65 protein-coding genes and 1 pseudogene are annotated in these 42313 nt (G+C 43.8%); 50 read left to right on the top strand and 16 right to left on the bottom strand.

The genetic code is table 11. The features are described from left to right. Positions 1-225: 225 nt before the first annotated feature. The 15 genes from B0184_RS09760 to B0184_RS09700 form a co-directional block, all read right to left on the bottom strand. The gene (locus B0184_RS09760; RefSeq protein WP_005708260.1) at positions 226-603 is read right to left on the bottom strand and encodes a Mor transcription activator family protein; all 378 of its coding nucleotides are present in this window, start codon (positions 601-603) and stop codon (positions 226-228) included. Next, entirely contained in the window at positions 603-989 is a 387-nt protein-coding gene (locus tag B0184_RS09755; RefSeq protein ID WP_005708261.1) for a regulatory protein GemA, read from the bottom strand. Before B0184_RS09755 ends, B0184_RS09760 begins: the two co-directional genes overlap by 1 nt. Continuing rightward, positions 986-1360: a hypothetical protein gene (locus B0184_RS09750; protein WP_005708273.1), complete on the bottom strand. Its 375-nt coding sequence runs from the start codon at positions 1358-1360 to the stop codon at positions 986-988. Before B0184_RS09750 ends, B0184_RS09755 begins: the two co-directional genes overlap by 4 nt. Then, the gene (locus B0184_RS09745; protein ID WP_005708245.1) at positions 1336-1815 is read right to left on the bottom strand and encodes a hypothetical protein; all 480 of its coding nucleotides are present in this window, start codon (positions 1813-1815) and stop codon (positions 1336-1338) included. The genes B0184_RS09750 and B0184_RS09745 overlap by 25 nt, the downstream gene beginning before the upstream one ends. A gap of 50 nt (positions 1816-1865) precedes the next feature. Continuing rightward, a complete protein-coding gene (locus tag B0184_RS10610) occupies positions 1866-2024 on the bottom strand; it encodes a hypothetical protein (protein WP_005708214.1) in 159 nt (52 codons plus the stop codon). After that, on the bottom strand, positions 2021-2242 hold the full coding sequence (locus B0184_RS09740; protein ID WP_005708276.1) for an ANR family transcriptional regulator: 222 nt from the start codon (positions 2240-2242) through the stop codon (positions 2021-2023). The genes B0184_RS10610 and B0184_RS09740 overlap by 4 nt, the downstream gene beginning before the upstream one ends. Continuing rightward, on the bottom strand, positions 2239-2763 hold the full coding sequence (locus tag B0184_RS09735) for a host-nuclease inhibitor Gam family protein (protein ID WP_005708207.1): 525 nt from the start codon (positions 2761-2763) through the stop codon (positions 2239-2241). The genes B0184_RS09740 and B0184_RS09735 overlap by 4 nt, the downstream gene beginning before the upstream one ends. After that, positions 2756-2989: a hypothetical protein gene (locus B0184_RS09730; RefSeq protein WP_005708205.1), complete on the bottom strand. Its 234-nt coding sequence runs from the start codon at positions 2987-2989 to the stop codon at positions 2756-2758. The genes B0184_RS09735 and B0184_RS09730 overlap by 8 nt, the downstream gene beginning before the upstream one ends. Then, positions 2967-3167 carry a hypothetical protein gene (locus B0184_RS09725; RefSeq protein ID WP_039851147.1) on the bottom strand — a complete coding sequence of 67 codons (201 nt, stop codon included), beginning with the start codon at positions 3165-3167 and terminating at the stop codon, positions 2967-2969. Before B0184_RS09725 ends, B0184_RS09730 begins: the two co-directional genes overlap by 23 nt. A 9-nt stretch (positions 3168-3176) precedes the next feature. After that, on the bottom strand, positions 3177-4349 hold the full coding sequence (locus B0184_RS09720; RefSeq protein ID WP_005708271.1) for an AAA family ATPase: 1173 nt from the start codon (positions 4347-4349) through the stop codon (positions 3177-3179). A gap of 61 nt (positions 4350-4410) precedes the next feature. Next, entirely contained in the window at positions 4411-6231 is a 1821-nt protein-coding gene (locus B0184_RS09715; protein WP_005708268.1) for a DDE-type integrase/transposase/recombinase, read from the bottom strand. Positions 6232-6241: 10 nt separating this feature from the next. After that, positions 6242-7168, bottom strand: a complete 927-nt coding sequence (locus tag B0184_RS09710; RefSeq protein WP_005708266.1) for a hypothetical protein — start codon at positions 7166-7168, stop codon at positions 6242-6244. Between the two features lie 9 nt (positions 7169-7177). Then, complete coding sequence (locus tag B0184_RS09705; protein WP_005708265.1) at positions 7178-7477, bottom strand: IclR family transcriptional regulator; 300 nt, start codon at positions 7475-7477, stop codon at positions 7178-7180. Beyond that, entirely contained in the window at positions 7474-7626 is a 153-nt protein-coding gene (locus B0184_RS10605; protein ID WP_005708272.1) for a hypothetical protein, read from the bottom strand. The genes B0184_RS09705 and B0184_RS10605 overlap by 4 nt, the downstream gene beginning before the upstream one ends. Before the next feature lie 84 nt (positions 7627-7710). Continuing rightward, positions 7711-7902 carry a DNA-binding protein gene (locus B0184_RS09700; protein ID WP_005708235.1) on the bottom strand — a complete coding sequence of 64 codons (192 nt, stop codon included), beginning with the start codon at positions 7900-7902 and terminating at the stop codon, positions 7711-7713. Positions 7903-7993: 91 nt separating this feature from the next. On the opposite strand from B0184_RS09700, the gene B0184_RS10685 reads away from it, so the two are divergent. The 27 genes from B0184_RS10685 to B0184_RS09565 all read left to right on the top strand — a co-directional run bounded on the left by B0184_RS10685 (position 7994) and on the right by B0184_RS09565 (position 24671). Then, on the top strand, positions 7994-8440 hold the full coding sequence (locus tag B0184_RS10685; protein ID WP_005708218.1) for a helix-turn-helix domain-containing protein: 447 nt from the start codon (positions 7994-7996) through the stop codon (positions 8438-8440). Next, positions 8440-8949, top strand: a complete 510-nt coding sequence (locus B0184_RS09690) for a hypothetical protein (RefSeq protein WP_005708238.1) — start codon at positions 8440-8442, stop codon at positions 8947-8949. Before B0184_RS10685 ends, B0184_RS09690 begins: the two co-directional genes overlap by 1 nt. Positions 8950-8952: 3 nt before the next feature. Then, the gene (locus tag B0184_RS09685) at positions 8953-9318 is read left to right on the top strand and encodes a hypothetical protein (protein ID WP_005708244.1); all 366 of its coding nucleotides are present in this window, start codon (positions 8953-8955) and stop codon (positions 9316-9318) included. Positions 9319-9327: 9 nt separating this feature from the next. Next, entirely contained in the window at positions 9328-9549 is a 222-nt protein-coding gene (locus tag B0184_RS09680) for an excalibur calcium-binding domain-containing protein (RefSeq protein WP_005708257.1), read from the top strand. A gap of 21 nt (positions 9550-9570) precedes the next feature. Continuing rightward, the gene (locus B0184_RS09675) at positions 9571-10458 is read left to right on the top strand and encodes an LAPAL motif-containing putative phage structural protein (protein ID WP_005708212.1); all 888 of its coding nucleotides are present in this window, start codon (positions 9571-9573) and stop codon (positions 10456-10458) included. Positions 10459-10494: 36 nt separating this feature from the next. Continuing rightward, positions 10495-10737 (top strand): hypothetical protein, encoded by a 243-nt coding sequence (locus tag B0184_RS09670; RefSeq protein WP_005708213.1) that lies wholly within the window; start codon positions 10495-10497, stop codon positions 10735-10737. A gap of 25 nt (positions 10738-10762) precedes the next feature. Continuing rightward, entirely contained in the window at positions 10763-11089 is a 327-nt protein-coding gene (locus B0184_RS09665; protein ID WP_005708277.1) for a hypothetical protein, read from the top strand. Between the two features lie 71 nt (positions 11090-11160). Further along, the gene (locus B0184_RS09660; RefSeq protein ID WP_005708232.1) at positions 11161-11703 is read left to right on the top strand and encodes an N-acetylmuramoyl-L-alanine amidase; all 543 of its coding nucleotides are present in this window, start codon (positions 11161-11163) and stop codon (positions 11701-11703) included. A gap of 202 nt (positions 11704-11905) precedes the next feature. Then, the gene (locus B0184_RS09655) at positions 11906-12130 is read left to right on the top strand and encodes a DUF2644 domain-containing protein (RefSeq protein WP_005708259.1); all 225 of its coding nucleotides are present in this window, start codon (positions 11906-11908) and stop codon (positions 12128-12130) included. Next, the gene (locus B0184_RS09650; RefSeq protein WP_005708258.1) at positions 12127-12384 is read left to right on the top strand and encodes a DUF2681 domain-containing protein; all 258 of its coding nucleotides are present in this window, start codon (positions 12127-12129) and stop codon (positions 12382-12384) included. The genes B0184_RS09655 and B0184_RS09650 overlap by 4 nt, the downstream gene beginning before the upstream one ends. 116 nt (positions 12385-12500) lie before the next feature. Then, the gene (locus tag B0184_RS09645) at positions 12501-12809 is read left to right on the top strand and encodes a hypothetical protein (protein ID WP_005708247.1); all 309 of its coding nucleotides are present in this window, start codon (positions 12501-12503) and stop codon (positions 12807-12809) included. After that, on the top strand, positions 12806-13108 hold the full coding sequence (locus B0184_RS09640) for a hypothetical protein (RefSeq protein ID WP_005708263.1): 303 nt from the start codon (positions 12806-12808) through the stop codon (positions 13106-13108). Before B0184_RS09645 ends, B0184_RS09640 begins: the two co-directional genes overlap by 4 nt. A gap of 9 nt (positions 13109-13117) precedes the next feature. Then, positions 13118-13660: a DUF3486 family protein gene (locus tag B0184_RS09635; RefSeq protein ID WP_005708262.1), complete on the top strand. Its 543-nt coding sequence runs from the start codon at positions 13118-13120 to the stop codon at positions 13658-13660. Beyond that, positions 13660-15156, top strand: a complete 1497-nt coding sequence (locus tag B0184_RS09630) for a terminase large subunit domain-containing protein (RefSeq protein WP_005708234.1) — start codon at positions 13660-13662, stop codon at positions 15154-15156. The genes B0184_RS09635 and B0184_RS09630 overlap by 1 nt, the downstream gene beginning before the upstream one ends. A 122-nt stretch (positions 15157-15278) precedes the next feature. Then, positions 15279-16748 carry a DUF935 domain-containing protein gene (locus B0184_RS09625; protein WP_005708251.1) on the top strand — a complete coding sequence of 490 codons (1470 nt, stop codon included), beginning with the start codon at positions 15279-15281 and terminating at the stop codon, positions 16746-16748. Between the two features lie 13 nt (positions 16749-16761). After that, entirely contained in the window at positions 16762-18030 is a 1269-nt protein-coding gene (locus B0184_RS09620) for a phage head morphogenesis protein (protein WP_005708242.1), read from the top strand. A 128-nt stretch (positions 18031-18158) separates the two neighbouring features. After that, positions 18159-18410 carry a Gp49 family protein gene (locus tag B0184_RS09615; RefSeq protein WP_005708220.1) on the top strand — a complete coding sequence of 84 codons (252 nt, stop codon included), beginning with the start codon at positions 18159-18161 and terminating at the stop codon, positions 18408-18410. 2 nt (positions 18411-18412) lie between these two features. Further along, the gene (locus tag B0184_RS09610; RefSeq protein ID WP_005708250.1) at positions 18413-18871 is read left to right on the top strand and encodes a phage virion morphogenesis protein; all 459 of its coding nucleotides are present in this window, start codon (positions 18413-18415) and stop codon (positions 18869-18871) included. Between the two features lie 237 nt (positions 18872-19108). Then, on the top strand, positions 19109-20068 hold the full coding sequence (locus tag B0184_RS09605) for a hypothetical protein (RefSeq protein ID WP_005708216.1): 960 nt from the start codon (positions 19109-19111) through the stop codon (positions 20066-20068). A gap of 11 nt (positions 20069-20079) precedes the next feature. Further along, positions 20080-21006, top strand: a complete 927-nt coding sequence (locus B0184_RS09600; RefSeq protein WP_005708225.1) for a major capsid protein — start codon at positions 20080-20082, stop codon at positions 21004-21006. 73 nt (positions 21007-21079) lie between these two features. Beyond that, on the top strand, positions 21080-21340 hold the full coding sequence (locus B0184_RS09595; protein ID WP_005708269.1) for a DUF7210 family protein: 261 nt from the start codon (positions 21080-21082) through the stop codon (positions 21338-21340). Further along, complete coding sequence (locus B0184_RS09590; protein ID WP_005708236.1) at positions 21340-21774, top strand: gp436 family protein; 435 nt, start codon at positions 21340-21342, stop codon at positions 21772-21774. Before B0184_RS09595 ends, B0184_RS09590 begins: the two co-directional genes overlap by 1 nt. 10 nt (positions 21775-21784) lie before the next feature. Further along, positions 21785-22252 (top strand): Gp37 family protein, encoded by a 468-nt coding sequence (locus tag B0184_RS09585; RefSeq protein ID WP_005708211.1) that lies wholly within the window; start codon positions 21785-21787, stop codon positions 22250-22252. 10 nt (positions 22253-22262) lie between these two features. Beyond that, a complete protein-coding gene (locus tag B0184_RS09580; RefSeq protein WP_005708226.1) occupies positions 22263-23648 on the top strand; it encodes a phage tail sheath family protein in 1386 nt (461 codons plus the stop codon). A 12-nt stretch (positions 23649-23660) separates the two neighbouring features. Next, positions 23661-24179, top strand: coding sequence for a phage major tail tube protein (locus B0184_RS09575; protein ID WP_005708206.1), 519 nt, complete (start codon positions 23661-23663; stop codon positions 24177-24179). Positions 24180-24267: 88 nt separating this feature from the next. Beyond that, a complete protein-coding gene (locus B0184_RS09570; protein ID WP_005708278.1) occupies positions 24268-24522 on the top strand; it encodes a phage tail assembly protein in 255 nt (84 codons plus the stop codon). 26 nt (positions 24523-24548) lie between these two features. Beyond that, a complete protein-coding gene (locus tag B0184_RS09565; protein ID WP_005708252.1) occupies positions 24549-24671 on the top strand; it encodes a GpE family phage tail protein in 123 nt (40 codons plus the stop codon). A gap of 9 nt (positions 24672-24680) precedes the next feature. Here the strand turns inward: B0184_RS09565 and B0184_RS09560 are convergent, their stop codons facing one another. Further along, on the bottom strand, positions 24681-24950 hold the full coding sequence (locus B0184_RS09560; RefSeq protein WP_005708243.1) for a hypothetical protein: 270 nt from the start codon (positions 24948-24950) through the stop codon (positions 24681-24683). A 37-nt stretch (positions 24951-24987) separates the two neighbouring features. Between B0184_RS09560 and B0184_RS09555 the strand changes: the two genes are divergently transcribed. The 23 genes and pseudogenes from B0184_RS09555 (at position 24988) to pth (ending at position 42265) form a co-directional block, all read left to right on the top strand. Then, complete coding sequence (locus B0184_RS09555) at positions 24988-27567, top strand: phage tail tape measure protein (protein WP_005708219.1); 2580 nt, start codon at positions 24988-24990, stop codon at positions 27565-27567. A gap of 12 nt (positions 27568-27579) precedes the next feature. Beyond that, positions 27580-28515 (top strand): phage tail protein, encoded by a 936-nt coding sequence (locus B0184_RS09550; protein WP_005708254.1) that lies wholly within the window; start codon positions 27580-27582, stop codon positions 28513-28515. Beyond that, positions 28496-28729, top strand: coding sequence for a tail protein X (locus tag B0184_RS09545; protein WP_005708209.1), 234 nt, complete (start codon positions 28496-28498; stop codon positions 28727-28729). Before B0184_RS09550 ends, B0184_RS09545 begins: the two co-directional genes overlap by 20 nt. Next, a complete protein-coding gene (locus B0184_RS09540) occupies positions 28722-29786 on the top strand; it encodes a phage late control D family protein (protein ID WP_005708217.1) in 1065 nt (354 codons plus the stop codon). Before B0184_RS09545 ends, B0184_RS09540 begins: the two co-directional genes overlap by 8 nt. Further along, a complete protein-coding gene (locus B0184_RS09535; protein WP_005708228.1) occupies positions 29773-30279 on the top strand; it encodes a phage baseplate assembly protein V in 507 nt (168 codons plus the stop codon). The genes B0184_RS09540 and B0184_RS09535 overlap by 14 nt, the downstream gene beginning before the upstream one ends. A gap of 54 nt (positions 30280-30333) precedes the next feature. Further along, positions 30334-30693, top strand: coding sequence for a GPW/gp25 family protein (locus B0184_RS09530; RefSeq protein WP_005708249.1), 360 nt, complete (start codon positions 30334-30336; stop codon positions 30691-30693). Further along, positions 30690-31790 (top strand): baseplate assembly protein, encoded by a 1101-nt coding sequence (locus B0184_RS09525; protein ID WP_005708224.1) that lies wholly within the window; start codon positions 30690-30692, stop codon positions 31788-31790. The genes B0184_RS09530 and B0184_RS09525 overlap by 4 nt, the downstream gene beginning before the upstream one ends. Beyond that, positions 31783-32361: a phage tail protein gene (locus B0184_RS09520; RefSeq protein ID WP_005708222.1), complete on the top strand. Its 579-nt coding sequence runs from the start codon at positions 31783-31785 to the stop codon at positions 32359-32361. Before B0184_RS09525 ends, B0184_RS09520 begins: the two co-directional genes overlap by 8 nt. A 17-nt stretch (positions 32362-32378) precedes the next feature. Then, entirely contained in the window at positions 32379-33254 is an 876-nt protein-coding gene (locus tag B0184_RS09515; protein WP_005708270.1) for a phage tail protein, read from the top strand. A 10-nt stretch (positions 33255-33264) separates the two neighbouring features. Continuing rightward, positions 33265-34020, top strand: coding sequence for a hypothetical protein (locus B0184_RS09510; RefSeq protein WP_005708274.1), 756 nt, complete (start codon positions 33265-33267; stop codon positions 34018-34020). After that, positions 34013-34498, top strand: a complete 486-nt coding sequence (locus B0184_RS09505) for a hypothetical protein (RefSeq protein ID WP_005708210.1) — start codon at positions 34013-34015, stop codon at positions 34496-34498. Before B0184_RS09510 ends, B0184_RS09505 begins: the two co-directional genes overlap by 8 nt. After that, the gene (locus tag B0184_RS09500; protein ID WP_005708202.1) at positions 34488-34847 is read left to right on the top strand and encodes a hypothetical protein; all 360 of its coding nucleotides are present in this window, start codon (positions 34488-34490) and stop codon (positions 34845-34847) included. The genes B0184_RS09505 and B0184_RS09500 overlap by 11 nt, the downstream gene beginning before the upstream one ends. A 4-nt stretch (positions 34848-34851) precedes the next feature. Beyond that, the gene (locus tag B0184_RS09495) at positions 34852-35034 is read left to right on the top strand and encodes a hypothetical protein (protein ID WP_005708237.1); all 183 of its coding nucleotides are present in this window, start codon (positions 34852-34854) and stop codon (positions 35032-35034) included. Beyond that, positions 35031-35357: a hypothetical protein gene (locus B0184_RS09490; RefSeq protein ID WP_005708240.1), complete on the top strand. Its 327-nt coding sequence runs from the start codon at positions 35031-35033 to the stop codon at positions 35355-35357. The genes B0184_RS09495 and B0184_RS09490 overlap by 4 nt, the downstream gene beginning before the upstream one ends. Further along, positions 35357-36037, top strand: coding sequence for a hypothetical protein (locus B0184_RS09485; protein ID WP_005708256.1), 681 nt, complete (start codon positions 35357-35359; stop codon positions 36035-36037). Before B0184_RS09490 ends, B0184_RS09485 begins: the two co-directional genes overlap by 1 nt. Before the next feature lie 92 nt (positions 36038-36129). Next, on the top strand, positions 36130-36963 hold the full coding sequence (locus B0184_RS09480; protein ID WP_005708241.1) for a DNA adenine methylase: 834 nt from the start codon (positions 36130-36132) through the stop codon (positions 36961-36963). Positions 36964-37763: 800 nt separating this feature from the next. Beyond that, positions 37764-38624: an acyl-CoA thioesterase II gene (gene tesB / locus B0184_RS09475; protein WP_005708204.1), complete on the top strand. Its 861-nt coding sequence runs from the start codon at positions 37764-37766 to the stop codon at positions 38622-38624. 10 nt (positions 38625-38634) lie between these two features. Further along, a pseudogene (locus B0184_RS10465) lies at positions 38635-38760 on the top strand (DUF455 domain-containing protein); the annotation flags it as partial. 101 nt (positions 38761-38861) lie between these two features. Further along, entirely contained in the window at positions 38862-40199 is a 1338-nt protein-coding gene (srmB, locus tag B0184_RS09470) for an ATP-dependent RNA helicase SrmB (protein WP_005708203.1), read from the top strand. Positions 40200-40305: 106 nt separating this feature from the next. Beyond that, entirely contained in the window at positions 40306-40653 is a 348-nt protein-coding gene (locus tag B0184_RS09465; protein ID WP_005708227.1) for a type II toxin-antitoxin system RelE/ParE family toxin, read from the top strand. Next, a complete protein-coding gene (locus B0184_RS09460) occupies positions 40650-40958 on the top strand; it encodes a helix-turn-helix domain-containing protein (RefSeq protein WP_005706149.1) in 309 nt (102 codons plus the stop codon). The genes B0184_RS09465 and B0184_RS09460 overlap by 4 nt, the downstream gene beginning before the upstream one ends. A 42-nt stretch (positions 40959-41000) precedes the next feature. Beyond that, entirely contained in the window at positions 41001-41558 is a 558-nt protein-coding gene (locus B0184_RS09455) for a DUF805 domain-containing protein (protein WP_005708221.1), read from the top strand. A gap of 122 nt (positions 41559-41680) precedes the next feature. Beyond that, the gene (gene pth, locus B0184_RS09450; RefSeq protein ID WP_005708246.1) at positions 41681-42265 is read left to right on the top strand and encodes an aminoacyl-tRNA hydrolase; all 585 of its coding nucleotides are present in this window, start codon (positions 41681-41683) and stop codon (positions 42263-42265) included. The last annotated feature ends 48 nt before the right edge of the window (positions 42266-42313 follow it).

Here is a 42313-nt window from a genome sequence, read left to right as displayed (position 1 = left end):
CGATGTTTGGGTTGTACAGAAGATTTGAAGAATACGGAGAACACAATGAAAAAATTAAGCAATAACGCCAAATTAAACCCACCCAACATAACCCTCACACATAAACCAACATAAATGGGAAGAAATTTGATAAAGTGGGAAGAGGTGAGAAAGGTGGAATGAAACAGCGTTACATATACAGAAAAAAGAAAACCCAGCGACTTTTTACGGTCACTGGGTTTGTTTTTAGGATTGGGCGAACATATCAAACTGCCGTTTGGCAATTTCTTCCTTCTGCACGCGTTTCACGATTTTGTAAATCCATTGCAAAGATAAACCATACTTCTTAGCAAGGTAGGCGTGGTTATTGCCGGTGAACTCGTTGAAAATTTGCTTTTCACGCTCACAGGCAAAAAGCGACATCGACTTTGGCACATACACATTCAATCCGCCCCAGTTATGTCCTGTTTTCAACGCCACAATCATTCCGATATTTTCCGCCATTTCCGCATCAATATCAGGAAAGCATTCACGCACTGCCATCACCGTATATTTTGCCAAATCTGCCAATAAATCGGGAGCTTTGGTTTGAAAGTCATTATTGTCAAATTTGGCATCAATCATTATTTACCTACTCGTTTTTTCCACTGTTTTAAATGCTCAATAATAGCTGCCGTTTGCTCGCTATCTAGCTCACGCCAGTCCGTAATCTCGGTATAATAGCGCTGCACAAATGCATTCAACGCCGCAGAACTGTTTTCATCAGCCACAGCTTTCCATACAGCCCACAGCTTACGTTGTTGAGCAGAAAGCGTGGTTGAACCTTGCGGTAAGCGAATTTTCGCCCCTTTTTGTTGCAATATTTTGACCAGTTTCACTAGCTCTGAATAGCTTATATTTTTCGCGGAATTTTGGTAGAATTGCTGAGATAATAGACTTCGATAAGTCTCATCGTCCATCCCTAACTGACTTTTCCCAATATGCACCAGTTGCAATAATCGTTTTCTCATCGTTTACCCCTTAAAATTGCTTTCAATCGTTGTAAATTACTTTCCATTTTTGCCTTTTCCTGTGCCATTTCCTCCACACTTTTCGGCGGTGGTGGCGGAAGCTCAGGATATTCACGCCGTGGCAAGGCTTCCAGAAGCTGTTTTGGCGTAGGAAACCAATCACAAGTCTGTCCAAGCGTTATAAATGCTGTCTCAAACCGCACCTTATCCAACTCCATATCCCACGACTTTTTATAAGTAAGTACCCGATACCATGCTTCCAGCGTAGGCTGTATTACATCTTCCGTAGGTGAATTTTTCAGACGTAACAGTAACAACATTGCCACGCCTTGAGCCAGTACGGGTTTTAGCCATTGGTTATCTTGCCCCATTCTAAAGCTCCTTTTATTGCGTTCATTTTATTGCTTGCAAGCGGGCGATTTTGCTCGGAATTTTGCACCACCACCGATATACCAACAGGCTTATGGCTCGCAATAATTTCCAACAAATAACCGTGCGACTTCATCGGTAATTTCAATGCTTGCCGATTTGCCATCATCTGATTGATCGCATAAATCCACGCCTCTACAGGAGCAGCACATTCCACGCCATCACGTTTAATCTTGCCCGCCTGAATCATCGGTGTAAGCTCACCTAATAAAGTGGCAACACGGTCAAAGGTGAGCGAACTTTTGGCAGGGCGGAACAGCCCCAAATAGCGAATCAACGCCTCGCCCAGTTCACCACTCACCATCAATGCCGCATTCAGCGCCTCGCTCGCCGCTTGATTGGCAATTAACGCATCCAACGAATGCAACGCTCCGCACGCACTACATTTCACTTTCATTTTCGGTTCTCCTAATACAAGAAAACCGCCCGAAGGCGGTTTGATTTATCTTAAAAAGTAATGCTGAGTTTCATCAAAATCCCCTTCGCATTACTTACATACGCTTTGGCGTATTCCATTTGTTCTTTATCCAGCGATTTCTCTGCCTGTTCCAGTTGAATAATCGCTTGGCGAAGTTGCATTTTTAAGGCTTCTAGTGTGGAAATCATTGTCTTTTCTCCCGTTTACCTTGCCACGTTTTGCAGTAGGTTTTGCGCATGTTGCACCACTCACGTTGTTTGAGTGTTACCGCTTGTTTTGCCGCTTCTCCCCACAATTCACCAGCTCTGGCATAATTGCCCGAACGCTCCATTGCTGCTGCGGTTTCAGCCGCTTTGCGATAGGCTTCTTCGAGTACATCTCGATCTACTTTTGGTCTTCGGCTCATTTTCGCACCTCTTCATCATTCGGCTTAATGACAAACTCTTCTACATCCTCGCGAATGGTTACGCCTGAAATCGACCGAGCCACCTCAGGCTCCGCAAGCATTGCCTCTTTATTCAGCTCTTCTTTCGTGCGAATAAAGCGGAACAGCCCAAGATTGCGAAGGCTTTCCAAAATGCTATCAATCCCTTTTGCCACCACCGCAGGCGGTTTCGCACGCCATTGCACTTCGCCTGTGGTGAAATAAGCAGTTTTCTGCTTGCCACCGTTGGTCAGTTCTAACCGACGGCTCTCACAAAACGCTTGCACCGCCTTTTGTAACGGCTTCACTTGCTCTTTAAGAGCGGTTAATTTTTCCATATATTTTTCATCAACCACTGCTTTCTCGTCCGCTTGCAAGGTGGAAAGTCGGACCTGCTCACGTTCTAAATCGCCGATTTGCTTAATCGCCATCGCCACTTCATCTTGGGTTTGCAAGGTGATTTCTAATACTTCGCTTTTTACTCGTGTTGCTCGTTTAGCCATTGTTTAATTCCTTAGTAATTACAAGTCTGATTTTTCCGCATTTTCTACCCAATACTGCTTCAAGTTCGGTTTTATCGCCATTAGTTGAACCATTAAACTGTTTAATGCCACCAAATAATGCCTGTGTAATACCTTCGCGGTCATCAATGAGTGCTTTTGCTAAGGCTTTGCAGCAGATAAGAAAATGTTCAGGATCATTTGGTTTAATTGGTTTCATTTTTGTCATTGTTCGTTACTCCTTTCGTGCAAGTATAAGGATAAAAATCCGCGTTAATTTTGGGGGTTAAGCTGCCGTTATAGCTTTGCAGGTACACCACACCGTCCACACAAAGCTCACGGTAATTTATGTTTTTACCGCACCCAGCTAACAAAAATGCGGTCAAAATCAAAGTCAATTTCTTCATCATTGCCCCCTAAACCTGCATCACCACATCGCCATTCACTTTGGGCACCCCCAAACTTTCGGCTAAATTCATCGCGGCGGTAAGCAAATTGTTCGCCGCGAGCGGATAAAGCAGGCTGGTGGTGGTTTTATTTCTGCCCACCGCCGTTAAGCGTTGTCGTACTGCTAAAAACGCATCTTCTTCAAAAATGTCGCTCAATTTTTTGCCCACTTTTGCCAAGCGGAACGCCACATAGTTTTCCAATTCCGCATCGAGTGGGGCAAGTTCCACTACCTCACAGCGTTGCACCACTTCACGCACTTCTGTGTTGCGTTCGGAAAGTTTGAGTTTCAACTCAGGCTGACCAATCAACACAATGGAAATCAGCTTTTTAAACCCATCTTCCAACTCAAAAAAGCGTTTTAAGTGTTTCAAGGTTGGAATCGGCAACGAGTGCGCTTCTTCAATAATCAGCACGTTGGAATAGCCCGATTTGCAACTTTCTTTCAATACATTGTGCAACTGGCGGAAACGTGACTCGGGAGAACGTTTCACGCTTTGCAATGGCGCAAGGGTAGAAATAATTGCCTCCGCAATATGTGCCGCTTTCAGCGTTTTGCCCTTGATGTCGTTGTCTTCCATCGCAATGATGTAAGGCTCAATCACCGCAATCGGGGCGTTTTCCGCTCGAATGCGATCAATCAAATCACGACGCAGGGTCGATTTGCCCGCGCCTGATTCGCCCACAACAGCCATAAAGCCGCCGTGTTTTGCCGTTTGATACAACGCCTCACGTACATAACGAATATCTGACGTGGCGAAAACTTCGTCAGCCGAACGAATATCGACGGAAAAAGGGTCAATCGGCAGTAAAAAATGTTTCTTAGTGGCTGGAAATAAAGCCTGTTTTGCGAGTAACATAATCTCGTCCTTAATCTCTTTGGTTGTTTTAAGGGCGGAAGCGGCAGGCTCGGTCGCCAAACTTTCCCCTGTCGCTTCCTTTTCTAATAGCGTTGCAAGCGGTTGGTTTATCCCAATCTTTTGCAAAGACGCTATTAAACTCTTCTCAAATGCCGCCCACTCCCGCACCCGTTGATTATGGTTTATCAACTGGGAAATGGTCGCAGGCGACACTTTCATCATCTGTGCTAACTGCCTTAAGCTCACGCCTTTATCAATCAGCACCTGTTTTAACTTCAGCATAAAATGCTCCTTCAATCAGTCCCCCTCTTTTGTAAAGAGGGGGTAGGGGAGATTTTGGTGGTTAAGCGGCAAGCAATTTCAAATGCGACGTTTTAGGCTCTGGTGCCACAAACTCCGCTTTAAAATCCTCAAACCCCAAGCCCAATAGCCGTTCTGCTTCAAGTGGCGGCACACCTTGCGGGTATCTGCCATTCACCCATTGATAACACTCACCGTTCCACAATTCACCCCAGCGCGCTTTGCCATTTTTGGCAAATTCCACCACCGACATCGGTTTTTGCTCCACCCGTCGGGCGTTGGTGGTGAGTTCGTGTTCTTGACCTTTTTTCGGCATATACCAATTCAAGTCCGTATTCTCAATGTGTTGATATGGATTGATCTCCCCATTAAATAATGGTGCGTTGGCTTTCTTCGCTCGTTTCAACTCATCTTCGCTTTCTACACCATAAGCAAGTTGTTCAGCGGCTTCTTTATTGGCTTCAAATGCCGTTTTGCGATGTGCCTTGTATTCTTCGCCAATCATTGCCGCATCCACTCTAAAGCCTAGCTCGTTGATTTCCACAGGCTCTAACACCACCCAGTAAGGTTTTAGGCTCATCGTGCCATCATCAGCAAAAACTTGCTCAAAGCACTGCACCTGCACACATTCAGGGCGATAAGGATTTTTGCCTACCGTGATTTTCTCGCCGATTTTCACATCAGGCACATCACGCACATCGTATCGGCGATTTTCAAAGCTGATTTCCAGCTTATCTGTCACCAAGCGTTCTGTGAGCACAGTAATCATTAGCTCTTGGCAAATCTCCCGACTAGGTGGAATAGTAAGTTCTTCAGCACGAATGGTTTGCCACATCTGATAACGTGTTCGCCCATGACGAGAGTGTTTTTTAGTGCTGTTAAAATACCGCATCCATTGGTGAGCAAGCTGGTTTAACTCCGTCAAGCCACTCACATTCATAAACCGCAAACCGCTTTCAAACTGGCGTTCCACAATATCGTTGCCTTTTTCCACTTGCCCTTTGGCTCGGGCATTGTGGGCTTTCGGAATTTCCATTTTCACATCAAGTTGATGTAATAAATGAGTAAACATCTGAGATGTATTTGCTGTTCCTCGGTCAAACATTAGGATCTTTGGTACTCCATAGAAAGGTTCACTTGGGTTATCTTTCTTCTGAATGGCATTGATAAAACATTGGCTGACATTTTCCGCTGTTTCGCCACCGTAAACATATTCCACATAAATCACCCCGCTGGCGTGGTCAGTGATCACATATCGCCACACCCGTTGCGGTTCCACCTTTGCCACATTGGCAGGTTTGTTTTTGTAAAACTGTTCTGCCTCCATCACACACAACCCATTGCCTTTACCTGTTTCTTTCAAGTAATAAAGCACACACAAAGACGGGTCGATTTGCCAAACGTGGTTCGGGTGTCGGCTTTGCAACTGCACCACAGGGGCTGGGCGTAACATTTGATCAGGGTGAAGTCCTGCATTGCGTAACGCTCGCTCTACCGAACTGGCTGAATAAGGGCGAACTTCGCCTGTATTCTCATCGGTAAACTCTGCCTTAATTTTGTCATTGGCTCGTAAAATATTCATGACTTGCTCCAAGGTCATCATCGTTTTGCCATTGTTTCGTCGCATATGAAGCCAAGTTGAGTTAATCAATCTAAGCTCATCTTCATTTAGTTGATGTTTACCTTTATCACATCTCACTTTGCGACCGCTGGCAGGGCGAAAAGGCTTAATTTGTTTTAAGAAAGTACCCCGACTTAAACCGCAGGCGGTGCAGCCTTCTTCAATAATTTTCTCCTTCTCGCCAAACTTTGCCGTCTCCACAAGGTTTGCCCAGTGGGATAGCACACTCGGTAAAATTGCCATTGCATTTTCCTTACTCCACAGTTTCTAGATCAGATTTATCCGCCCAAGGGGAATCAGGTCTTGCCCATTCAGGCACATTCGAGCCACTTGGCACATCATCAAGCTGAAAGTGGAATTTAAGTTCCGACAAAATCAACTGATACTCGGCAAGCACGCCACTCATAAACTGCTTATGGTCAATGCCGGTGCTTTCCGTGTGGGCGGTTAAGGCTTCAAAGGCTTGGAATACTTGCCCTCGTAGCACCGCTTCTGCTTTGTAAGAAATCGCAGCCGCTTCTTCGCGTAACGCCCCGCCACGTTGTTCAGGTGTTTGGGTTTCAATCGCTTTGGTTTTCTTCGCCAGTTCCAAATCAAGGTGGTTAATACGGTCATTTTTCGCCGCAATCATCTTAGCCTGAGCCTCATAATCATCGCTTTTGCGTTTCAGCTGGGCTTGCAAGGCTTCTTTTTCCTTGGCGTGTTTCGCAGTTAAATCTTCGATTTTCTCAATCAAATCTTCTTTATCTGTCGCTTCCGAATAATCTGCCTCCACAATCTCCGCACGGGCTTCCTCAGGCAACTGGCGAAGTTTTCGCATTTCTCGGTAGCCTAAGCCGAGGCGTTGGGAGGTTTCAAAGAACTCTTCGCCGAAGGTGTTTAGGTTTAAAAGGTCTTGATCAATCTTTTCTCCGCTAAAACCAAGTGTTGTGCAAAAATCTCTAAAGGTGGTAACCGTTACCATTTTTCCATCTTGGTCGGTTAGCTCTAAGTCTTTGTAACGCTTACTTTCTTTAATTTCCTGTAATGATTTTAAAGTGGTAACCGTTACCAGCTTTCTAGTAAAGTCGAATGCCTTAATCATTCCCACCAATTCATAAGCCTGAGCCTTATCCTGCGTCATCGCTTTACTTGCCAATGCCACCGCATCTTGTTGTTCACTTAATCTTAAATCTGTCATCGCTTACTCCTAAAAACCGCCTGTTGCCACACGGTGGCGCATTTCATTAAATCGTTCATTCACTGCCTGCATATCTTGCTCATAACACACCGCAAGGTTGAGCAGGGCAAAACTGAGCGTCCAGTTGCCGGTCGGTAATTTCCGCAAAAAGCCTTCGCTTTCTAAAATCGCTGTGGCACGGGTGATATTCACCGGCGTTTCAGAAATCGCTTCGCACAAATCCTTATTGCTTAAGCCGTCCATCGTTCGCCCTTTTAGGGCTTTTAAAATCCGCAACGCACGCTGCGTGCCATTAATTCTTTCTTTCATTGTAAAAATCCTTTCTCTTTCAATCGTGCCACTGCATTCGGATCACGCATAAAAGCAGGCGTGGATAAATCAATTTGGGTAATTGGGTCAATTACTTTGTAACCTTGTTTTCTGAGTAGGTAACTCATTAGTCTGTTTAACAGTTTCATCTTGTTCTCCTATTGTTTTTCTAAATAAAGAGCGGTTAGATTTTTCGCTGTTTTTTCCAAATTGTTAAAGAGCAGGTTGCGTGATTAAGCCGCCGCTTTTAAGCCAAGTTTCACGGCGATTTCATGTCCGATACCACGTTTAGCTTTAATCGTGCCATTCAACACGCGGTAAACATACAATCGGTCATAACCGTGTTCTCTTGCCCAATCAGCGAAAGATTCACCGCGAGCTTCAAACTCGCTTTTCACCTGTTCAGGCGTTTTAACATTCAGCATTTTTTTCTCCTGTTGTGGTATAATTGATAAACAATCAATAAACTATATTCTGAATTTTATTCAGATTTTCTGAATTTATCAAGAGGAAATTATGGATTCTTTCAAAGAAAAGTTACTTCGCTTAAAAAATGAACTAAAAATATCAACAGATAAAGAAGTGGCAGCGGCTTTAGGTATGAAACCGACCGCTTTTGCAGAAAGAAAAAAAACCAATAGTTTCCCAGATAAACAGCTTTTTGATCTTGCTCGACAAAAAGCAGACCTTGATATTGAGTACATCTTGCTTGGACATCGCCGTGAAACCTATGAAGCGATAGAACAGGAAATGTTAAAAGATATGCCTAAGACTGATTTTTCTGACAAAACAGGCTTGTTGGTGCAGTTATTTATGCAATGTGATGATCAGGGACGCGCAGCGATTTTAAGCGTGGCTCAGACAATGGCGGCAATGGGGCAAGCGGCAGGAACGACTAACATTGCACAGCAATTCAATAACAACAGAATTTTAGGTAGCTCCTTTACAGTAAAAAACAAATAATGCAGCAATTTAATCACAACATTATTTCTGATAGCACATTCACGCTGAATTACTTCAACGGAATGAATGAAGAAGAAACGAAAGAAATCTTAACGCAATTTTCAGATGAGCAACTTCAACAGGCAAAAAAGTTGCTGAAAAAAGAATACCGCTGTATTTTTCTTTCACCTTTTACATTTAAATGGTTTTGGATATTGTTGGCGTGCGTGCCACTCTTACCGAGTACGGTAAAATTTACTCCAGAAATGCTGGTAAACATCTATGCTGATGATGCCATTATGCTAATAGCATCTATTATTGGGGCATTTACCGCCATATTCTTGCTATTTATGGCGTTGATGAATTGGTGCATTACCAAAATGCGACCTGATATTGAAGCCATAAACCAACTATTAAAAGAAAACAGGTGCCGATTTAAGCTTATCGAAGATGAATTATCTTCTCGTAAATATCAATATTGGAAAATGAAATACAACGTTAAAAATCAATTAATTGACTATATGGAGTAACCAATGAAAAAACTACTTGTATTAACAACCGCACTTTTTTCAGTTTGTGCAATTGCAAACACAGACAAAGCCAATGAAAAACTGGCGGAAAATTTCGGCTATGCAATGCAGGCTTCGGGTAATTGTAGTGATCTCAATATGCGTCTCGATACAGCTGGCAAAGTAGAAAAATTGCTTGGTGAAGATCCGACTTCAAAAGAAAGCCGATACAACGAGTTCTATTCAAAAGGCTTAATAAAAGCAAACAAAGACAAAAACCTTTGCGCGAATGCGTGGAAGAAATTTGGCTGTCAAGGCACAGAAACAGCAAAACTTTTACAAACCAATCCGTTTACCAATAAAACGGGTGAAAAATGCATGTTTAACTAAGGAATAAGAATGAAAAAATCCCTAAAATACGTCGCTTTCGCCCTATTAGGCGTAGCAGTTGCCGTATTTGCTAAAGAACAATTCCAATGCGAAGGCAAGCGCATCTGTAAAGATATGGATAGCTGCGAAGAAGCCCGTTTCTATCTCACCCAATGCGGTGTCAGTAGCCTAGACCGCGACAAAGACGGCGTGCCTTGTGAAAGTATTTGTGGTGGGAAGAAAAAGAAATAATTGAGGAACTGAGGAATTAAGATGACAACTGAACAACAAAACTTAAACTTAAGAACAACAAGCTTTGAATTAGTCTATGACGGTGGTAAAACGGAAGATCATGTTATTGATGCCGATGTACTTGGTCGTAGCTTAATGGCATTTTCGGCAATGGTAAAAGAAGCTAATGAATTGCTAAACGGTCCGAATAGTGAAATTAGCATTGAAGTGAAAGCCTACAAAGAAGGATCATTTGAAACGTGGTTTGCTATTGCTCAAATGGGAGGGCAGCTTAATGTAGCGGAGGTATTAGGGCTTGCTACGGGCGGAGCCGTTACTGGTGGTTTAATTGCAGTTGTCAATAAATTAAAAGGTCGTAAAGTAACCGATGTTATTATTGATGAACGAACACAAAGTCTAAAAATAGATGGAGAAACCATTGAAAGTACGAAAGAGATTAATACACTTTTACAAAGCAACCCTATTCGTAAGGATTTATCAAAAATTTTCCATCAACCGATTTCTCGTGATGTAAAAGCAAAACTCTACACAGGCAATAAACAACAAGAATTGCTTGAAGTAGGGTTTGAACAAGTAAATTATTTTCGTGATCAACAAGTAACAAAAACGATTACAACTATTGAACCAGATAAACAATATATTCGTATTGCAACGATTAACTTTGCTTCATCTCAAAGTGGCTGGAAAGTCATTCTACCAAATGAAGAAACACCTGTTGCAGTTAAAATTAACGATGAAAAGTTTTGGAAACAAGTGAAAGAAAATACGGCAAGATTTTCATCAGATGATTTATTTTATGTTGAGTTGGAAATCAAAACCGTTGATAATGGCATAGAACAAAAGAAAACTTATGCCATTAAGCAAGTGATTGAACATTCGCCTGCGGATGGTAAAAATAAAGTAGTATAAAATTTATTTCAATCTAAATTAGTTTAGAAGAAAACGATGAGTATCAGCACTATTATTGCGCTTGTGGCTCTTTTTGGTGTAATTGGATGGGCGGTAACTAACCGCCTATTAAACTATTTTATTCACGACAATATTTTGCGACTTACAACCATAAAAGCAGATGGCTCTAAAGTTGTAGAAGAATTTGATTTAGATGAATTAACAGTAGAACAAATTGCACACCTAAGAGAGCGTTTAAAACAAGTAAAAAAAAGAAAGGGTGCTACAACGAATGAATAAGAAAAGGCTCGCAGGATTAAATACGATGCTGATTGCAATTTATTCACAGTTGTTGCACTCGGCTTTTTCACACTTTCAGGTCAATTTTCAAGCATTACCCGCAATTATTGGGCTTGTATCAGGCGGGTTAAGCTACCTCACAACTATATTAGTTATTTGGGTTGATCCACCTGATGTTACTTTGCTTTTAACTAAGCGAAAAATTAACAAGCAAATAGCGAGATTAAGAACACAATGTCAAAATATTGCGGATAACGATCCTAAGAAACAAGAAAAGTTGGATAAAATTCACGAATATCAACAAACACTTGATGAGCTTTATGATAAAGAAATCCAGTCTTCCTTAAATTAGTTTAAAATCAATCTATACTATTTTTTATTAAACTCCAGTTATTAAATAATCCTTAATAAATGGAGTTTTTTATGTCTTTCCCCATCACCAAAATCGTGATCCATTGCTCTGCCACTCAAAACGGCAAGCAGTTACGCACCACCACTCAAACCGCAGCACAACGTATTGACGACTGGCACAAACAGCGTGGCTTTCAGCGTTTAGCAGGCTACTACAAGCAATTCAATCCGCACCTACAACACATCGGCTACCATTTTGTGATTGACACTGACGGCACAGTCGAAACAGGTCGTGAAGAAGGCGAAACGGGCGCACACGTCAAAGGGCATAACTTAAACAGCCTTGGCATCTGCTTGGTCGGCGGTATTCGCAAAGACGGCAAAAACCACGGCGAATACACCGAAAAACAATGGCAGGCACTACATAAATTATTGCGCCAATTAGAGGCTAAATATCCCAGCGCTCGCATTTGTGGACATCGTGATTTAAGCCCCGACCTTAACGGCGATGGCACAATCAGTCCGAATGAATGGATTAAAGATTGCCCATGCTTTGATGTGTGGAGTTGGTTGGATTCCGAGCAGGTTGTCAATTTAGAACATTTGTTTAAATAAATCTCCCCTAACCCCTCTTTACAAAAGAGGGGAACGGTAAAACGGAGAAAAAACAGCCCCCTCTTTAGAAAAGAGAGGCTGAGGGAGATTTGAAGAATACGGAGAACACAATGAAAAAATTAAGCAATAACGCCAAAATTAGCCGTGCAATCAATAAAGGTCGCACGGTTGCCCAATGGTTTTACTTACGCTGGGGTTACTAATGGCACTCAAAGAATTGATTACCAACGACAACGGTCGCCTTTCTACCACCGCCTTTATCCAGTTTTTCGGGGCTTTATTGATGGCTGGTATTTTGGTTTATGCCGTGTGGTTAGACCGTGCCTATGTAGGCGAACTCTTTACCACCTTCGCCCTATTTTGTGGTGGTGGCGTGGCGACCAAAGGTTTCGCTAATGCGTTAAATAATCGGGGGCGTGAAGAATGATTTTTTATCTGATTTTAGGCTTTTCTGCCCTTGTATTGCTTGGCGTGGGTGTGGCTTGCTACAAAATTCGCAAGGCAAGGCAAGAAATCGACCGCTTGTTTAAGCAAAACGAGCAACTGCAACAGGAAAAAGCTGTAGCGCAAACCCAAGTCAAACATTTTGAAACGAGAAAAAAGAATGAAGAAAACAACCGCACTTCTGATCGCAATGGGCTTATTGACCGCCTGCAACAGCAAGGTGATCTCCGTGATTAACCCGAGCTGTTCAGGCTTTGGTGTAATCAAGGCAAGTCGCCAAGACACCACCGAAACTTTACGGCAAATTGCAGTGCATAACGCCACCTATCGCGGCATCTGCAAGGAGCAAGCTGATGACCATTAACGTCGAATTTTGGCACTTAGTGGGGTTGTTGCTTTCATTCTTAGGTTGCTGTTTTGGTTTTGCCAAAATCTTAGTGGCTCAATTTCAAAACAGTTTGAGTGAACGGCATCAAAACCAACTGAAAGTGAATGAAAAGGTGGACGACTTAGAACGCCAAATTAACCAAATGAACAGTCAAATGCCCTTGGTTTATGTACTGCGAGATGACTACATTCGTGGACAAACGGTACTAGAAGCCAAGATGGATGCACTGCATAAAACCCTCAGTGATTTATACAAAATGGAGAGTGCAAAATGATGGAAAAAGCACGCCGCGAAGGTATGCGTTGGCAGTTGCTCAACGTATTACATAAAGCAATGCCTTACACCACCAGCGAGCAGTTTTTACTTGATGTGATGCGTGGCATTTACCCAAACGTCACCGCTCTTGAAGTGCGTCAGCAGTTGGAATATCTCGCCGACCGCAGACTGGTGGAAATCGACAAACAACCGCACGGTGTATGGTTTGCCGACATCAACCGCTTAGGTGTGGACATTGTGGAATACACCATCGACTGCCAAGCAGGTATCGCCCGCCCTGAAAAGTATTGGGCGTAAGGGGAAATTATGGCACCTCGCTCAAGTATTGAAAAACTGCCCGAAGATGTTCGCCGCTGGCTAGAACGTGCCTTAACTGAGAACGGCTTTTCGGGCTATGTGGAATTGGAAACGCTATTACGTGAGAAAGGCTATTCCATCAGCAAATCGGCGATTCATCGCTATGGGCAGAAGATTGAACGCCGTTTTAAGGCAATCAAGGATAGTACTGAAGCGGCTCGCATTATTGCCGAAGGCGCAGAAGATAAGGAAGACAAACGTAGTGAAGCCTTAATGGGGATGTTGCAGTCGTCCCTATTTGACGCGCTTGTGGACATCGAAGAAGCCAAAGACGATGAGATGACCCCGATGGAGAAATTTCAAGCCCTAAGTTTTGCGGGCAAAAACGTGGCATCACTTATTCAAGCCAGCACTAAGCTCAAAGTCTATCAAGCCGATGTAAAACGACGTGCAGAACTTGCTGCTGAAGAAACGGAAAAAATTGTTATTCAAGCAGGTTTATCGGCGGAAACCGCCGACAAAATCAAACAGCAAATTTTAGGTATTGCATAGTGAAAGAGCTTATTCCCTTTGACCCAAATGAACTACTGCTGGGCTATCAAAAACGTTGGATAGCGGATAAATCGCAGCTCAAAATCGCCGAAAAATCTCGCCGAACAGGTTTGACGTGGGCAGAAGCCGCTGATGATGCATTGATTGCCAGCCTTGCCAAAAAAGACGGCGGCTCTGATGTGTTCTACATTGGGTCAAATAAGGAAATGGCTCGCGAATTTATTGATGCGGTAGCAATGTGGGCAAGGGCGTTTAACTATGCAGCGGGCGAAATTCAAGAAGAAGTATTGCAAGATGAAGATAAGGACATTTTGACCTATGTGATCTATTTTGCTTCAGGCTTCAAAGTGAAAGCCCTTTCCAGTAATCCGAAAAACTTACGCGGTATGCAAGGCGTGGTGGTAATTGATGAAGCGGCCTTCCATGAATACCTTGCGGAAGTATTGAAAGCAGCACTCGCTCTCACAATGTGGGGGGCAAAAGTGCGGTTGATTTCTACCCACAACGGTGCGGACAACCTTTTCAATGAGCTGATTTTAGATAGTCGGGCAGGCAGAAAACGCTACTCAGTGCATACGATTACCCTCGATGATGCCTGTGCTGAAGGGCTATACCAACGTATTTGCCAAGTCAGCAAGCAAGAATGGACAGCCGAAAAAGAAGCAGAATGGAAAGAAAACCTACTCAATGACACTGCAACCAAAGAAGATGCGGAAGAAGAATACTACTGCGTACCGAAAAATGGCACAGGCTTATGGCTCTCGCGAGCCTTAATTGAACGCCAAATGAGCGAAAACACACCCATAATCCGAATGACGGCAAAATATGGCTTTAGCCTTGTGCCTGAGCCGACACGCTATCAGGAAATGCTGGATTGGTGCGAAACCACGCTTCAGCCTATTTTGCAAACCCTAGATGAAACACAGTTACATTTTTTAGGCGAAGACTTTGCCCGCAGTGGCGATATGACCTCTTTTGTAGTGTTAGCTCAACAACAAAACTTAACAAAAAGCGTTCGGTTGATTGTAGAGCTAGGTAATATGCCTTACAAGCAACAAGAACAAATCGTGCTGTTTATTCTCAAGCATTTGCCACGCTTCGCTGGTGCAGCTTTTGATGCACGTGGGAACGGGGGCTATTTAGCCGAAGCTGCTCGCGATGCGTTTGGCTCATTGGTGGATTGCGTGCAGTTATCGGAAAAATGGTATCGCGAACACACCGCCCCATTTAAGGCCGCACTCGAAGATGGCGAACTCGACAGTATACCTAAAGATGCCGATATTCTTGCCGATTTGCGTTCATTCCAAGTGGTGAAAGGCGTGCCACGCATTCCCGATAAACGAACCAAAAGTGCAGACGGCAAAAACAAACGCCACGGCGACACCGCAATTTCTTTATTGCTCGCTCATTATGCCAGCCGTCAGTTGGTGCAGTTGCCGGTTAAAGCCCACAGTCGCAAACCAAGAGCCAGCCGAAAATTAACGCAAGGATATTAACCATGATCGCATTTGTAACTTTAACCATTTCTGCCGCTGTGCTGATTTTTTACGACAAACCGTTTTGGTGGGTATTTTTATTGCTTGCCGCCTTTGTGGATTATGAAAAATAAGGAAAGCCAATGACTCTGAAAAAACAAGATTTAATCCGCATCATTGCCAGCCGTGCCAACGCCATTGACTATTGGTCGTTTATGCACTATTTGCCAAACCCTGATCCTGTGTTGAAGAAAATGGGCAAGGATATTTCGGCTTATCGTGAAATTTTATCAGACAGTCACGTCGGGGGCTGTGTTCGCCGACGTAAAGCAGCAATCAAAGGGCTGGAATGGCGTATCACACCTACAGGCAATGAAAAAACGGACAAGATTTTAACCGCACTTTTCGACCGCTTGCCGATGAGCCAAATTATCAGTGAAATACTTGATGCCACACTGTTTGGTTATCAAGCGTTAGAAGTGATGTGGGAAAGCAAAGACGGCTTGTTGTTGCCTGTTGCCATTGTCGGCAAACCGCAAGAGTGGTTCGTTTTCGATGATGAAAACCAGCTCAGGCTCCGCACTAAAGACAACATCAACGGAGAAGAACTGCCGTCTTATCGAATGTTGCTGGCAACCCAAAATGCGACCTACATCAACCCGTATGGCTTAGGCGATTTATCTCTTTGCTTTTGGGCGGCGACTTTTAAGAAAGCAGGCTTTAAGTATTGGTTGGAATTTACCGAAAAATATGGCTCCCCTTGGCTAGTGGGGAAACATCCGCGACAAGCACAAATTCACGAAGTGGAAGACTTGCTCGACAGTATGGAAGCGATGCTCGGCACAGCGGTTGCCGCGATTCCTGACGACAGCACCATCGGCTTAGTGGAAGGTGCTGATAAAAGCGGTTCATCCGAAGCCTTTGATAATTTCATCAAATACTGCAAATCTGAAATTGCCATTGCCTTATTAGGACAAAACCAAACCACCGAAGCGGAAGCTAACCGAGCCTCTGCCACCGCGGGGCTAGAAGTGACGCGTGATATTCGCAACGACGACGCCAGTCTTGTAGAAGGCACGTTCAATCAGTTGTTGGCGTGGATTTGTGAGCTGAATTTTAGCGTGGACAACTTGCCAATCTTCGAGCTATTCGAGCAAGAAATCATTGACAAACTGCAGGCGGAACGTGACAAGATTTTGACTGAAATTGGCGTGAGCTTTACCGAGCAATATATCCACCGCACTTATGGCTTTGAAGAGGGCGATATTGTGATGCAAGAAATCTCCGCTAACCCATCTTTACAAAAGAAAGGGACGGATAAGGTGGATTTTGCCGAGCCAATCCCAAAAAGCGTGATTGAAAGCATTGGCGAACAGTTGGAGGTGGAAGGCGAAGCCGTTGTTGAAACTTGGCTACACGATATTCGCGACCGCTTAGGACAAGCGGAGAGTTTGGAAGATTTTCGCAACCAACTTGATAGTCTAATTCCAGAACTCAGCTATGCCGAATATGGCGAACTGCTGGCGTGGGGTTCAACCGCTGCCCAATTTGCAGGGCGACAATCTGTAGAAGATGAGCGTGCCAAGTCCCTCTCTTTCGTAAAGAGGGGCTAGGGGAGATTTTTGAATGAAATTCACCTTTGAAAATCAAGTCAAATACTTTGAGAAAAAGCTCAATTTACCCACCAACAGCTACCTTGACGTACTCGGTGAAGAACACGACTACTTTTTTATGGTCGCAGGAGCAAACCGCAATGAGGTGCTGCTTGCCTTTCGTGAAGCAGTAGATAATGCCATTGCCAACGGCGAAACGCTGGAGGGCTTTCGCAAGCGGTTTGATGAGGTTGTCTCTCGCACAGGCTGGGATTACAAAGGCGGTAGAAATTGGCGAACTCGTATTATTTACGACACTAATGTTTATGCGGCTTACAATCGCGGGCGGTTGCAACAGCATTTAGATTTGGCTGATGTGATGCCTTATTGGGAATATCATCACCACGACAATAGCCACCCACGCCAAGAGCATATTGATTTAGACGGCACGATTTTGCCAGCCAGCGATCCATTTTGGCATTATTATTACCCGATTAAAGCCTATGGCTGCCACTGCACCGTCACCGCTCACGATGAAGACGACCTCAAGGAAATGGGTAGAACCGTCAGCCCTTCGCCTGAAATTGAGTGGGAAGAAAAACTGGTTGGCACACGTTCAGGCAATCCCCGAATGGTAAAAGTGCCAAAGGGTTATGACGTGGGCTTTCAACCGCATAATTTTGAGCGTTTGACCGCAGGGCGGAATGCAGACGTAGATCAGCTACTTTTCAACAAAGCCGTTACCGCCGAACCGAAACTTGCCAGCCTCTTAATTGAAAACGTGTTACAAAATCCACGTGCGATGATGATATTAAACGGGGCGATGAAGTCTATGGTAGATCAAGTTGCCAGCGAAAAAATAGCTCGTGGGCAAATCAAAAACGTGGGCGTAATCCCTGCCAAAGTGATTGATAAATTAAACACTCTTGAAAAAGCTCCACAAAGTGCGGTGATTGCAGTGCGAGATGATGACGTGTTACACGCCTTGCGTGATACCAAGCAAGCCAAAGGCATTAACCTGCCGATTGAGTTTTGGGAGCAGTTGCCAGAGAAGTTGAGAAATCCAAAGGCAATCTTGTTGGAACGTGATCAGAAATTACCTACGCTGATTTTTGTGTATGAAACCGAGCAAGGTAAAGTAGCAATCAAAATGGATTACGAAGTAAAGCTCAAAGACGAATTAAGCAAGAAAAAGCTGGTTCATAAAGTCAATCTAGTTCGCACAGCAAGCACAATCAAAAGCAAAGTTGAATGGAACGATTTTAAGAAAAGCTACGAATTATTATGGGGTGATTTGGATTAACGGTGGTTTGCCTGATTCGAACAGGATAATAACGGATGAAACATTGCCGCCAACCTTTCCAGTAGGAAACCCCCACCGTTAGAAATACTATACGCCCAACTTATTTTTTAATCAATAGGAGAATAAAAATGACTGAACGTGTTACCCAAGAACATTTGGAATCTATTATCACAGATAAACAATTCCACCGATTAACAGAAACGCTCACGGTTTGTGTATTAACCTTGCGTAATGGTTTTACAGTAACAGGTGAATCCGCCTGTGTTTCACCGAAAACCTATAACCAAGAAATTGGCGAACGTATTGCCTTTGAGAACGCCTTTAATAAATTATGGCAACTTGAAGGCTATGTGTTAAAAAATAAATTAGCTGGCTTTTAGCGATGATTAAAATCACCCTCAACGACACCCAAGCGGTCGCAAAACTGCACCATGTTGCCAACCAACTGCAACACCCTCGCAGGCTCTATGGCGTGCTGGGCGAAACCTTGAAAAAAATCCACGCGGAACGGTTTAAGCAAGAAATAGCACCTGATGGAAGTAAATGGCAATCGCTTTCACCTAATACTTTGGCTCGCAAGAAAAAGAAAGGCAAGTCCACCAAAATTTTACGTCAAGATGGTTATTTGTCGGATAAAACTGCATATAACTACAACGACCAAAATGTGGAATTTGGCTCTGATGCCAAATATGCTCGCTTGCACCAATTTGGCGGTAAGGCGGGGCGTGGGGGTAAAGCCACCATTCCAGCTCGTCCGTGGTTAGGCATAAGCGAACAAGACGAGCAAAAACTTTTGCGAAAAGCGACTGCACTTTTGCAGCGTCAAATTAACCAAAGTTAGTCACTTTGGCTAAAAATCAAAAATAACGCACAAAACGCCCTCTGTGGCGTTTTAAATTGGATTCGATAAATGATTGCTCGGAATCCCTTAAGCGTGTTTATAAACACCGATAAACACGCAAAAACACGCCTTTTCTCCTTCTTCCCATTTCAAATTCTCTTTTTCAATCCTTAAACCAGTTTAAAAGCGACAAGCGGTCATTTTTTCTATGATGTTTACCAACACAAGGAGAACCGAATGACCCTGATTGAAATTTTTAAAGCGGGTAAACGACCTGATGCACACGGCACGGTGGTGGAAATCACGCCTGCCGATTTGCAACAAGCGGTGGATGCCTACGATGTAGCCTATCACGAAGCCCCAGCCGTTATCGGACACCCCACAATGGAAGCCCCTGCCTATGCGTGGGTAAAAGGCTTGCAGTTAGACGGCGATGTGCTGAAAGCCGAACTTGACCAAGTTCACCCTGAATTTGCCGAAATGGTCACAGATGGGCGTTTCAAAAAAGTGTCGGCATCTTTTTACCTTGCCAATAGCCCTGACAATCCAAAGCAAGGTTCGCTCTATTTACGCCATGTCGGTTTTTTAGGCGCAATGCCACCAGCTGTGAAAGGCTTGCGCAATCCTGAATTTTCAGAAAGTGAGCAAGGTATTGTGGATTTTTGCGAAGCAATGCCAAATGAACCCAATCAAACTGAACCAACTCAAGGAGAACCTGAAATGAGTGCAGAAGAGAAAGCGGAATTAGACCGCTTGCGTGCTGAAAATCAGCAACTCAAAGATGAAAACGCCAAAGCGAAAGCCGAAAAAGCAGAAGCTGAACTCAATCAAGCCAAAGCTGAAAATGCCGATTTTGCCGAAGGTTTAGTCAAAGCTGGCAAACTCGCCCCGATTGCCAAACAGCAAGCGGTGGATTTGTTGAATTATGCTTCCACCACAATGCAAGGTGGTGTGGTTGAATTTAGCGAAGGCGAAAACCTGCATAGCAAACTCAAAGCCTTTTTGGACGCTCAGCCACAAGTGGTGAACTTCGGTGAAGTCGCCACCAAAGACAAAGTTGCAGCTCCGCAAGACAGCACGGTGGAATATGCCGAAGGCACAAATCCAGCGAGCATCGAAGCTGACCAAAAAATCCGTGCTTACGCCAAAGAACACAATGTGAGCTACAAAGCTGCATTTAATGCCATTTATCAATAGAAGGAAAACTTATGACCGCACACAATCTTCAAGCACTTCGCGTGCAAGATCCTGTTTTAACTAACTTAGCACAAGGCTATCACAACCTTGAGTTAGTGGGTGAAGTCTTAATGCCAACTGTGGAAATCGACAAAGAGGCGGGCAAAATTCCGAAATTCGGTCGCCTTGCATTCCGCTTACCAAGTACGGTGCGTAACTTACGCGGCACGTCAAACCGTTTAGATCCTGAAGACATCACGGCAATCGACGTGGCGTTAGAAGAGCACGATGTGGAATACGCCATCGACTACCGTGAAGAAAACGAAGCGATTTTCTCTCTCCGTCAATTTGCCTTAAATACCACCCAAGATGTGATTGCATTAGGGCGTGAAAAAGAAGTGGCAACCCTTGCCCTTGATGAAAGCAAATACGATGCAGGCAACAAAGTGACCTTAAGCGGTACATCGAAAATCACGAGCAAACAAGCAGACATCTTTGCGATGTTCGACACGGGCATTCGTGCTGTGAAGCGTGCTATCGGTCGCAAACCGAATGTATGCGTGATTGCAGGCGATGTGTGGGCAGCATTAAAAGAACACCCCGCTGTCATTGAAAAACTCAAGTATTCACAAGTGGCGATTGTAACGCCCGAAGTATTCGCTAGATTGATTGGTATCGATACCGTGAAAATCGGCGAAGCGGTGTATGAAGAAAGCAATCAACTTAAAGACATTTGGTCTGACGCCATTGTGCTTGCCTATGTTGCTCCACGTTCAACCGAACGCAAAGGCACAGTGTACGAGCCGTCTTATGGCTACACCGTCCGTCGTCAAGGTGGCTTATTTGTGGACACCTACAAAGAAAACGGCGGCAAACTCGAAGTCATTCGCACCACCGATATTCACAAACCGCACTTACTCGGTGCATCGGCTGGTTATTTGATTAAAGGTTGCCTATAACCCCAAAAAATCCCCCTCTTTAGTAAAGAGGGGTTAGGGGAGATTTGTAACACCGTTTCACTAGGAGAAACCAATGAACAAAAAACTTTACGTTGTTATCGGCACCATGGTCATTCTGCATAACGGCAATCGTTATGAACAAGGTGCAAAAATTGAATTAACCGATGAAGAATACGCCCAAATCTCGCTTTATGTGAAGCTAGATGAAGCCGAAGACGAAAAACGCAAACAGGCGGAAGCTGAGGCGGAAAAAGCTCATCTTGCAGAAGCAGAAAAAGCCCGCAAAGAAGCGGAAAAGGCAAACAAAAACAATAAAGGCGAAGGTAAAGAATAATGTACATTCAGGCACAAGATTTAACGGAAGTGGTGAGCGAAGTGGTGCTTGGGCAGCTCTCTAATGACAACACAAGAGCAACGGAAGTCGATTATGCCGTATTAAACAAGGCGTGCGAATACGCCACCGAAACGGTGGACGGCTATTTACGTTCACGTTATTTGCTACCGTTAAATGATGTGCCAACGCTTGTGCGTAACATTTGCCTACAACTGGCTCGCTATTGGTTGTATTCACGCCGTCCTGAAGGCAAAGGCTTTCCCGACAATGTGAAAGAAACCCACAGCCAAGCCTTAAAAGATTTGGAGCGCATTGCCAGTGGCAAACTGCATTTGGGCTTAACGGAAATCGGTGCGGAAGGTGATGACAACTTACCGTCTGCGTTGAAATTTAAAGCTCGCGCACCACAGAAATTGGATTTGTCGGGCTATTAAGGGAGCATCAATGAGTGCCACTTTACCTATTTTGGAAAGCATTCGAAACCACATCGAACAGAAGACCACGCGTTTTAGCATCGAGTTGTTTCCTGATGACTTAGACCGCTACAACCTCACCGACCAATATGGTGCGGTGCTGGTGCAGTATGCAGGTTCCAAATTTGAAAGTCTTGATAGCACTGACATTATCCAACAACGCCGCAAAGTGTTGATTGCCCTCACGGTCATAGCCCGCAGCCAACACGATGACACCGGTGCATTGGAAATGCTCGACCAACTTCGCTTAGCCGTCGTGGGTTTTCGCCCCACAAATTGCACAGCTTGTCATTTGGTGAGCGAAGAATTTGCAGGCGAAGAAAGCGGCTTGTGGCAATACCAGCTCATCATTCAAACCGAAACGTGGCAGGTGGAAGAACGCCAGCCGCAAAATTTACCAAAATTTACCGCGGCACGTTACCGCCGCAAAGAACCATAAGGAGAACATTATGGCATTCCATCACGGAACCAAAACCACACGCGTGACAGGTGGCTCTGTTGCGGTGGAAACGGTGGACGGTGCAATTATTGGCATCGTGGGAACGGCACCTATCGGGGCTGTCAATGAATTGACCGTGTGCCAAACCACCAAAGATTTTGCCCAATTTGGTGTGATTTTAAACCAAGGCTTTACCCTGCCTGATGCCTTTGATGTATTGGCACGCTATGCCGCAGGTAAGGTGTATGTGGTCAATGTGTTAGATCCGAAAAAACACAAAACTGACATTACAGACGAAGTCTTAACGCAAGACAGCTCCACCTTAATGGCAAAAACAGCGAAAGCAGGCCTATTGAACATCAGCATTCAATCATCTAGCCAAACTTTGCAAGAAGGCACAGATTACAGCGTAAACTTGCAAACAGGCGAAATTACCTTGAAAGCAATACACGAAGGCTTAAAAGCCACTTATGCCTATGCCGACCCTGAAAAAGTGACGGAAGCCGACATCAAAGGCGGGATTGATTCAGCGACGGGCAAGCGCAAAGGCTTTGAATTATTGCGTGACGGTTTCAACCTTTACGGTGCAGATGCCAAAATTTTAATCTGCCCAGAGTTTGATAAAACTGCCAGCTGTGCAGCGGCTCTTTCAACATTAGCCGAACAGTTAAAAGCAGTGGCTTATGTGCAATTGCCGAAAGGCACATCGCTTTCTAAAGCGATTCAAGCTCGAGGTCCGATTGGTGTATTGAATGCCTCCGCAAGTTCTGAACGTGTTCGCCACTTCTTCCCTTATGCGTTGGGTTCTAGCAATACGCTTGAAAGTTTAGCGGTGCACGCAGCAGGCTTGCGGATGAAAACCGATACCGACAACGGCTACTGGTTCTCCACCTCAAACCGTCAGTTGCAAGGTGTGATTGGGATGGAAGTCCCTTTAACTGCCCGTGTGGATGATGAACAATCCGAAACCAACCTGCTTAACGCGGTCGGCATTACCACGATTTTTAACAGCTTCGGTACAGGTTTCCGCTTATGGGGTAACCGTTCGTCAAACTATCCAACGGTAACTCATATCATCAATTTTGAAACGGCGTTGCGCACAGGTGACTTAATCGACGAAAGCATCCGTCGCACCGAGTTGCAATTTATCGACCGCCCGATTGATGATGCGTTGATTGACAGCCTATTGGAAACGGTGGACACCTATTTGCGAGCCTTGCCAAGCATTGTAGGTTATCGCGTCAGCCTTGACTACGACACGGACTTAGTCGATGAATTTAGCAAAGGTCACGTGCCGTTGATGTATGAATACACGCCGAAATTGCCAGCCGAGCTTATCAGCAATAAATCAGTGATGACCCGTAAATACTTAGTGAACTTGGTGTCACAACGCTAGAAGGAGAAAATTATGAGTACCGCAATTCATCAGATTGTGAACGCCAATGTGTATATGAACGGCAACTCGCTACTTGGCAAAGCCAAAGAGTTTAAGTTGCCTGATATCGAGTTTGAATTTATCGAACACAAAGGCTTGGGGCTACACGGCACAATCAAACTGCCTGCAGGGTTAAATGCCATGGAAGGCGAAGTGATTTGGGATAGCTTCTATCCTGAAGTGCGAGTAAACGCCTATAATCCTTATAAAAACGTGCAACTGATGGCACGTTCTAATGTGCAGGTATTTGATTCTCGTGGCTTGGCTGCGGAGGAAGCCCTTGTCACCATTATGAATGTGGCATTTAACAAAACCACAGGTGGGAGCTTGAAAAATAAAGAAGCGACGGAACATTCCGACAGCTTCCAAATTATGTCTATCAAGCAAACGCTGGCAGGCAAAGAAATTTTGTTTGTAGATGTGCTTGCCAATATCTACCGCGTAAACGGTCAAGATGTGTTGCAAAAATACCGCACCAATATTGGGCAATAGATTTCTTTAAATCAGTTTAAAAGCCGTTTAAACCCCATTTAAGTAAACTCCTTTGTGAAAGTTAAACAATCTCACAAAGGAGTTTTTTATGTCTGACGTTATTGTCGCCCTCGATTTCCCTATTCAAGATGGAGAAGGTAAAACCATCACCGAGTTAAAAATTCGCCGTCCAAAAGCAAAAGATATTCGCAAGATAAAAGGTAGCACTGATATTGAGCAAAGCATGAGTTTACTTTCTATCGTGACAGGTTTAGTACCTGAAGATTTAGACGAATTAGATATCGCCGACTTCAAACGTGCGGCAGAAGTGGTTGAAAAAATGCAGAAGGGAAAGTTGAACTAACCGCTCTCGATGCGGCGTTAGCTGATTTGGCGTTTTGGTTTGGATTTTCGCATTCAGAACTGGAAGAAATGACGCTTGATGAAATTGAACGGTGGCTCACTCAAGCCCAACGGCAGATAAAAGCCAATTACACGAAAGCCGCTATTTAAGCGGCTTTGTTATTTAAAAGCTTTATTAAAACCTTCTTTAAAAGATCGTTTAGTTTCTTCGGTCAACTTGATAGTCAGTGACTTCTTATACATTCGAGCTTCGAGACGTTTAAGCATCTTTTCAAGTGTTGGAACAAAAGGCGAAATCACCAATAAGCCAAGGATGATTGATGTAATGATTGGATAAAGGGTAAAGCCAACCGACACAAGAACGAGTCCTAAAATTCCTGCAATCGCATAGCCAATCAGACCTAGCAATTCATCAAATAATTTGAACATATTTACCCCCCTTTCATTTTTAAAAGGACTATAAACGATGTCATCAAATCTTGCAATTAGTTTAGTTATTGGAGCCGCAGTCGGTGGGGCGATTTCAGGTATTAACCAAATCAAAAATACTCTGAAATCATTAACAAATTCTACTCAAACTATCGGGCAACGAATGGCTACGTTAAACCAGCTTTCTATTGCTGGAATGAAAAGCAGTGCTGCTTCATTAACTGCTCTCGGTAGCTCTGTTGTAGGTTTAGCTACTCCAGCCATTGAATTTGAAAGTGCGATGGCTGATGTGAAGAAAGTCGTCGATTTTAAAGCACCAGATGGTTTCAAAAAACTTTCCAAGGTTCTCCTTGATTTGAGCAATACTATTCCAATGACAGGGAAAGAGCTTGCTGCTATTGCCGCTTCGGGTGGTCAGTTAGGCGTTGCAGAGGAAGATATTAAATCATTTACCTTAACCATCTCTAAAATGTCGGTAGCTTTTGATATGTCTGCTGAACAAAGTGGTGATTCAATGGCAAAACTGGCTAACGTGTACAAAATCCCGATTAGTAAAATTGGCGATTTGGGTGATGCTATCAATGAATTATCAAATAGCTCCCCAGCTAAAGCATCTGATATTGTAAACACATTAGGACGTATTGCTGGGGTATCAAAAGACTTTGGTTTAACTGAAAATGCTGCCGCTGCTTTAGCTAATACTTTTATATCTCTAGGTAAATCCCCTGAAGTGGCAAGTACTGCTATTAACGGAATGCTTACCTCGCTCAATACTGCAGATAAAGGAGGTAAGAAATTCCAAGCTGCATTAAAAGAAGTTGGGATCTCTGCAAAGCAACTTAAAAAGAATATCGCCAAAGACGGGCAAGGAGCAATCGTCGATTTCTTGAAACGTGTCGAAAAATTACCTAAAGCCAAACGGACAGGTGTGTTGGTAGATTTATTCGGTAAAGAATATGCAGATGATGTCTCTTCGATTGCAGGTAACGTGGATTTGCTTGAAAAGAGTATTAAAACATTACAAGAAACAGATGAAAATGGTAAACCCAAATACCTTGGCTCAATGGAGCGTGAATTTGCTGCACGAAGTGCAACAACAGAAAACAGCCTTAAATTATTGAAAAATAGTTTCACTGGATTAGGTATTAGCATCGGTAACTACATTCTACCTGTTATCAATGATTTTGTTGGTTGGTTACAGCCCCTTATTATTCGGGTGACTGACTTCATTAATACAAACTCAGATCTTATGGGCGAAATTGCGAAATGGGGAACTTATGCTTTAGGTGCAGTTGCTGGTTTCTCCGCTTTGGTTGGTGGATTAAGTATGCTGACTTGGGGTGGGCTTAAAGTGATTTCCGTTCTTAAAATGGCTTGGGGTGTGTTATCTTTTGGTGGCTCTGTGATTGCCTTTGTTGGCAAAGGTGTTTTCTGGCTTGCTGGTTTTATTGGAAAATTATTGTTACCTGTTGTGCTCAAACTTGCCTACGGTTTTGGCTATCTCATCGGATGGCTTGGCAAAATGGTATTTTTAGCGGCAAAACTCGGCGTAACCTTAATGGGAACCTTATTAAAAGGCTTGATGATGGTTGGGAAAGCGATCATTTTTATTGGTCGTGCATTCCTTACCAACCCCATCGGCATTGCCGTTGCCGTTATTGCAGGACTTGCCTATTTGCTTTGGGATAACTGGGATTGGGTCAGCGAAAAATTCAGTCAAATGTGGCAATGGATTGGCGAAAAGTCAGCTCAATGCGGGCAAACGATTTCTGATATTTGGAATGGGGTCACGACTTTCTTTAGTGGTGTGTGGGAAAACATCACCACATTCTTCAACTCAGGCATTGGCAACATCACAGCCACTATTCTCAACTGGTCGCCGCTGGGCTTATTTTATCAAGCCTTTTCAGGTGTGTTGTCGTGGTTTGGGATTGATTTACCTGCGAAGTTTACTGAATTCGGCTCTAACCTTATCAACGGCTTAGTCAATGGTATTCGCAATACGTGGGACGGTGCGAAAGAATGGGTGATCGGTTTAGGTAAATCTATCAAGGGTTGGTTTACAGGCGAGATGGAAATCCACAGCCCAAGCCGTGTATTCAAAGGTTATGGGCAGAACATTGTAGAAGGCTTGGCAATCGGTATGGATAAAGCCGAACCTCTCGCTCGTGATGCCAGCAAAAATCTCTCAAGTGCAGTGAAATTCGAGCCTGCTTTAAACGGCATTGAAACCGCCTTTAAACCCATTTTAAACGAGAAAAAAGGCTTTTTCGGTTCGCTGTGGGATGATATTAAATTCGGGGCGAATTTTGTAGGGAATCTTTTGGGTATCAATCAGCCTGCGGATTATCGTACGTCTGATTTTAATCCAAACTCAAGCGGTAAAAATCCGTCAATCTTTCGCGATTATCAGCCTTTAAACCGAAATGCGGTGACAAATAACGAAACCAACCAGCACAACGGCATCGTGGTCAATTTTAACCCGACCATTAACGTGAACGGTAGCCAAAATCAGGGCGTAATGGAACAGGTACAGCAGGGATTGAATATCAGCCTTGTGGAGTTTGAACGCCTGCTTAATCGGGTGTTTGACCAACGACAACGGAGAGCTTATTAAGGAGAAAAAACGATGTATTTTATGCTAGGTAATATCGCCTTTGAGCCTGTCAATTTGACCGACTTCAACGAAACCCATTCTGCGGATTTTGCCGAACACGCGGTGCTCAAAGGCAAGCCAAAACTACAAGCTATGGGCGAAAAACTGACAGATTTATCCTTTGCGATTCGTCTGCATCACAAAATCGGCGGCGTGGAAAGTCGTTATCAATCGCTACTTTCGGCAAAAGCTAAGCAAGACGCCCTTGCCTTGATGTGGGGTTCAAAATACAAAGGCAATTTTGTGATCACCGATATTTCATCAACCACACTATTTACCGACGGCAAGGGTAATGCCTTGGCTCGCGAGATGAATATCAGCTTGCGAGAATTTGTCGGCAATGGACAAAACAGCCTACTGGGTGCGGCGTTAAATGTGGGCGGAAAATCCTTGCTGGGTTCGATTTTGCCGCAAGGTTTAGTCAATACGCTTTCCACCGCAAAACGTGCCGTCAGCCGTGCAGTGGAAATTTATCAGCAAGGCAAACGGGCAGTGGATGAAGTTCGCAACACGGTTGCCGTAGTTCGGCAATTAGCAAGCGATCCTGCATCGGCGTTGGCCTATTTGCCGAGTACGCTTGCTAATTTAGACAATGCCTTGGGGAGTTTTGGGGACGTGGTGGGTATGCAGTCGGCATTGGCTGGCGTGCGAGATTTCTTGCCTGTGGTCAGTGAATTTAGCCGTGATGTGTCGGCGGTGTATGATGATTTGCAAATAATGAAACAGAGTTTCAGACGGGCATCTGCTGATAGCGAATGGAATAACTGGTTTACGCCTGCCGATAATGCTTTAACTGAAATCAATGAGCGGCTGGATAATTCCGCAAATTCAGTGGCAAAAATGACCGCTTGGGTTGTATTGCGTGAAGATGAAGATGTGGAGATTTTGAATGACCCAAACCGTACTTAAACATACCGTCAAACAAGGCGAACGCTGGGATAACCTTGCCTATTATTACTATGGCGATGCACTGGAATATGCTCGCATCATTAGAGCCAATCCACATATCAGTTTTTGTGAAGTGTTGCCTACTGGGGCGACCGTGTTTATCCCTGTGCTAAACGTGAAACCAACGCAAAACGAAAACCTGCCGCCGTGGTTGCGAGGAAATGCCGATGAGTAACGTGCAAAAACCTGATTTCACGCTCTTTTATGAGAAAACCAATATCACGGCAGAGATTGAGCCGTCTTTGATTGAGCTGACCTACACCGACTATCTCGAAGGGCAATCGGACGAACTCTCGGTGCAGTTTGAAGACATCAGTGGCAAATGGATTCGCCAGTGGTTCCCCACTCAAGGCGACAAACTCAAAGCGGCGATTGGCTACCAAGGCGAATCGTTGGTCGCGATAGGGGCGTTTGAGATTGATGAAGTAGAATATGGCTATCGTCCGTCCAGCATTACCTTGCGAGCCTTATCCACTGGCGTGAGTAAATCCAATCGCACACTCAAGCCAAAAGCCTATGAGAACACCACACTCGCCCAAGTGGTGGCTGCGGTGGCGAACCGTTTGAAGCTCAAAGTGGTAGGTAAAATTCGCCACATTCCCATTCAACGCATCACCCAATATCAAGAGCGTGATGTGGAATTTCTTACCCGCCTTGCCCGTGAGTATCATCACAGCTTCAAGATTGTGGGCAATCAACTGGTGTTTACCGACAAATACGAACTTGGACAAACCGAGCCTGTGGCAGTATTAGACGAAACCCAATGTATCAGCATTCGCCTGCGTGATCGCATTAAAGACACGGCAAAGCAGGTGGAAATCAAGGGCTTTGATACAAGCGGTAAAAAAGTGGTGAAAAAAAGCAAAAAAGCCACCGCACTTCGCTCGAAAATGAAGCAGGCACAGGCGGCAAGTGGCGATACGCTCAAAATTACCACCCGAGGTGAAAGCCAAGAACAGATTGATGCCAGAGGCGATGCGGCATTAAGCGAGCAAAACGAAGACCAAAGTGCAGGCGATATTACGCTCATTGGCAACCCAAAATTAGTGGCTGGTTCCACTATTCTGCTCAAAAATTTAGGTGTGTTTTCGGGGAAATACTTAATCAAGCAATCACGCCACAGCATTTCACGCAGTCAAGGCTACATTACCAATATCGAAGTGCGAATGTTGGAATTTATCCCTGATGATTTATTAACGCTAGGAATGGAGATAACGAATGCAAACGCATAATTTTGGGGCAACCTATCAAGAAGGTATTGTGTCGGCAATCGACCCAAAAAACCACAAAGTGCGGTGTAAAATCCCCGCCCTTGAAGATTTAGAAACTGCGTGGCTCTCATTCTTAACGCTCAACGCAGGCGGCAACCAGTTTTACTGTTTGCCCGATGTGGGCGAACTGGTGGCGATTTTACTCGATGCACGTGGCGAAGGTGGTTGCGTGCTGGGAGCGATTTATAACGAGCAAGATCCCACACCTGTTGCCAATGGCGACATTTGGCTCAAAAAATTTAAAAACGGCACAACGATTGCCCACGACCGCAAATCGGGCCATTTAACCATTCATACCAGCGGTAAAGTTATTGTCAATGATTGCGAAGTGGAGGTGAACAACGGTAATGTGAACGTAAACGGTGGCGATGTGATTGCTGACGGCATTTCCCTTAAAAGCCATCACCACATCGAACAAGGTGACGGCAAGCCAACCAGCTCATCTAAAGCCTAATTCTTTAAATCAGTTTAAAAGCCCACCTCCCCATAGCCTTGTATCATCCAGGCTATGAATACAAATACGATACTTTCAACCCACTGGCAATTAGCACCAACCGAAAAACAAGCGGTGCAAGGCATTGATGATATTCATCAGTGCATTGCTAACATTCTCAATACGCTCAAAGGCACTGATGTGCTTCGCCCTGAATTTGGCTCCGACCACTTTCGCTACATCGACTACCCTGAAGACATCGCCCTGCCCAATATGGTGCGTGAAATCACGCTTGCCCTGCAAACATGGGAGCTCCGCATCGAGGTTGATCATATCGCCATTGACGGACAGGCTCCGCATTTTGAGCTGCTGATTTATTGGTCGTTAGTTGATGATGTATATCGGGAACTTTATCAGACACAGGTGGTGCAATGAGAAAAGAAGAAGTCAAAATCGTCTCTGACGACATCAAGCAAATTTTAGCCGATACCATTGCCGACTACGAGCAACGCACAGGTAAAACATTGCAACCTGCCCATATTGAACGGTCGATTATTCAATCTTACGCCTACCGCGAAATGTTAGTGCGACAAGGCATTAACCACGCCTTTTTGCAAACCTTTCCGCAATTTGCCACAGGGCTTGCTTTAGATTTATGCGGTGAGCCGATGGGCTGTTATCGCTTATCTGACCAAGCAGCAGACGTCACGTTGCGATTTAGTATCGCAGGGTCGCATTCGGCAATCGTGATTCCGCAAGGCACGTTGGTTGCCGCGACTGATAGCTTGCTCTTTGCAACTCAAACAGAAGTACGCATTAACCCCACTGAGCAATATGTAGATGTTTCAGCCCTTTGCCAAACCTCAGGCGAAAGCGGCAACGGCTGGCAAATCGGGCAAATCAAAACGCTCAAAAGCGAACTGCCTACAGGCGTAAGCGTTTCTAACATTGATGTATCGGCAAATGGCATTGGCACCGAAAGCGATGATGCTTATCGCAAACGCATTTTGCTTGCCCCTGAAGCCTTTACCACTTGCGGCTCTATTGCGGCGTATGAATACCATACGCGAAGCGTGTCACAAGTGATTTCTGATGTGGCGATTTCCACCCCTCAAGGTGGCACGGTCAAAGTCACGGTATTGACCAAGCACGGACTGCCGTCAGCAATTTTGCAGGAAAAAATTCGCCATTACATCAGTGGCGAAAAACACCGACCGCTGTGTGACACCGTGATTGTGGCTGCGCCTGAACGCAAAAGCTATCGCGTGGTTGCTAACTTAGATTTGCTCGCTACCGTCGCCGAAAATGAAGTGAAAGCCAAAGCCGAAACCGCTTTGCGAACCTATCTTTCATCACGCACGCAAAAATTGGGGCTAGACATCATACCGCTTGATATTCAAAGCGTACTGAAAGTCGCTGGAGTGTATAACGTGCATTTGGCAAGCCCACAACTTACCGAGCTCACGCCTGAACAATGGGCAGAGTGCGAAAGCATTACGATAAACATCAACGCGGGGCGCAAAGATGGCTAAGTTGCAATATCCGTCAATCATTGAAACATCGCCAAAACTGACCGCACTTGCCGACCTTGGCAAGCGGTTTAATTTGCTCGACAGATCGCAAATTATGACCAGCTTCGTGGATTTAGTCCCCACCGAGTTTTTGGAATTGCTTGCCGAAAAATGGAGTGTCACCGGCTATGACGGCTGGTTGCTCGCCGAAAGTATTGACGCCAAACGCAAGCTGATTAAACGCGCGGTCGAGTTGCACCGCTACAAAGGCACACCGTGGGCAATGCGAGAAATTATTCGCCAGCTGGGCTTTGGCGAAGTGGAAATTATTGAAGGCTTGTTTGACAAACGTCGCGACGGTTCATTTATTCGAGATGGCACTTACTACCACGGTGATCGTTCAAAATGGGCACATTACCGCGTGATTTTGCAACAAGCCATCACCAACGACCAAGCCGATTTACTGCGTAAGACCTTGCGTGTATTTGCACCAGCACGCTGTGTGTTGGCAAGTTTAGACTACCGTCAAGCAGCACTTCGGCACAATGGTATGGCAATGCGTAACGGCAGATTTAATCGTGGCACAGCTTAATTCAAAAAGGAAATAAAATGGCAAATTTAATCTTAACCCGACAATGGGTGGAAAACATCTATCAATTGGAAACATCCGACCCTGTAATGGGCGGGCCAGACGGTATTGATAATCGCCAAGCCAAAGAGCTAGGGGCGAGAACCAATTATCTAAAAGACCAAGTGGACGGTATCAACCAAGACCGCACAGGCTACGCCCCAAAAGCTAACCCTGCGTTCACAGGCGTGCCAACCGCGCCCACAGCTGCATTAGGCACAAACAACACACAAATTGCCACAACCGCATTTGTAAAAACCGCAATTGCCGCATTGGTGGGTTCTGCGCCTGCTGCGTTGGACACGCTGGAAGAATTGGCCCGTGCGTTAGCAGGTGATGCAAACTTAAAAGCGACGTTGCTTGCGGAAATCGGAAAAAAAGCCAATGCCACTGATTTTAATGCTTTACATGATTTATTTATTGGTATCCCTATCCCTTATCCACTCTCTACCATCCCAACAGGTTGCTTAGCCATGAACGGACAGCGGTTTGATACTCGTCGTTATCCCAAATTGGCACAGAAATATCCGTCAGGGCAGTTGCCTGATTTACGCGGGGAGTTTATTCGTGGCTGGGATAATGGGCGGGGTGTAGATGCGGGGCGTGGAGTGTTGAGTGTGCAAGCTCATGCGACAGAAGCTCACTCTCATAAAGTTGTCGGAACTGGCTCGTTAGATGATTATGCGTTTATTATCCAAGGTGGAGTGAATATTGATAAGCACATATATTTAATGACATCTGGCAACGGTATAAGAGGCGGCAAGGGGCAGAGCGAGCTATTAGCTAAGCATCAAAATAACATCAGTGAAACTCGCCCACGCAACATCGCCTATCACTACATCTGCCTAGCCGAATAAGGAGTACAACATGACCGTAACATTTAATCAAGACGGCTTTGCCGAAACAAATGGTGAAATCATCGTGTATTGCACTGACAACCAAGGTATTTACAGCCATAGTGTCACCGAATATGTGAGCGAAGGCGGTAGCCTTTCCGCAGGCAGTTATTTAGATGCACCGCCACAACCGAAACAAGGCTTTGTCATTGTGCGAGAAGATAACAGTTGGCAATATCAAGCCGACCATCGAGGCACCTATTACAGCAAGGAAACAGGCGAAAAAGTAGAACATACCGAACTAGGTGAATTGCCCGAAAATTTAACCGCACTTGCGCCACTTGCTGAACCATGCAAATGGAACGGTACAGCATGGGTAAAAGATGAAGCGAAAATTGCTGACAATTTTACAAAAACTCAAACTCACCTTATCGCCAACATCGATGAGCACGCAGCAAAAATCTACAGCACCTGGACACGCTTTGAGAGCGAATATCGTGAGCGACAAGCGGCTGCAGAAGCCTTTAAAGCCGCAAATTATGAAGGCGAATGTAGCCGTTATATCACGGATTTCGCGCAACGCGCAAGACTGGATAATAAGACCGCCACAAACCTGATTTTGACGCAGGCGGCAGGATTGGAAAAACTCCAAATGGAGCTTGCCAACCAACGTATGCGCAAGTATGAACTCACAGCCCCTAATCTCACGCTTGAGCAACTGCAATCAATCTACGATGACATTATCAAGCAAATGGATAACTTGATGGAGGCATACCAAAATGGCTAAGGTTTATTTGGCGATGTACAAACACAAGCGAGACTGGCGCAAAGAGCCAGTTAAAGCAATCGCCGACCGCATTACTCGATTTTTTACCAAAGGCCAATATTCGCATTGCGAAATTGCCATTGAGCGTATTGAGTTTGGCAATGGGCATCATTATGAGCATACAACAATGTATGACTGCTACTCCTCATCGGTACAAGACGGCGGCGTGCGTTGCAAGCAGATTGATGTGTCCGATAACACAAAATGGGATTTAATCCCCCTCAACGATGTCACCGAGGCGCAAATCAAAGCCTATTTTGACCGCACTTTGGGTTGTAAATACGACTGGTGGGGTGCGTTAGGGATTGTGCTAGGCATCAAACAAAAACGCTCAAAATACTTTTGCAGTGAGTGGTGCTTTAATGCGATTTGCGGTGGAGAAAATGGTTGGCGGTTTAGCCCGAATCAATTAGGGGCAATGTTTAAACATGATGACTAAAGACAAACCGATCATTAATTTTAACTGGAAATTTGGTGACGATGAAAGTGAAATGCTGACGCTAGATGAGAAAGAAGTACCAGAAGACTTTGCTGATAGCGAATTTGACTTGTTTATCGTGTCTGATAGTAGCAAAGATCCAGTTATCCATTTGACAAAAGGCAATGGTATTGCGTTATCTGATAACAACATCAAAATCACTTGCACGCGCGACCGTTTAGCTAACACAAGGTGGGAGACCGCAAGTTGGGCGTTAAAAATCACGAATACGAGCAACTGGCGAGACACGCTATGTGGTGGAAAGATTACGCGTTATAGCTATTATTCTGCAAAACGCGTAGAGGAATGAAGCGATGAAAGACTGTAAACGGGCAATCGACGTGAAATTGCAGTTGAAACAAGCAGTGGCGGTATCGTTGCAATCAAAACAACCTATCAAGGTGACGTTATCAAAAGGTATTTCTGGTGGCTGTGGTACACCTGTTTTACCTGAATTTTCAGATTTAATTATAGCTTACAAAATAGGACGACTATGACAACACAAAACATTCAACAACTCTTAACCGAGTTTGCTCAATACTTAGGCGAGCAAGATAAAGCCCTTTATCAACAGCTCGAAGCGAAAATCAACCAACTCAAAGCGGATTTACTCGGTGGCGAAGTATGGGCAGATTTAGACACGTTTAGAGAGCTGGCAGAAGAGTTACGCAAACTCAAAGCAAGCGGAAGCAGTGCACCTGAGGCACTAACCAGCAAACTGACGGAATTTAAACAGAGTTTAGATGGCGTGATTGAGCAAATTAACACCTTAAAAGCAATGGACTTAAAGGCAGCTTATTTACGAGGAAAAAATAGCTAATGGACCTTTTACAACAACTGCCTGAAGTCCTAGAACAAATCGGGCGAGATGTTAAAGCCATAACCGTTGTGCTTGGTAGAGGTCGCCCTGATAAGCCCGATACAACAGGTGACAAAATAACAGGAGAGGAGCCCAAAATAAAAGGCAATGAGCCTAACGGGACTATCTATGAGTCATCAGATGGCGGTGGAGTCGGAGCCTGGAAATGGCAAAAACGCAACGGGAAATGGGTGGTGATAGATGGTGATACAGGTTTGGTTAATGCTGTAACTAAAAACCTAAAGCCTGGTGCTTACATTAAACTACGCAGGCAAGGCAACCTTGTATCATGTCATATGGGCGGTTTGACGTGGGGGCTATTTGGTTATTTAGGCAAAAAAGAAAAAGGGTATCTACCAAGACAGCCAGGGAGGGTTGAAGTTATTGGTACAAGTGGGATTCCTCTTGGATTTAGATCAGATGACTCTTGTGGATTTAGCTTATATGATGATGATACAAATAGAGCTGTTGCAGGTATTTATGTGGGAGGTGTAGGCGATGCTAATTTCATGCGATTTACCCCATACCACGCAGACCCTAAAATAAAAGGCAATGAGGCAATTCCTGACATTGGCCCCAAAAATCTAAGACCGCCCGCTATGATGTGGACAACATCCGACCCTTGGCCTGATAAGGTTTAAAATAATTTTATATCTCTAAATAGTATTTTAGAGATAGGATGTAATTCAACCAGAAAAAGGGATAATAATGACAAACAAACAAACAAAGCGTAGTGCAATTCAAGCAGGCTCCGTTACCTTTTGTTGGGCAGAAACGAATGTTTTTGAAGCATGTGCAAGCCGTATTAGACAAACACATTGATGGAGAGGGCGAAGGTTGGACGATTGTGGACGTATTTGGTGGAAGTGGCTTATTAAGCCATACAGCCAAGCATATCAAGCCAAAAGCGACCGTAATTTATAACGATTTTGATGGCTACGCTAAGAGATTAAAATACATTGACGACATCAACCGATTACGCCAAATTATCTTTAATCACTTACACGGTATTGTACCAAAAAATGGGCGTTTGAGCAAGGAAATTAAAGCTGAAATCATCAATAAAATCAACGATTTTCAAGGGTATAAAGACCTAAATTGTTTGGCTTCTTGGTTGTTATTTTCGGGGCAACAAGTCAGCAGTTTTGAGGCGTTATTTGCTAAAGATTTTTGGCATTGCGTTCGCCAATCTGATTATCCGTCAGCTGAGGGATATTTAGATGGTATTGAGATTGTCAGCGAGTCTTTCCACAAACTCATTCCACGTTATAAAGACCAAGAGAAGGTGTTATTGCTGCTTGACCCGCCTTACTTATGCACTCGCCAAGAGAGTTATAAACAATCGACTTATTTTGATTTGATTGATTTCTTGCGACTTATCAATCTCACCAAACCGCCTTATATTTTCTTTAGTAGCACGAAAAGTGAGTTCATTCGCTATTTGGATTACATGCAGGAAAGCAAAACAGATAACTGGCAAGCATTTGAGAATTATGAGCGAATTGTGGTGAAGGCTTCAACCTCCAAAGATGGGATTTATGAGGATAATATGATTTATAAGTTCTAAATTTAAACCGCCTTTAAAGACCGTTTAAATATACAAATTAGCCATTAAAACAACGAAAAAATCTTAGGGTTTTATTTTCGCAGTTTTAATGGCTTTTTTTCGCAGTTTTTTTGGCTCGCAACAGAAGTATAAGCAAGTTTTGAAAAATTGTCAGCAAATACAAATTTGTAAAATTTATTTTTATTGTAGCGAGGACTGGCGCATCTGAAAAACTCTGTTAAAATACACCGCACTTTTGACTGCGTTTTGAAAAAATAAGAATGATAAAAATTGTTCAATATTTAATCAAATCAATACCCAACTATTCAAGCATCAGAAAAAGTTGGGAAGTGGCTCTGGGAAGCCTTGCCACACAAGGCTCTAACCCCCCACTGCAGTCGAAAGACATTGCCCTGTTCCAAAGGGATTGAGACTTTGATATACGCATTAGGTTTTAAGCTCTTAGGTCGAAAGACATTGCCCTGTTCCAAAGGGATTGAGACCTAATACTCGCTGTCTAATTACATCAACCTCAAAAAAGTCGAAAGACATTGCCCTGTTCCAAAGGGATTGAGACACTACTTCAATAACCCTACGGCTAACCCTAAGATTAAGTCGAAAGACATTGCCCTGTTCCAAAGGGATTGAGACGATTGTACTAGCGATGCGTTCCATTTTAGCATCGGTCGAAAGACATTGCCCTGTTCCAAAGGGATTAAAATTAAGTTTTTACTTCTATCTTAAAATTATTGCTAGCTTTGGCATTCCCCAAAATCTCCGCTAAAATAACCGCACTTTTTCTTATCCTCAAGGAAAGCAATATGTCAAATATTCTCAATAACCTTATTCATCTTCTTAAGCTTGAAAAAATTGATGATTTAATCTTTCGTGGTGAAAGCCAAGATTTAGGTTTTCGCCAAGTATTTGGTGGGCAAGTTGTGGCGCAGGCGTTATCTGCGGCAATGCAGGTGGCGCCAGAAGATCGCATTTTACATTCTTGTCATGCCTATTTTCTTGCTCCAGGAGACAGTCAATATCCGATTATTTACGATGTGGAAACCTTGCGTGACGGGCGTAACTTTTCTGCATTACGCGTAAAAGCCATTCAACATAAAAATACCATTTGTCATGTAACCGCTTCTTTCCAAGTGCCTGAAAAAGGTTTTGAACATCAAAATACAATGCCAAATGTTGGCGCGCCTGAAGACTTTACAGATGAAAATGTGATGCTACAAAAAGTGGCTCAAACCTTGCCGGAACCACTCAATGAAAAATTTGCAGCTGAGCGTCCATTTGAGGTGAGAACCAAATATTTGAATAACCCATTTAATGGGACAAAATTGCCAGCCGAGCAATATTCTTGGTTTAAAACCAATGGTGAAACGCCGCTTGATATAAAAATTCAGCAATGTTTATTGGCTTATTTTTCCGATTTTCACTGTATTTTGACCGCACTTCATCCGCACGAAAAAGGCTTTTTACAAAAAGGAATGAAAGTTGCAACGATTGATCATAGTATTTGGTTCCATCGTCCGTTTGATTTAAATCACTGGCATTTGCACGCAATTGAAAGCAATAATGCGTTTGGAGGGCGAGGCTTAGCACGCGGACAAATTTTCTCGCAGGATGGTCAATTAATCGCAACAACACAACAAGAAGGCTTGATCCGTTTTAACGAATAAGAGAGAAAAAATGACCGCACTTATTACACAATTTTGGCAACCGGTTGAAACCGCACTAAAAACAGCGAATCCACAAGAAAAATGTCGTTTAGTTAATGATCTCTACGATAATCTTCTGCCACAAATTCAGCTGATAAATCAGATACCCTGACTTTATACGATTTATACAAAAGGGCATTCCCCTTTATGCTATACTTGCAAAGATTTAGCAAAATTTAACCGCTAGTAAGGATTAGCATGACAACGGAAACCCCGATTTTAACTACATTTGAAGAGTTTGATCTATCCCCTCAACTACTCAAAGCCTTGAACGAAAAAGGCTATAAACGCCCAACCTCGGTGCAAGCTCAAACCATTCCACACGCGTTAGATGGGCGTGATTTGTTAGGTTCAGCTCCAACAGGCACAGGCAAAACCGCCGCGTTTTTACTGCCTGCTATTCAACATTTGTTAGACTATCCTCGCCGTAAACCTGGTGCACCACGTATTTTGATATTAACACCAACCCGAGAATTGGCAATGCAAGTGGCAGAACAAGCAGAAGCATTGGCGAAATTTACAAAACTCAGTATTGCCACTATTACGGGCGGTGTGGCGTATCAAAATCATGGTGAGATTTTCAACAGCAATCAAGATATTGTGGTCGCAACACCTGGTCGTTTAATGCAATACATCAAAGAAGAAAACTTTGACTGCCGTGCAGTAGAAATTCTTATTTTTGATGAAGCCGATCGAATGTTGCAAATGGGCTTTGGACAAGATGCAGAAAAAATTGCGGCAGAAACCCGTTGGCGTAAACATACGTGGCTATTCTCAGCAACACTTGAGGGCGAATTATTAACCGATTTTGCAAAACGTTTGCTAAACGACCCTGTACAAATCGAAGCCGAACCAAGCCGCCGCGAACGTAAGAAAATTCAGCAATGGTACTACCATTCCGATAATGTTGAGCACAAAACCAAACAGCTTGCTCGCTTGATTAGCGAATTAGCAATGGAAAAAGCGATTGTGTTTGTTCGTCGCCGTGAAAATGTGCGTGAGCTGAGCGAAACCCTGCGTAAACGTGGCATTCGTTCGACCTATTTAGAGGGCGAAATGGCACAAACCCAGCGTAATCAGGCAATTTCTCGCTTAAAAGAGGGGGGAGTGAATGTGTTGGTTTCAACCGATGTTGCCGCTCGCGGAATTGATATTGATGATGTCGATTTTGTGATTAACTTTGATTTGCCTTACAGTGCAGATACTTATTTGCATCGTATCGGTCGTACTGCACGTGCAGGCAAAAAAGGTTCAGCTATATCCTTAGTGGAAGCCCACGATTATAAACTGCTTGGTAAAATCAAACGCTACACCGAAGAGCCATTAAAACCGCGTGTGATTGAAGGCTTAGAACCTCGCACCAAAGCTCCGAAAGATGGCGAAGCCAATACCACCACGAAAAAAGAGAAAGCTCGCATCAAAAAACGCAAAGAGGCGAAAAAAGAAGCGGCAAAAACGAAGGTAAAAGTGCGTCATAAAGATACCAAAAATATTGGTAAACGCAGAAAGCCAAGTGGTGCAAAAACTGAAGGTTAATTCATTTTAAAAGCTACAATATCTATCACATATTCGTAGCTTTTTTGTTTTTACTTCATACTCTTTAAGCGTATAATCAAATTGTATTTATATATGGAATGTGAAGATGAAATTAACTTTTATCGAATTACCACCCTTTGAACGATATCGAAAAGAACATATTAGTGATGAAGCGTATCGACTTTTCCAAAATGAACTATTAGATAATCCAGAGAAAGGTGATGTTATTCAAGGAACAGGCGGGTTAAGAAAAATTCGATTAGCTGATCATTCTCGTCATAAAGGTAAACGAGGAGGAACAAGAGCAATTTACCATTATTTTGTTAATGGTAATCAGATTTGGCTTTTTGCCGCTTATGGAAAAGGCGAAAAAGAGGATTTAAACGAAACGGAAAAAAGAACGTTTAAAGTTGTTTTAGAAAACTTAAAAGCATTAGCAAGGGGGAATAAATGAGCCGTTTATTTGACGATTTAATGGAAGGGGCAAAAGCACTCGAAGATCACTTACAAGGCAAAATCACATTACGCACCGAGACGCTTGAAAAATCAGAGCCTGTGACGATCAGTGCTAACGAAGTGAAAGCTATTCGTGAAAAATTAAATTTATCTCAAGCAGTATTTGCTCATCGTTTGAGAACAAGCGTGAGAACCTATCAAGGTTGGGAGCAAGGAAAAACAAAACCGAATCCACAAGCCGCATTATTATTAAGAATGGTTGAACATTCACCGCAAACATTTAATTTAATCGTTGGCGTATAAGCGGTAAAATTCTCTCCATAAATTGCAAACAACGAGGTCTGTATGAACTGGTTTATCCAAGCACTTAAAAAAACATTTACCTATCGCGGGCGAGCACGTCGGGCGGAATTTGGTTGGTTTAGCTTGATTTCATTTTTAATCAGCTTAGCTCTTATTATCATTCCTGGAGTGATATTTGATTTAGGTGGAAATCTTTTAGCAGCAACCTTTCAATCTGAAATAATCGGAATGATTGCAAATGCAGGTACTTTGATTTTTGGACTTGCTTATTCTCTTTTTAGCTTGGTAACAACGCTCGCCCACTTTAGCCTTTCGGCTCGTCGCCTACACGATTTAGGCTTCTCGGGATGGTGGCAACTTGCAGTTTATTTAGGTTTGCCAATTATAGTATTTTTATCTTTTATCATTATGGATATCAATGAAGCAAATCCGAGCATCATTCCAGGTCTTATAGTGCCTCTCGTATTATTGATGTACGCTATCTATCTCGGTGTTTTGTTATTTATGGATGGACAACGTTTTACCAACAAATATGGCGAAGATCCAAAAACAGAACCTGCTGAACAAACACCCATTAGCGTATTAGTGGATAAACCATAATTTCAAGCGGTGAAATTTGTAAAAGATTTTGTAGATCTCACCGCTTGCTTTTTACCTTGAGAAATCTACCCAAATTGCCTACAATATCGCCTTTTATTTAAAAGCCAATAGAAGCCAAAATTATGTCACAGATTAAATTGATTGTCGGGCTTGCCAACCCTGGCAGTAAATATGAAGGCACTCGCCACAATGCAGGCGAATGGCTTATCAATGAGCTTGCTAGAATGTATAACGTTTCTTTAAAAGAAGATGCAAAATATTTTGGTAAAGTGGCAAAAATCAATACCGCACAAGACGAAGTTCGCTTGCTTGTACCGACTACTTTTATGAATTTAAGTGGCAAAGCGGTGGGGGCTTTAGCAAATTTTTATCGTATTAAGCCTGAAGAAATCTTGGTTGCTCACGATGAATTAGATCTTCCCCCTGGTGTAGCGAAAATCAAACAAGGCGGCGGACACGGCGGTCATAACGGTTTGAAAGATATTATTGCAAGCCTTGGTAACAACAATAATTTCTACCGCGTGCGTATTGGCATTGGGCATCCAGGTCATCGCGATTTAGTAGCAGGTTATGTGTTGGGTAAACCTGCTCCACAAGACCAAGAAAAAATAAACTCTGCCGTAGATGAAGCAAGTCGCTGTGTAGAAGTGCTGTTTAAAGAAGGTATTGTGAAGGCGACTAATCGATTAAATGGGTTTAAGGCGTAACTAATTTATTATTTTATTCGTAATTTGCCCTCCTGTACAACCCAAACA

This window comes from Haemophilus paraphrohaemolyticus, assembly GCF_002015045.1.
GTDB classification, from domain to species: Bacteria; Pseudomonadota; Gammaproteobacteria; order Enterobacterales; family Pasteurellaceae; genus Haemophilus_A; species Haemophilus_A paraphrohaemolyticus.
This window is presented reverse-complemented; position numbering and strand designations above follow the sequence as displayed.

What these genes read in the sequence shown, in the direction of transcription:
- B0184_RS09760 (WP_005708260.1), bottom strand. Translation starts at nt 603, where the DNA reads ATGATTGATGCCAAATTTGACAATAATGACTTTCAAACCAAAGCTCCC.
- B0184_RS09755 (WP_005708261.1), bottom strand. Translation starts at nt 989, where the DNA reads ATGAGAAAACGATTATTGCAACTGGTGCATATTGGGAAAAGTCAGTTA.
- B0184_RS09750 (WP_005708273.1), bottom strand. Translation starts at nt 1,360, where the DNA reads ATGGGGCAAGATAACCAATGGCTAAAACCCGTACTGGCTCAAGGCGTG.
- B0184_RS09745 (WP_005708245.1), bottom strand. Translation starts at nt 1,815, where the DNA reads ATGAAAGTGAAATGTAGTGCGTGCGGAGCGTTGCATTCGTTGGATGCG.
- B0184_RS10610 (WP_005708214.1), bottom strand. Translation starts at nt 2,024, where the DNA reads ATGATTTCCACACTAGAAGCCTTAAAAATGCAACTTCGCCAAGCGATT.
- B0184_RS09740 (WP_005708276.1), bottom strand. Translation starts at nt 2,242, where the DNA reads ATGAGCCGAAGACCAAAAGTAGATCGAGATGTACTCGAAGAAGCCTAT.
- B0184_RS09735 (WP_005708207.1), bottom strand. Translation starts at nt 2,763, where the DNA reads ATGGCTAAACGAGCAACACGAGTAAAAAGCGAAGTATTAGAAATCACC.
- B0184_RS09730 (WP_005708205.1), bottom strand. Translation starts at nt 2,989, where the DNA reads ATGACAAAAATGAAACCAATTAAACCAAATGATCCTGAACATTTTCTT.
- B0184_RS09725 (WP_039851147.1), bottom strand. Translation starts at nt 3,167, where the DNA reads ATGAAGAAATTGACTTTGATTTTGACCGCATTTTTGTTAGCTGGGTGC.
- B0184_RS09720 (WP_005708271.1), bottom strand. Translation starts at nt 4,349, where the DNA reads ATGCTGAAGTTAAAACAGGTGCTGATTGATAAAGGCGTGAGCTTAAGG.
- B0184_RS09715 (WP_005708268.1), bottom strand. Translation starts at nt 6,231, where the DNA reads ATGGCAATTTTACCGAGTGTGCTATCCCACTGGGCAAACCTTGTGGAG.
- B0184_RS09710 (WP_005708266.1), bottom strand. Translation starts at nt 7,168, where the DNA reads ATGACAGATTTAAGATTAAGTGAACAACAAGATGCGGTGGCATTGGCA.
- B0184_RS09705 (WP_005708265.1), bottom strand. Translation starts at nt 7,477, where the DNA reads ATGAAAGAAAGAATTAATGGCACGCAGCGTGCGTTGCGGATTTTAAAA.
- B0184_RS10605 (WP_005708272.1), bottom strand. Translation starts at nt 7,626, where the DNA reads ATGAAACTGTTAAACAGACTAATGAGTTACCTACTCAGAAAACAAGGT.
- B0184_RS09700 (WP_005708235.1), bottom strand. Translation starts at nt 7,902, where the DNA reads ATGCTGAATGTTAAAACGCCTGAACAGGTGAAAAGCGAGTTTGAAGCT.
- B0184_RS10685 (WP_005708218.1), top strand. Translation starts at nt 7,994, where the DNA reads ATGGATTCTTTCAAAGAAAAGTTACTTCGCTTAAAAAATGAACTAAAA.
- B0184_RS09690 (WP_005708238.1), top strand. Translation starts at nt 8,440, where the DNA reads ATGCAGCAATTTAATCACAACATTATTTCTGATAGCACATTCACGCTG.
- B0184_RS09685 (WP_005708244.1), top strand. Translation starts at nt 8,953, where the DNA reads ATGAAAAAACTACTTGTATTAACAACCGCACTTTTTTCAGTTTGTGCA.
- B0184_RS09680 (WP_005708257.1), top strand. Translation starts at nt 9,328, where the DNA reads ATGAAAAAATCCCTAAAATACGTCGCTTTCGCCCTATTAGGCGTAGCA.
- B0184_RS09675 (WP_005708212.1), top strand. Translation starts at nt 9,571, where the DNA reads ATGACAACTGAACAACAAAACTTAAACTTAAGAACAACAAGCTTTGAA.
- B0184_RS09670 (WP_005708213.1), top strand. Translation starts at nt 10,495, where the DNA reads ATGAGTATCAGCACTATTATTGCGCTTGTGGCTCTTTTTGGTGTAATT.
- B0184_RS09665 (WP_005708277.1), top strand. Translation starts at nt 10,763, where the DNA reads ATGCTGATTGCAATTTATTCACAGTTGTTGCACTCGGCTTTTTCACAC.
- B0184_RS09660 (WP_005708232.1), top strand. Translation starts at nt 11,161, where the DNA reads ATGTCTTTCCCCATCACCAAAATCGTGATCCATTGCTCTGCCACTCAA.
- B0184_RS09655 (WP_005708259.1), top strand. Translation starts at nt 11,906, where the DNA reads ATGGCACTCAAAGAATTGATTACCAACGACAACGGTCGCCTTTCTACC.
- B0184_RS09650 (WP_005708258.1), top strand. Translation starts at nt 12,127, where the DNA reads ATGATTTTTTATCTGATTTTAGGCTTTTCTGCCCTTGTATTGCTTGGC.
- B0184_RS09645 (WP_005708247.1), top strand. Translation starts at nt 12,501, where the DNA reads ATGACCATTAACGTCGAATTTTGGCACTTAGTGGGGTTGTTGCTTTCA.
- B0184_RS09640 (WP_005708263.1), top strand. Translation starts at nt 12,806, where the DNA reads ATGATGGAAAAAGCACGCCGCGAAGGTATGCGTTGGCAGTTGCTCAAC.
- B0184_RS09635 (WP_005708262.1), top strand. Translation starts at nt 13,118, where the DNA reads ATGGCACCTCGCTCAAGTATTGAAAAACTGCCCGAAGATGTTCGCCGC.
- B0184_RS09625 (WP_005708251.1), top strand. Translation starts at nt 15,279, where the DNA reads ATGACTCTGAAAAAACAAGATTTAATCCGCATCATTGCCAGCCGTGCC.
- B0184_RS09620 (WP_005708242.1), top strand. Translation starts at nt 16,762, where the DNA reads ATGAAATTCACCTTTGAAAATCAAGTCAAATACTTTGAGAAAAAGCTC.
- B0184_RS09615 (WP_005708220.1), top strand. Translation starts at nt 18,159, where the DNA reads ATGACTGAACGTGTTACCCAAGAACATTTGGAATCTATTATCACAGAT.
- B0184_RS09610 (WP_005708250.1), top strand. Translation starts at nt 18,413, where the DNA reads ATGATTAAAATCACCCTCAACGACACCCAAGCGGTCGCAAAACTGCAC.
- B0184_RS09605 (WP_005708216.1), top strand. Translation starts at nt 19,109, where the DNA reads ATGACCCTGATTGAAATTTTTAAAGCGGGTAAACGACCTGATGCACAC.
- B0184_RS09600 (WP_005708225.1), top strand. Translation starts at nt 20,080, where the DNA reads ATGACCGCACACAATCTTCAAGCACTTCGCGTGCAAGATCCTGTTTTA.
- B0184_RS09595 (WP_005708269.1), top strand. Translation starts at nt 21,080, where the DNA reads ATGAACAAAAAACTTTACGTTGTTATCGGCACCATGGTCATTCTGCAT.
- B0184_RS09590 (WP_005708236.1), top strand. Translation starts at nt 21,340, where the DNA reads ATGTACATTCAGGCACAAGATTTAACGGAAGTGGTGAGCGAAGTGGTG.
- B0184_RS09585 (WP_005708211.1), top strand. Translation starts at nt 21,785, where the DNA reads ATGAGTGCCACTTTACCTATTTTGGAAAGCATTCGAAACCACATCGAA.
- B0184_RS09580 (WP_005708226.1), top strand. Translation starts at nt 22,263, where the DNA reads ATGGCATTCCATCACGGAACCAAAACCACACGCGTGACAGGTGGCTCT.
- B0184_RS09575 (WP_005708206.1), top strand. Translation starts at nt 23,661, where the DNA reads ATGAGTACCGCAATTCATCAGATTGTGAACGCCAATGTGTATATGAAC.
- B0184_RS09570 (WP_005708278.1), top strand. Translation starts at nt 24,268, where the DNA reads ATGTCTGACGTTATTGTCGCCCTCGATTTCCCTATTCAAGATGGAGAA.
- B0184_RS09560 (WP_005708243.1), bottom strand. Translation starts at nt 24,950, where the DNA reads ATGTTCAAATTATTTGATGAATTGCTAGGTCTGATTGGCTATGCGATT.
- B0184_RS09555 (WP_005708219.1), top strand. Translation starts at nt 24,988, where the DNA reads ATGTCATCAAATCTTGCAATTAGTTTAGTTATTGGAGCCGCAGTCGGT.
- B0184_RS09550 (WP_005708254.1), top strand. Translation starts at nt 27,580, where the DNA reads ATGTATTTTATGCTAGGTAATATCGCCTTTGAGCCTGTCAATTTGACC.
- B0184_RS09545 (WP_005708209.1), top strand. Translation starts at nt 28,496, where the DNA reads ATGACCCAAACCGTACTTAAACATACCGTCAAACAAGGCGAACGCTGG.
- B0184_RS09540 (WP_005708217.1), top strand. Translation starts at nt 28,722, where the DNA reads ATGAGTAACGTGCAAAAACCTGATTTCACGCTCTTTTATGAGAAAACC.
- B0184_RS09535 (WP_005708228.1), top strand. Translation starts at nt 29,773, where the DNA reads ATGCAAACGCATAATTTTGGGGCAACCTATCAAGAAGGTATTGTGTCG.
- B0184_RS09530 (WP_005708249.1), top strand. Translation starts at nt 30,334, where the DNA reads ATGAATACAAATACGATACTTTCAACCCACTGGCAATTAGCACCAACC.
- B0184_RS09525 (WP_005708224.1), top strand. Translation starts at nt 30,690, where the DNA reads ATGAGAAAAGAAGAAGTCAAAATCGTCTCTGACGACATCAAGCAAATT.
- B0184_RS09520 (WP_005708222.1), top strand. Translation starts at nt 31,783, where the DNA reads ATGGCTAAGTTGCAATATCCGTCAATCATTGAAACATCGCCAAAACTG.
- B0184_RS09515 (WP_005708270.1), top strand. Translation starts at nt 32,379, where the DNA reads ATGGCAAATTTAATCTTAACCCGACAATGGGTGGAAAACATCTATCAA.
- B0184_RS09510 (WP_005708274.1), top strand. Translation starts at nt 33,265, where the DNA reads ATGACCGTAACATTTAATCAAGACGGCTTTGCCGAAACAAATGGTGAA.
- B0184_RS09505 (WP_005708210.1), top strand. Translation starts at nt 34,013, where the DNA reads ATGGCTAAGGTTTATTTGGCGATGTACAAACACAAGCGAGACTGGCGC.
- B0184_RS09500 (WP_005708202.1), top strand. Translation starts at nt 34,488, where the DNA reads ATGATGACTAAAGACAAACCGATCATTAATTTTAACTGGAAATTTGGT.
- B0184_RS09495 (WP_005708237.1), top strand. Translation starts at nt 34,852, where the DNA reads ATGAAAGACTGTAAACGGGCAATCGACGTGAAATTGCAGTTGAAACAA.
- B0184_RS09490 (WP_005708240.1), top strand. Translation starts at nt 35,031, where the DNA reads ATGACAACACAAAACATTCAACAACTCTTAACCGAGTTTGCTCAATAC.
- B0184_RS09485 (WP_005708256.1), top strand. Translation starts at nt 35,357, where the DNA reads ATGGACCTTTTACAACAACTGCCTGAAGTCCTAGAACAAATCGGGCGA.
- tesB (WP_005708204.1), top strand. Translation starts at nt 37,764, where the DNA reads ATGTCAAATATTCTCAATAACCTTATTCATCTTCTTAAGCTTGAAAAA.
- srmB (WP_005708203.1), top strand. Translation starts at nt 38,862, where the DNA reads ATGACAACGGAAACCCCGATTTTAACTACATTTGAAGAGTTTGATCTA.
- B0184_RS09465 (WP_005708227.1), top strand. Translation starts at nt 40,306, where the DNA reads ATGAAATTAACTTTTATCGAATTACCACCCTTTGAACGATATCGAAAA.
- B0184_RS09460 (WP_005706149.1), top strand. Translation starts at nt 40,650, where the DNA reads ATGAGCCGTTTATTTGACGATTTAATGGAAGGGGCAAAAGCACTCGAA.
- B0184_RS09455 (WP_005708221.1), top strand. Translation starts at nt 41,001, where the DNA reads ATGAACTGGTTTATCCAAGCACTTAAAAAAACATTTACCTATCGCGGG.
- pth (WP_005708246.1), top strand. Translation starts at nt 41,681, where the DNA reads ATGTCACAGATTAAATTGATTGTCGGGCTTGCCAACCCTGGCAGTAAA.